Annotated in this window: 47 protein-coding genes (2 of these 47 only partly in view); 22 read left to right on the plus strand and 25 right to left on the minus strand. The window is 67.7% G+C overall.

The features are described from left to right. Positions 1-397, minus strand: partial view of a GNAT family N-acetyltransferase gene (locus GH266_RS07725; RefSeq protein WP_158193376.1) — the 5' portion only. 227 nt of this gene lie to the left of the window's left edge; 397 of the gene's 624 nt are visible here — the first part of the coding sequence; its start codon is at positions 395-397; its stop codon lies beyond the left edge, outside the window. A 147-nt stretch (positions 398-544) separates the two neighbouring features. On the opposite strand from GH266_RS07725, the gene aguA reads away from it, so the two are divergent. Both aguA and GH266_RS07735 read left to right on the plus strand, forming a co-directional pair. Beyond that, positions 545-1,654, plus strand: a complete 1,110-nt coding sequence (gene aguA, locus GH266_RS07730; protein ID WP_158193377.1) for an agmatine deiminase — start codon at positions 545-547, stop codon at positions 1,652-1,654. A gap of 149 nt (positions 1,655-1,803) precedes the next feature. Beyond that, positions 1,804-2,148, plus strand: coding sequence for a hypothetical protein (locus tag GH266_RS07735; protein ID WP_158193378.1), 345 nt, complete (start codon positions 1,804-1,806; stop codon positions 2,146-2,148). 61 nt (positions 2,149-2,209) lie between these two features. Here the strand turns inward: GH266_RS07735 and flhA are convergent, their stop codons facing one another. The 9 genes from flhA to GH266_RS07780 form a co-directional block, all read right to left on the minus strand. Next, the gene (flhA, locus tag GH266_RS07740) at positions 2,210-4,417 is read right to left on the minus strand and encodes a flagellar biosynthesis protein FlhA (RefSeq protein WP_158193379.1); all 2,208 of its coding nucleotides are present in this window, start codon (positions 4,415-4,417) and stop codon (positions 2,210-2,212) included. Positions 4,418-4,482: 65 nt separating this feature from the next. Beyond that, a complete protein-coding gene (flbD, locus tag GH266_RS07745; RefSeq protein WP_158193380.1) occupies positions 4,483-5,856 on the minus strand; it encodes a sigma-54-dependent transcriptional regulator FlbD in 1,374 nt (457 codons plus the stop codon). 17 nt (positions 5,857-5,873) lie between these two features. Next, a complete protein-coding gene (gene fliN / locus GH266_RS07750) occupies positions 5,874-6,221 on the minus strand; it encodes a flagellar motor switch protein FliN (protein WP_120266981.1) in 348 nt (115 codons plus the stop codon). Next, complete coding sequence (locus GH266_RS07755) at positions 6,218-6,922, minus strand: FliH/SctL family protein (protein WP_209001564.1); 705 nt, start codon at positions 6,920-6,922, stop codon at positions 6,218-6,220. The genes fliN and GH266_RS07755 overlap by 4 nt, the downstream gene beginning before the upstream one ends. A 39-nt stretch (positions 6,923-6,961) precedes the next feature. Then, entirely contained in the window at positions 6,962-8,026 is a 1,065-nt protein-coding gene (gene fliG / locus GH266_RS07760; protein ID WP_158193382.1) for a flagellar motor switch protein FliG, read from the minus strand. Continuing rightward, positions 8,023-9,651 (minus strand): flagellar basal-body MS-ring/collar protein FliF, encoded by a 1,629-nt coding sequence (gene fliF / locus GH266_RS07765; protein ID WP_158193383.1) that lies wholly within the window; start codon positions 9,649-9,651, stop codon positions 8,023-8,025. Before fliF ends, fliG begins: the two co-directional genes overlap by 4 nt. A gap of 796 nt (positions 9,652-10,447) precedes the next feature. Further along, entirely contained in the window at positions 10,448-10,723 is a 276-nt protein-coding gene (gene sciP, locus GH266_RS07770) for a CtrA inhibitor SciP (RefSeq protein WP_067217848.1), read from the minus strand. 319 nt (positions 10,724-11,042) lie between these two features. After that, on the minus strand, positions 11,043-11,705 hold the full coding sequence (locus GH266_RS07775; RefSeq protein WP_158193384.1) for a flagellar hook assembly protein FlgD: 663 nt from the start codon (positions 11,703-11,705) through the stop codon (positions 11,043-11,045). Positions 11,706-11,764: 59 nt separating this feature from the next. Beyond that, positions 11,765-14,401, minus strand: a complete 2,637-nt coding sequence (locus GH266_RS07780; RefSeq protein WP_158193385.1) for a flagellar hook-length control protein FliK — start codon at positions 14,399-14,401, stop codon at positions 11,765-11,767. A gap of 404 nt (positions 14,402-14,805) precedes the next feature. On the opposite strand from GH266_RS07780, the gene mnmA reads away from it, so the two are divergent. Continuing rightward, entirely contained in the window at positions 14,806-15,990 is a 1,185-nt protein-coding gene (gene mnmA / locus GH266_RS07785; RefSeq protein ID WP_158193386.1) for a tRNA 2-thiouridine(34) synthase MnmA, read from the plus strand. Next, positions 15,990-16,694: a class I SAM-dependent methyltransferase gene (locus tag GH266_RS07790; RefSeq protein ID WP_158193387.1), complete on the plus strand. Its 705-nt coding sequence runs from the start codon at positions 15,990-15,992 to the stop codon at positions 16,692-16,694. The genes mnmA and GH266_RS07790 overlap by 1 nt, the downstream gene beginning before the upstream one ends. Before the next feature lie 80 nt (positions 16,695-16,774). Here the strand turns inward: GH266_RS07790 and GH266_RS07795 are convergent, their stop codons facing one another. From GH266_RS07795 to GH266_RS07810, 4 genes are all read right to left on the minus strand, one after another. After that, on the minus strand, positions 16,775-18,946 hold the full coding sequence (locus tag GH266_RS07795) for an esterase-like activity of phytase family protein (RefSeq protein ID WP_158193388.1): 2,172 nt from the start codon (positions 18,944-18,946) through the stop codon (positions 16,775-16,777). 105 nt (positions 18,947-19,051) lie between these two features. Continuing rightward, entirely contained in the window at positions 19,052-19,873 is an 822-nt protein-coding gene (locus GH266_RS07800) for a class I SAM-dependent methyltransferase (RefSeq protein ID WP_158193389.1), read from the minus strand. After that, the gene (locus GH266_RS07805) at positions 19,870-20,760 is read right to left on the minus strand and encodes a metal-dependent hydrolase (RefSeq protein WP_158193390.1); all 891 of its coding nucleotides are present in this window, start codon (positions 20,758-20,760) and stop codon (positions 19,870-19,872) included. The genes GH266_RS07800 and GH266_RS07805 overlap by 4 nt, the downstream gene beginning before the upstream one ends. Then, positions 20,761-21,129: a hypothetical protein gene (locus GH266_RS07810; protein WP_158193391.1), complete on the minus strand. Its 369-nt coding sequence runs from the start codon at positions 21,127-21,129 to the stop codon at positions 20,761-20,763. Positions 21,130-21,227: 98 nt separating this feature from the next. On the opposite strand from GH266_RS07810, the gene GH266_RS07815 reads away from it, so the two are divergent. The 3 genes from GH266_RS07815 (at position 21,228) to yghX (ending at position 24,886) form a co-directional block, all read left to right on the plus strand. Then, positions 21,228-23,135, plus strand: a complete 1,908-nt coding sequence (locus GH266_RS07815; protein WP_158193392.1) for a PhoX family protein — start codon at positions 21,228-21,230, stop codon at positions 23,133-23,135. Between the two features lie 380 nt (positions 23,136-23,515). Next, entirely contained in the window at positions 23,516-23,815 is a 300-nt protein-coding gene (locus GH266_RS07820) for a GNAT family N-acetyltransferase (RefSeq protein WP_158193393.1), read from the plus strand. Positions 23,816-23,965: 150 nt separating this feature from the next. After that, a complete protein-coding gene (gene yghX / locus GH266_RS07825) occupies positions 23,966-24,886 on the plus strand; it encodes a YghX family hydrolase (RefSeq protein ID WP_158193394.1) in 921 nt (306 codons plus the stop codon). Between the two features lie 97 nt (positions 24,887-24,983). Here yghX and GH266_RS07830 read toward each other — a convergent pair whose 3' ends face one another. The 8 genes from GH266_RS07830 to GH266_RS07865 form a co-directional block, all read right to left on the minus strand. Next, on the minus strand, positions 24,984-28,658 hold the full coding sequence (locus tag GH266_RS07830) for a PLL family lectin (protein ID WP_158193395.1): 3,675 nt from the start codon (positions 28,656-28,658) through the stop codon (positions 24,984-24,986). After that, a complete protein-coding gene (locus GH266_RS07835) occupies positions 28,627-29,586 on the minus strand; it encodes a hypothetical protein (protein ID WP_158193396.1) in 960 nt (319 codons plus the stop codon). The genes GH266_RS07830 and GH266_RS07835 overlap by 32 nt, the downstream gene beginning before the upstream one ends. After that, positions 29,579-30,601, minus strand: a complete 1,023-nt coding sequence (locus GH266_RS07840) for a hypothetical protein (RefSeq protein ID WP_158193397.1) — start codon at positions 30,599-30,601, stop codon at positions 29,579-29,581. The genes GH266_RS07835 and GH266_RS07840 overlap by 8 nt, the downstream gene beginning before the upstream one ends. Positions 30,602-30,684: 83 nt before the next feature. Next, positions 30,685-33,033, minus strand: coding sequence for a hypothetical protein (locus GH266_RS07845; RefSeq protein ID WP_158193398.1), 2,349 nt, complete (start codon positions 33,031-33,033; stop codon positions 30,685-30,687). Positions 33,034-33,282: 249 nt separating this feature from the next. Beyond that, entirely contained in the window at positions 33,283-34,206 is a 924-nt protein-coding gene (locus GH266_RS07850; RefSeq protein WP_158193399.1) for a metal ABC transporter permease, read from the minus strand. Continuing rightward, positions 34,206-35,450, minus strand: a complete 1,245-nt coding sequence (locus GH266_RS07855; RefSeq protein WP_158193400.1) for a metal ABC transporter permease — start codon at positions 35,448-35,450, stop codon at positions 34,206-34,208. The genes GH266_RS07850 and GH266_RS07855 overlap by 1 nt, the downstream gene beginning before the upstream one ends. Beyond that, positions 35,450-36,274: a metal ABC transporter ATP-binding protein gene (locus GH266_RS07860; protein WP_280524819.1), complete on the minus strand. Its 825-nt coding sequence runs from the start codon at positions 36,272-36,274 to the stop codon at positions 35,450-35,452. Before GH266_RS07860 ends, GH266_RS07855 begins: the two co-directional genes overlap by 1 nt. Positions 36,275-36,288: 14 nt before the next feature. Continuing rightward, complete coding sequence (locus GH266_RS07865; protein ID WP_209001565.1) at positions 36,289-37,236, minus strand: metal ABC transporter solute-binding protein, Zn/Mn family; 948 nt, start codon at positions 37,234-37,236, stop codon at positions 36,289-36,291. A 325-nt stretch (positions 37,237-37,561) separates the two neighbouring features. On the opposite strand from GH266_RS07865, the gene GH266_RS07870 reads away from it, so the two are divergent. From GH266_RS07870 to GH266_RS07890, 5 genes are all read left to right on the plus strand, one after another. After that, on the plus strand, positions 37,562-38,353 hold the full coding sequence (locus tag GH266_RS07870; RefSeq protein WP_158193402.1) for a DeoR/GlpR family DNA-binding transcription regulator: 792 nt from the start codon (positions 37,562-37,564) through the stop codon (positions 38,351-38,353). Further along, positions 38,353-39,432: an ABC transporter ATP-binding protein gene (locus tag GH266_RS07875; protein WP_158193403.1), complete on the plus strand. Its 1,080-nt coding sequence runs from the start codon at positions 38,353-38,355 to the stop codon at positions 39,430-39,432. Before GH266_RS07870 ends, GH266_RS07875 begins: the two co-directional genes overlap by 1 nt. A 126-nt stretch (positions 39,433-39,558) precedes the next feature. Next, entirely contained in the window at positions 39,559-40,854 is a 1,296-nt protein-coding gene (locus tag GH266_RS07880) for an ABC transporter substrate-binding protein (RefSeq protein ID WP_199270471.1), read from the plus strand. A gap of 130 nt (positions 40,855-40,984) precedes the next feature. Beyond that, a complete protein-coding gene (locus GH266_RS07885) occupies positions 40,985-41,899 on the plus strand; it encodes a carbohydrate ABC transporter permease (protein ID WP_209001566.1) in 915 nt (304 codons plus the stop codon). Beyond that, the gene (locus GH266_RS07890) at positions 41,896-42,747 is read left to right on the plus strand and encodes a carbohydrate ABC transporter permease (RefSeq protein ID WP_120266958.1); all 852 of its coding nucleotides are present in this window, start codon (positions 41,896-41,898) and stop codon (positions 42,745-42,747) included. The genes GH266_RS07885 and GH266_RS07890 overlap by 4 nt, the downstream gene beginning before the upstream one ends. Positions 42,748-42,832: 85 nt before the next feature. Here the strand turns inward: GH266_RS07890 and GH266_RS07895 are convergent, their stop codons facing one another. Continuing rightward, positions 42,833-44,809 carry a vWA domain-containing protein gene (locus GH266_RS07895; RefSeq protein WP_158193404.1) on the minus strand — a complete coding sequence of 659 codons (1,977 nt, stop codon included), beginning with the start codon at positions 44,807-44,809 and terminating at the stop codon, positions 42,833-42,835. A gap of 292 nt (positions 44,810-45,101) precedes the next feature. Between GH266_RS07895 and GH266_RS07900 the strand changes: the two genes are divergently transcribed. After that, entirely contained in the window at positions 45,102-45,746 is a 645-nt protein-coding gene (locus tag GH266_RS07900; RefSeq protein ID WP_158193405.1) for an AprI/Inh family metalloprotease inhibitor, read from the plus strand. 40 nt (positions 45,747-45,786) lie between these two features. Here GH266_RS07900 and GH266_RS07905 read toward each other — a convergent pair whose 3' ends face one another. Together GH266_RS07905 and GH266_RS07910 are read right to left on the minus strand one after the other, a co-directional pair. Next, positions 45,787-46,839 carry a helix-turn-helix domain-containing protein gene (locus GH266_RS07905; protein WP_158193406.1) on the minus strand — a complete coding sequence of 351 codons (1,053 nt, stop codon included), beginning with the start codon at positions 46,837-46,839 and terminating at the stop codon, positions 45,787-45,789. 123 nt (positions 46,840-46,962) lie between these two features. Further along, positions 46,963-47,652, minus strand: coding sequence for an MOSC domain-containing protein (locus tag GH266_RS07910; protein ID WP_158193407.1), 690 nt, complete (start codon positions 47,650-47,652; stop codon positions 46,963-46,965). Between the two features lie 290 nt (positions 47,653-47,942). On the opposite strand from GH266_RS07910, the gene GH266_RS07915 reads away from it, so the two are divergent. The 9 genes from GH266_RS07915 to GH266_RS07955 all read left to right on the plus strand — a co-directional run. Next, positions 47,943-48,656, plus strand: a complete 714-nt coding sequence (locus tag GH266_RS07915) for a FadR/GntR family transcriptional regulator (protein ID WP_244953792.1) — start codon at positions 47,943-47,945, stop codon at positions 48,654-48,656. A 1-nt stretch (position 48,657) separates the two neighbouring features. Next, entirely contained in the window at positions 48,658-49,671 is a 1,014-nt protein-coding gene (locus GH266_RS07920; RefSeq protein WP_158193408.1) for an ABC transporter ATP-binding protein, read from the plus strand. Further along, a complete protein-coding gene (locus GH266_RS07925; RefSeq protein ID WP_158193409.1) occupies positions 49,668-50,771 on the plus strand; it encodes an ABC transporter ATP-binding protein in 1,104 nt (367 codons plus the stop codon). The genes GH266_RS07920 and GH266_RS07925 overlap by 4 nt, the downstream gene beginning before the upstream one ends. A gap of 25 nt (positions 50,772-50,796) precedes the next feature. Further along, the gene (locus GH266_RS07930; RefSeq protein WP_158193410.1) at positions 50,797-52,308 is read left to right on the plus strand and encodes an ABC transporter substrate-binding protein; all 1,512 of its coding nucleotides are present in this window, start codon (positions 50,797-50,799) and stop codon (positions 52,306-52,308) included. Positions 52,309-52,371: 63 nt separating this feature from the next. Beyond that, entirely contained in the window at positions 52,372-53,319 is a 948-nt protein-coding gene (locus tag GH266_RS07935) for an ABC transporter permease (protein ID WP_158193411.1), read from the plus strand. A 26-nt stretch (positions 53,320-53,345) separates the two neighbouring features. Next, on the plus strand, positions 53,346-54,215 hold the full coding sequence (locus tag GH266_RS07940; RefSeq protein ID WP_158196105.1) for an ABC transporter permease: 870 nt from the start codon (positions 53,346-53,348) through the stop codon (positions 54,213-54,215). A gap of 50 nt (positions 54,216-54,265) precedes the next feature. Beyond that, positions 54,266-56,053: a gamma-glutamyltransferase family protein gene (locus GH266_RS07945; protein WP_158193412.1), complete on the plus strand. Its 1,788-nt coding sequence runs from the start codon at positions 54,266-54,268 to the stop codon at positions 56,051-56,053. Between the two features lie 15 nt (positions 56,054-56,068). Continuing rightward, positions 56,069-56,821, plus strand: coding sequence for a DUF1028 domain-containing protein (locus GH266_RS07950; RefSeq protein ID WP_158193413.1), 753 nt, complete (start codon positions 56,069-56,071; stop codon positions 56,819-56,821). A gap of 67 nt (positions 56,822-56,888) precedes the next feature. Continuing rightward, on the plus strand, positions 56,889-57,671 hold the 5' portion of the coding sequence (locus GH266_RS07955; RefSeq protein ID WP_158193414.1) for a glycosyltransferase domain-containing protein. Its footprint extends 135 nt past the window's final position; the window shows 783 of its 918 coding nt (coding positions 1-783); its start codon is at positions 56,889-56,891; its stop codon lies off the right edge, out of view.

Below are 57,671 nucleotides of genomic sequence, written 5' to 3' on the forward strand. Positions count from 1 at the left end.
CCGCACCATTGCCGATTTCCTCCGGCACGAGCCCGAAATAGGCCAGTTCCACATCCGCCGGGTCGGTGAAGTCCAGTTCCAGCAGGCCGACCGGCTCGCCGCCGCGGCCCTTGCGGCAGAAATAGACCTCGTGCCCCGGCCGGGTCAGCGCCGCGACGAGATCCTGGTCGCTCACCGTCAGCCGCCCGAACCACAGCCACTCGTCGCCGATCCGGCGGAACAGGGCGCGATATTCGACCGGGTCGGGCCGTTCGATCCGCTCCAGCGACAGGTCGGGCCGCTCGGCCCGGCGCGCCAGCGGCCGGGCCCGCATCTCCAGATAGGTGACGATGGTCGCGACCTTGCCGGCCGGCAGGTCGGTATAGCCCGACAGGTCAACGGTGATCGACGACGTCATTTTCGCTCCTTCCGCGCTGCGATGCGGCACGGCTTGAGGTAATCCGTCCAGCTCCCGCGATCAAGCGCCCCGCGTTGGCGCGCGCCCCGCCTTGCGCTAGGCTGAAACAAGTCCCTGCCCTGTCGCAGGAGTGCCACAGGAACCGTGATGCCGCAGGCTCCCCTCGCCACCACCCTCGCCGCCACCCCCTCCGCAGAAGGCTTCCGCATGCCCGGCGAGTTCGAGCCCCATTCCGGTTGCTGGATGGCCTGGCCCGAACGGCCCGACAACTGGCGCGAGGGCGCCGGCCCCGCCCGCCGCGCCTTCGCCGCGGTTGCCGCCGCGATCCATGCCAGCGACCCGGTCACCGTGACCGTCTCCTCGGCTGAGGGCCGTGCCAGCGCGCAGGCCCTGCTGCCCGCCGGCATCCGCATCCTCGATATCCCCTCCGACGATTGCTGGATGCGCGATATCGGGCCGACCTTCCTCACGGGTCCGGGCGGCAAGATCCGCGCCGTCGACTGGCGCTTCAACGCCTGGGGCGGCGAGGCGAACGGCCTCTACGCGCCCTGGGACCTTGACGATGCCATGGCCGCGCGCATCGCCGAGGTCGAAGGGGTGGAGCGCTACCGCGCGCCCTTCGTGCTGGAGGGCGGCGCCATCCATGTCGACGGCGAGGGCACCGTCTTCACCACCGCCGAATGCCTGCTGTCGGCGGGCCGCAATCCGCAGATGACCAGGGCCGAGATCGAACAGGGGCTGAAGGACTGGCTTGGCGCGACCGCCGTCGTCTGGCTGCCGCGCGGCGTCCATCTCGACGAGACCGACGGCCATGTCGACAACCTGCTGCATGTCTGCGCGCCCGGCACCGTCGCGCTCACCTGGACGGACGACAAGGGCGACCCGCAATACGAGCGCTCAGCCGAGGCGCTGGAGCATCTTTCTGCCTGCCGCGATGCGCGCGGCCACCGCTTGCGCGTCGTGCGCCTGCCCATGCCCGGCCCGCTCCACATGAGCGCGCTGGAAGCCGCCGGCATCGCTGCCGGCGACAACGGCATGGCCCGCAGCGCCGGCGAGAGGCTCGCCGGCAGCTACGCCAATTTCTACATCGCCAACACGCGCGTGGTGTTTCCCCTGCTCGACGAGCGGCACGACACTGAAGCCGCCGCCATTCTCGCCGGGCTTTTCCCGGGCCGCGAGATCGTCGGCGTGCCGGGGCGCGAGGTGCTGCTCGGCGGCGGCAACATCCATTGCATCACCCAGCAGGTTCCGGCCTGAGGCCGGGGCCGCCCCCCGGCCTTGTCGCATTCCGCAACAAGCTGCCGTTACGGCAGTTTTGCCCGATAAGGATTTGTTAACCCGTTTGCGGCGACACTGGCTCCGAATATCCGGCAACCCCGCAGCATCAGGGACCTCGTTCCACCGCCATGGCTCTCATCGGAAAATCTTTTGGCGGCGGCTATGGCAGCACCAAGAAGGTGTCCGGCTATCAGCAGATCCAGCAGTGGAAGGCCAAGCAGAAGGCCCATTCCGAGAAGTTCCTGAATCAGCAGGCCGTTGCGAGCAACGTCTTCTCCGTCGGCGTCAGCGAGACCCAGACCGCGACCGAGATGCTGTTCAACAACGTCGCGGCCCGGGTGAAGAAGGCGGCCCAGGCCAAGATCGCCGAGCAGAACGAGGGCATCGACAAGGCCATCGAAAGCCTGGACAGCGCCAAGTCCGACATCAAGACAGACGAGAAGAAGACCGAAGGCGTCGACGTCACTGTCTGAGCGCCCGTTCTTCAGGCCATCGATCGCGTTTCCGGCGCTCCGCTTGCGGGGCGCTTTTTCGTTACACCGATCCGACCGTCTTCAGCCTTGCGCGCGGATGCACCTCGTTCTGGCTCATCACGGTCGTGTGCGCGCGGAACCGCTCGACGATGGAGCGCACGAAGGGCCGCGTTTGCGGCGAGGTCAGCAGCACCGGCACCTCGCCCAGCTGCGCCGCCTGCTCGAAGGCATCGCGCACCAGGCGGACGAATTCCTGCAGCTTCGACGGCGCCATGGCCAGCGAGCGCTCCTCGCCGTCGCCGACGATCGACTCGATGAAGGCCTGCTCCCATTGCGGCGACAGGGCGATCAAGGGCAGGTAGCCGCCCGGCGCCTGGTTCGACGCGGTGATCTGGCGCGCCAGCCGCGAGCGCACATGCTCGGCGATGGTGGCCGGGTTGCGGGTGAAGCCGGTCGCCTCGGCGATGCCTTCCAGGATGGTGCCCAGGTCGCGGATCGAGATCCGCTCGGCCAGCAGCGCCTGCAGCACGCGCTGGATGCCGGAGACGGTGATCTGCGAGGGCACGATGTCCTCCACCAGCTTCGCCTGCTCGCCGGGGATTTCCTTCAGCAGCTTCTGCACGTCCGCATAGGTCAAGAGCTCGGAGACGTTGCCGCGGATCGTCTCGGTCAGGTGCGTCGCCAGCACCGTCGCCGGATCGACCACCGTGTAGCCGCGCAGCGCCGCATCCTCGCGGTACTGCCCCTCCACCCAGGTCGCCGGCAGGCCGAAGGTCGGCTCCGTCGTGTGGGTGCCCGGCAGCTTCACCTGATTGCCGCTCGGGTCCATCACCATGTAGTGGTTCGGGTAGAGCTGGCCGCTGCCGGCCGGCACTTCCTTGACCTTGATGACATAGTCGTTGGCGCCCAGCTGGATGTTGTCGAGGATGCGCACCGGCGGCATCAGGATGCCGAGATCGGCCGCCAGCTGGCGGCGCAGCGCCTTGATCTGCTCGGTCAGCTGGTCGCCTTCCGCGCTCTGGTTGATCAGGGCCAGCAGCGCATAGCCGAGCTCGATGCGCAGCTCGTCCATCTTCAGCGAATCCGTCACCGGCGGCTCGGACGGCTTCGGCGGCGCGGCCGCCGCCACCTCGGCGACGCGCACCTGTTCGGCCACTTCCTTGTGCGACCTGCTGGAGCGATAGGCGAGATAGCCGGCAAGACCCGCAAGGCTCAGGAACGGGATCATCGGGATGCCCGGCAGCAGCGCCAGCGTCACCATGACGAAGGACGACATGCCGAGCGCCTTGGGATAGCCCGACAGCTGCTGGCCGAGCGCCTTGTCGGCCGAACCGGCGACACCCGCCTTCGACACCAGCAGGCCCGCCGCGGTGGAGACGATCAGCGCCGGGATCTGCGAGACGAGGCCGTCGCCGACCGTCAGCAGCGTGTAGGAGGCCGCGGCCTGCGAGAAGCTCAGCTCCATCTGCGCGACGCCGATGATGATGCCGCCGATGACGTTGATGAAGGTGATCAGCAGGCCGGCGATGGCATCGCCGCGCACGAATTTCGAGGCACCGTCCATGGCGCCAAAGAACGAGCTTTCGTCTTCCAGCTCGCGGCGGCGCTGACGAGCGGTCCCCTCGTCGATCAGGCCGGCCGAAAGGTCCGCGTCGATGGCCATCTGCTTGCCCGGCATCGCATCGAGGGTGAAGCGCGCCGCCACTTCCGCGATACGGCCCGAACCCTTGGTGATGACGACGAAGTTCACGATCACCAGGATCGCGAAGACGATGATGCCGATGACGAAATTGCCGCCCATCACGAAGTTGCCGAAGGCCTGGATGACCTCGCCGGCGGCATCCGTGCCCTCGTGGCCGTTGGCCAGGATCAGGCGCGTGGAGGCAAGGTTCAGCGCCAGCCGCAGCATGGTGGCGATCAGCAGCACCGTGGGAAACGACGAGAATTCCAGCGGCTTCTGGATGAACAGGCCGGTCATCAGGATCAAGACGGAGAAGATGATCGAGATCGCCAGGAACAGGTCGAGCATCATCGCCGGCATCGGCAGGATGAGCACCACCAGGATGACCATGACGCCGAGCGCCAGCGCGATGTCGCCGCGCCGGATCGTGTCCCAGGCAGAGGCAAGGCTCAGCCCGCCGATGGACGTGCGGAAACCGCTGCCGCCACCCGCAGCCGGGCCCGCTGCCGGCACCGCCGCCGCAACCGGGGCCAACCCTTGGGAAAGCCCCGTGGCGCCCTTGCCCTCGCCTGCCGTCACATCGCTCATGCCGCGCCCTTCGTCACACTCTTCGGCCCGCCCGGACCGTCAACCGAACCGTTCGCCCGCCACCCTCAGGCGACGGCGACCCGCGCCTCGCCCGGTCCGGGGACGTCGACCCCTTCGTCGGTATACTGATTCAGCTTGTTGCGCAGCGTGCGAATGGAGATCCCGAGGATCTTCGCCGCATGGGTGCGGTTGCCGAGGCAATGGTCCAGCGTGTCGAGGATCAGGTCCCGCTCCACGTCCGCGACCGTACGCCCGACGAGCGCCCGGCTGACCGCCTCGGCGGTGGCCGCGACATCGGCGGCAAGCCGCGCATCGGGGCTGCGGCCGGGGGCGATCGGGCTGCCGTCCGGCATGCGGATGGCATCGACGTCGATCTCCTCGCCGCTCGCCAGCAGCACCGCCCGGTGCATGGTGTTTTCCAGCTCGCGCACATTGCCCGGCCAGGGATTGGCCAGCAGCATCCGCCGCGCCTCTTCCGAGATCGGGCGGCGGCGCACGCCGTTCTCGCGGGCATAGCGCTCGACGAAATGCGAGGCCAGCTCGACGATGTCCGTCGGCCGCTCGCGCAGCGGCGGCAGCTTCAGGTTCACGACGTTGAGGCGGTAGAGCAGGTCCTCGCGGAACGTGCCGGTGCGCACCGCCTCGGCAAGGTCGCGGTTCGACGTGGCGATGATCCGGATGTCGACGGGCACCGGCTTGCCGCCGCCGACCCGGTCGATCACCCGCTCCTGGATCGCGCGCAAGAGCTTGGCCTGCAGCCGCACGTCCATTTCCGAGATCTCGTCGAGCAGCAGCGTGCCGCCATTGGCTTCCTCGAACTTGCCGACGCGCCGGGCGATGGCGCCGGTGAAGGCGCCCTTCTCATGACCGAACAGCTCCGATTCCAGCAGCTGCTCGGGGATCGCCGCGCAGTTGATGGAGATGAACGGGCGGTTTGCGCGGGACGAGCGGGCATGCACGTAGCGGGAGATCACCTCCTTGCCCGAGCCGCTCTCGCCGGTCACCAGCACCGAGGCGTCGGACGGGGCGATCTGCTCGGCCAGCCGCACCACGGAGGCCATGGCGGCGTCGCGGTAGATGATGCTCGACTGGTCGCGCGCCACCGCCGCCAGCACGGCGGCGATCATCTCCGGATCCGGCGGCAGCGGGATGTATTCCTTGGCGCCGGCGCGGATCGCCCCGACCGCAGCGCTCGCGTCCGTCTTGACGCCGCAGGCGACCACCGGCAGGTGGAAGCGCTCGCCCTCCAGCCGCTCGATCAGGTCGGCGATGTCCAGCCCGACATCCGCCATCACCAGGTCGGCGCCGCGCCCGGCGCGCAGCACCTTCAGCATCTCCTCGATCGTCGCCGCATGGGTGACGGAGGCGCCGCGGTCCATGGCGATCTTCGAGGCGGTGATCAGCTGGCCTTCCAGCGTGCCGACGATCAACAGTCGCATGGGTCTTCTCCTTCCGATCAGCGATCGGACTTGATGATTTCCGTCATGGTCACGCCGAGCTTGTCCTCGACGAGGACGACTTCGCCGCGTGCCACCAGCCGGTCGTTCACATAGATGTCGATGGCCTCGCCGACCTTGCGGTCGAGCTTCAGCACCGTGCCCGGCGCCAGCCGCAGCAGCTCCGACACATGCATGCGCGAGTGTCCGAGCACGGCCGAGATCTGCACCGGAACGTCGAACACCGCTTCCAGGTCGGCTGCGCTGCGGGCCTGCGAATGGTCGCGCTCGCCCTCGCGGGGCGCGTCCTGCGCTTCCATGTCGGTGAGCTGGAAGCCGGTTTCCTGCACTTCGTTGGTATCGCTCATCCGTCACTCCGCTCCTCGGCGGTCTCCTGGTTGAGGGACGCTTTGTGTCCCTTGCCGGCGCGCCGGCCCTCGAAATAGCGCTTGGCGGCCTGGTCGACCTGCCGCTCGATCGCCTTGCGGTCGCGCACGATGCCGCCGTCCGCCCATTCGATGCGGCAGTCGCCGGCGGCGATGTCCGGCTCGCCGAGCAGCACCAGCCGCCCGTCGAAGCCCTTTTCCGCGACCAGCGGGTCGAGCCGCGGCTTCAGCTCGGCCAGGTCGCTGTCGCGCACCCGGATCACCAGATGCGGCGCCCGCCGCAGCGGCCCGAGACACTCCGAGATCAAGGCGATGATCTCGCCGAGCGGCTCGCGGGCGATCAGGTGGGCGCAGATCCGCCGCGCCACCAGGAAGGCCAGCGCAACGGCGTCCTTCTCGTGCCGCGCCTGCTCCACGTCGAGCTGGCCGATCAGCGCCGAGACGGATTCGGCCAGCCGCGCCGCCTCGTCGGCCAGCCGGCCTTCCTCGCTCGTCTGCTGCTCGCCCAGCGCCTCGACGCGCCCGCGCTGGAACGCCGCCTGCTCGGCGATGGCCAGCAGCGCCTTGTGCTCGGCCAGCGTGATCGTCGGCTCCACCGGCTCGACAACCTCTTCGATCTCTTCCTCTTGCGGAAGCTCGACGGCCGCGAAATTGCGATCGAAGAGGAAACGGTGAACCTTCATGTGCGCGCTCGCCATTCTTGTCGTCATTCCTCAGGCCGCTCAGTAGATGATCTCGTCGTCGCCCTTGCTCTTGGAGAGCATCAGCTCTCCCTTCGCGGCGAGATCCTTGGCCGTTGCGACCATGCCCGACTGGGCCTCGTCGACATCGCGCAGGCGGATCGGCCCCAGCGCTTCCATGTCGTCCTGCATCATCTTCGCCGCGCGCGACGACATGTTGGAGAAGAAGAACTCCCGCACCGATTCCGAGGCGCCCTTGAGCGCGATGGCGAGGCGGTCCTTCTCCACGTTGCGCAGGAGGGTCTGGCAGCTGCCGGCGTCGAGCTTCATCAGGTCGTCGAAGGTGAACATCAGCGTCTTGATGCGCTCGGCCGAGTCGCGGTTCTCTTCCTCGAGCGCGGCCAGGAAGCGCGCCTCGGTCTGGCGGTCGAAATTGTTGAAGATCTCGGCCATCATCTCGTGGCTGTCGCGCCGCGAGGTGTTGGTGAGGTTCGACATGAACTCGACGCGCAGCGTCTGCTCGACCTTCTCCAGCACTTCCTTCTGGATCGCTTCCATCTTCAGCATGCGCGAGATCACCTCCAGCGCCAGCTCCTCCGGCAGGATGCCGAGGACCTTGGCGGCATGGTCGGGGTCGATCTTCGACAGCACCACGGCGACGGTCTGCGGGTATTCGTTCTTCAGGTAGTTGGCGAGAACGTTCTCCTGCACGTTGGAGAGCTTCTCCCACATGTTGCGGCCGGCCGGCCCGCGGATCTCTTCCATGATCAGCGACACCCGGTCGCGCGGCAGGAAGCTCGACAGCAACCGCTCGGTCACGTCGACATTGCCGTTCAGCGCGCCGTTGCTGGAGATCTTGCGCACGAAGTCGACGAACAGTTCGTCGAGCATGTTCGGCGTCACCGGGCCCAGCCGCGACATCGCCGCGGAGACCTCGCGCACCTCCATCTCGTCCAGCTGCTCCCAGATGCGCCGGCCGTGCTTTTCGCCGAGCGCCAGCAGCAGAACGGCGACGCGCTCGACGCCGCGCAGATCGCGCTCCTTCTCGGTCGCGCTGATCGTCAGATGGGTGCCCGGAGCGGCCTGGATGCTGCCTGCGATGCTCATGCTGCCTCATTCATCCAGCCGCGGATGATCCCCACTGCCTCGTTCGGATACTCGTCGATCAGGGCGCCCACCTTGGCGATGGTGGCGACCTGCACGGCGCCCTGCGCCTGCGCCTCTTCCAGCCACTCGATGCGCGGCATGCCGTCGCCCTCGTCCTCGCCGGCGCCCGCCGAATGGTCGGCGAGCAGCGCCGGCTCCAGCGGCTGGCCGTCGGCGCCCAGCAGCACGGGAGCTGCCTGCTCTTCCTTGGCCAGGATCCGCTTGATCAGCGGGCGCACCGCGAAGAGCGTCAGCAGCAGGGCGATCAGGAACAGGACGCCCAGCTCGACGAAGCGCATCAGGTCGGCGCGGGTGAACTCGAACAGGCCGGCTTCTTCCTCGCCCAGCAGCGCGTTCGGCGCCTGGGCGAAGCGCAGGTTGACCACCTCGACCGTGTCGCCGCGCCGGTCGTTGAAGCCGACGGCCGACTGCACCAGGGTCTGGATGCGCGCCAGTTCGTCGTCGGTGCGCGGGGTGTAGACCATGTCGCCGCCCGCATCCGGCGCGTAGACGCCGTCGACCAGCACCGCGACGGAGAGCCGGCGGATGCCGCCCGCTTCCACAACCTCGGTCTTCACCGACTTGGAGATCTCGTAATTGACGATTTCCTCGGACTGGTTGGCGATGTCGCGGTCGCCGCCCTCGCCCGTCTGCTGCTCGCCGCCCGGCACCTGGTTGCCGGCGGTGACGCCGCCCTGCCGCCCCTGCGTCGAGGAGTTTTCCTCGCGCGACTGGGTCGAGCGGACCACCTGGCCTTCCGGATCGAAGGTCTCCTGGGTCTCGGAAATGCGCGTGTGGTCGAGTTCGAGCGCCACCCGCACCCGCGACCGGCCGACGCCGACCACCGAGTTCAGGATCTCCTCGATCTGGTTGCGCAGCCGCGCTTCCATCGACTGGGTGCGCTCCTGCAGCGAGGAGGCAAGGTAGCCCTCGCCCTCGTCGCCCGCGCCGCTGGCCAGCAACCGGCCGGTCTCGTCGACGATGGACACGAAATTCGGCTGCAGCCCCTCGACGGCGGTCGCCACCAGGTGCTGGATCGCGCGGATCTGGCCCGGGTCCAGGTCGCCGCGCACCGACAGCGCGATCGAGGCCGACGGCGGCTGCGAATCGCGCTGGAACAGGCGGCGCTCGGGAAGCACGAGATGCACGCGGGCCGACTTGATGCGGCCGATGGAACGGATCGTGCGGGCCAGCTCGCCTTCGAGCGCCCGCGTCCGGTTGATGTTCTGCACGAAGCTGGTGGAGCCCAGCGTGTCGGCCTTGTCGAAGATCTCGTAGCCGACGGAACCGCCGAGCGGCAGGCCCTGCTCGGCCAACCGCATGCGGGTGCGGAACACGTCGGCCTCCGGGACCAGCAGCGTCGCCCCCTCGTTCTGGATCTGGTAGGGGATCGCCAGGCTGTCGAGCTGGGAAATGATCGCCGAGGAATCCTCGAACGTCAGGTCCGTATAGAGCGGCGTCATCTGCGGCGTCGTCACCCGCAGCATGATGAAGGCGAAGACGCCCACCAGGATCGCCGCCACCGCGCCCATGGCGCCGAGTCGCGCCGGGCCGAGTGTCTTCACAAGATCCGCAAGTCCGTTCACGTGTCCACCCGTCGATGCTGTCGCGGAAACCCTTTGGCGAGACCGGGCCACCCAGGGCAGCTTCTGGGGATGAGGGGGATGGAAAAAGCCACCCCGGATGGCCGGTAGGCAATTTTTGCCCGCCAGATGGTAAACGAGTGGTTAACGCGCGTTAGGAAAGGGTAAATATCTCGGGATTTCCATCGGTTATCGTCGCGAAATGCGATAGGGAACCGGCAAAATCGACCGGGTTGCGTTAACCTTTCGCCAAGCGTGATGAGTCGCGGCCACCACCCCCTCGACCGTCACCCCGGCCAAGCGAAGCGCGCGCCGGGACCGGAGAGCCGAGGGCGTATGACGAGCGCTTCGGAACCATGCCACGACCACGGTGCCTCCCCGATCCCGGCTCTTCGGCCTTCGGCCTCCTCCGGGAAGACACCACGCGGAGGCCTCCCGCCACACGCCGGCTGAGGGCACCCATGGTTCCCGGCTCTCCGGCTGCGCCTGCGGCCGGGATGACGTCCGAGGGGGAGGCTGGACCGGGATAACAGCCTGAGAATGACGCACCCGCCCCGCATCCCCTCTGCCGTCACCCCGGGCAAGCGCAGCGCGACCCGGGGCCTATTCGTTCCCAGAGCGGCGGCGAATTACGCAGGCGGAGCAACGGGCTCCCCCTTTCCGCGTCCTCCCACACGGCGCACAGCAGCGTCGTCCTGCAAACGCCGAAAGGCCGGCGTTGCGGCCGGCCTTCTGGAAACGTCTTGGGACTTGATCTGCGTTGCGGGCCGATGCGGGGAAGCGAGCCGGCCGGATCCGTTCAGTTCCGGTATTGCTGGACGCGCGTCGCGCGCAGTCCGGCAAGGCCGTGACGGTCGATGGAACTCTGCCAGGACAGGAATTCCTCCACGGTCAGCGTATACCGCTTGCAGGCCTCGTCGAGGGACAGCAATCCGCCACGGACGGCAGCCACCACCTCGGCCTTTCGCCGGATCACCCAGCGCCGGGTTGTCGCCGGCGGAAGATCGGCGATCGTCAACGGCGAACCGTCGGGGCCGATTACATATTTGACACGCGCACTCGCTCGGTCGGTCATTGTACACTCACACTCAACATGACCACGTTGACTATGAATGTAACGGTTTGCCTTTAAAAATTACCTAAGCGACAAGCAACAATTCGGTAAGAATTTGAACGACTCGTGACCCGCAAAACATGCCGCGAGCCGAGGAAAACCCTGCCCTCCGGGCATGAACGGCACCAGTCGCAAAATGAGAAGGACGGCGGGCGGGCGAAAATTTCTCAAGCCATCGCAAGATTTCGCCGGATATGGAATCGCCGGGCCGGCATGTGCTGCCGACCCGGAATCGGGCGAGAAAGAAGCACTGAAAGAACCACTGGGGGGGAAAGTCCGCTCAGTTGCGGTTGACCGAAAGCACCGAGCCTGCCGACACATAGACGCCGCCGATCTGCAGCACCGCGCCGGACGAGGTGAACTCGATGCCGTCGACGGTGCCGGAGATTTCGGTCGCCACCGGCACGGTCGGCCGGTTGTTGGCGTCGTAGCGGGCGATGGAGATGGTGTATTCGCCTTCCGGCGCGGTCGATCCCGCCGTCGTGCGCCCGTCCCAGCTGTAGCTGTTGCGCCCGTAGGACAGGTCCGCATCCTCGGCAAACACCACCGCTCCGAGATTGTTGCGCACTTCCACGCGCGCCTTGCCCGCTTCCGGCGTGTCGTAGGTCCACTCCGCCTCGCCGTCCTTCAGGCTGGTGGTGTTGCCGGAGGCGGTGACGTTCGTGCCGAGATAGCTGACATAGCCGGAGGCAGTCGTCGCGGCCATCACCGACAGCAGGTCGCCCAGCTGGTCGTTGGTCTTGATCTGCTGCTCGACCGAGGAATACTGAACCAGCTGCTCGGTATACTGCGCGGACTCCATCGGATTGAGCGGATCCTGGTTCTGGATCTGCGTCGTCAGGATCGACAGGAACAACTCGTAATTGTTCGACAGCGCCGTCAGCGACGAGGAGGTCGTCGCCCCGCCGCTCGTGCCGCTTCCACTGATGCTGCTCGTCGTCATGTCGTCTCACTCCTGTCGCCGCCCAGCCCGAAGCTGCGGCGCCGCCGTTCGAGCGCTTTTTAGATCTGTATGTCGAGGGCGCCGCTCGCGCCGCTCACATAGGCCCGTGCCGCTGCCATCGGCAGCGTGTCGCCGTCCTCCTTCTGGAGGCCGCCGCCCTCGCCCGGCGCAAAGCGGTCGTTGCCGCCCTCGCCACGCTCGAATCCGGCGAAACCATTCTGGTTTTTCAGCGACATTTCGAGTCCTCCGCTGTCCAGCTTGAGGCCGGCGGCATCCAGTGCCCTCTCCAGCCCGCGCTGGTCGCGCAGGAACATGTCCAGCGTCTCGCTCCGCTCCACGGTAAGGTGCGCCCTCACCGTGCCATCGCGCGAGACCTTCAGTTCGACGTCCACCCGGCCGAGTTCCGGCGGGTCCATACGGATCTGGAAGCGCGTTTGCCCCTTCTGGGCAAACCTGGCGACTTCCGTCGCCAGATGAGCGCTTGCCACTGCCACGTTCTGTGGCAGCGCCGCCGTCGATCCGCGCAAGGCGGCGGTTGAAACGTGGGCCTGCGCCTCGGCGCGGCCGATCTCCATGCGTCCGTCGAAGCTGCCGTCGAGCGGCGCCTCGTTGCGTCCCGTCTCGCCGGCGCCGTCGCTCATCGCCGCCGCGAAGGCGAGCGCCGCAGCGCTCACGCCCGGCCGCTGCGTGTCGGCAGCCGCCGTGCCCTGCGTCGCCTGGGCCTGCGGCTTGGCGCCGGGCAGCGGCGCGTCGCCGTCCCCGTCGCCGCCATTCGAAAGGCTCGCGCTGAGGTCGGCAGCTGCAAGGCTGTCCGCCTCGCCCATCGCCACGGTCCGGGCCTCGGCCGAGGCCGTCCCGCGTGGCAGGGTCGCGGCTGCGGCAGCTTCCACGGCCGGCATTTGCGCCTGGGTTGCAGCCGCCTGCGGCCGCGCCGCCGACGTCTCCGTCTTTGCCGCAACGGCCTCGTCGCCGGCCTCGATCGTCACCGAAGCCCTGGCATCGGCGGGGATTTCCGCCGCCGGCGTGCTCACTGCCGCACGGGCCGCGACAGCTGCACCCGCAGCACGCGCCGCTGCATCGGCGACGCTCACGGCGACAGGTCCCGGCTTCGCCTGCTGGCCGGCCTCGCGGGCGGCCGTCGTTCCGGTCGCGGCCTGGTCATCGGCCGCAACGGTTGCCGCGATGTCTGACGCTGCCCCTGCGGACGCTGCCACGCCGGACCCTACCGGACGCGCGGCCCCTGCCGGCGACGCCCCCGATGATGTGGCGGGCGATACGGCCGTGGCGGTCGCGCTTGCCGTCTCCGGCGAGGAGGTGGAAGCCGATGGGGACGCGACGGGCGCCCGCCCTGCCGCCGCCAGGGAGGCCTCGGCCTGTGCCTGCGCCGATTCAGATGCAGATACGGCTGCCGGCGAACCCTGGGCCGCGGCCTGCTCGCGGCGCATCCGCGCCACATCGGCCTGCACCTGGCTCGGGGTCACCTGGCCTGCGCCGCCCGCGGCCAGAACCTTGCCGGCCTGGGCCGAAACTGCCGGATCGACGGTCCCGGCCTGCGCCGTCGCAGTGCCGGGCTGCGCCGCCGTCTCGCCCTTGCCGGAAAGCTGCAACGGAAGGGCCGTCTCGCCCTCCGGGTCCGCCGCCGCGCCTGCGGCAAGGCCGGCCGCGACCGTCGCCGGCCCGGCCTGCGTCTCGCGCTTGGCCGCCGCTTCGCCCGCCTGCTGGCCGCTTGCGACCGGCTGCGGGCTCGTTTCGCTGGTGGCGATGGTCTCGCCGCCGCGCTTTGCCGCCAGCGCCAGCTGCAGCGCCTGCGAGGCGGCGTCGCCTTCGCCTTCGCTGCTGCCCGATGCGCTCGCCGCGGCAGTATCGATGCCGGCCCCGGCGCCCGCCGTCTTGCCGTCAGCCTTGCCGGCCGAAGTCAGGTCCAGATCCAGTTCGCTGCCCGCACCCGGCAGCGTCGCGGCGAGCGAAACCGCCCCGCCATCCGCCTTGCCGGCTCCGGCAGTTCCGTCTTGCGTGCCGGGCACCGCAGCGGCCTCGCCGCCGGCGACAGCCGCACCAGCGCCTGCACCCTGGGCGATCTCACCATCCGCCGCCGCGCCAGCCCCCTGGCCGGCCGGCGTCGTCGGCAACACCTCGGCCGCCTTGCCGTTCTGGGCGATCAGCCCGGAGAGAATGCCGGCAATCCCGGTCGCGCTACCGTCCTTCGCCTTGCCCCGCCCCAGACCCTGGCCGGAGATGGCCTGATCCGCAGCAACCGCATCCGCCTCGATCCCGACGCTCACCTCGCCGCCCGCGGCAAGGCCCGCCGGCAGTTCGGCGCCGGTTCCCGCGATCAGGCGCTGGAGAAAGTCGAGCGGCAGCAGGCTGCCCGTCTCGCCGAAGTCGACACGGCCGGCCAGATCGCTGGAGATCGCCCGCCCGGCCGAGACCGGGACGCTGCCCGCGCCGGCCTTGCCGGTGCTGCCCGTTGCCCCGCCGCCCGTTGCCCCGCCGCCCGTCGCCCCGCCGAGCGCCGTCCCGGCCGCCTGCAGCACGCCCTGCACCGCCGTCCCGCCAGGCACCGCGCCCAGCAGCGCCGCAAACGCCGACATCGCGCCGGGCGCACCATTGGCACTGTCGCCGCCGCCGGCAAGGCCGGAGCGGGCAGCCGCCATGACGCCTGTCGCTATCGTCGGGATGTGGCCTGCGAGGTTCACGCGTGTCTCCGCAACTCTCCGGCGCCGGCAGGGGGATTTCCCGCCTCGCGCCATCTTTCGCAAGGAAGGAGAGCAAATGCCGGGCCAGATTGGAAAAGTCGCGGAAATCCTCGCCTTTTCGGTGAACGACCTCTTGCGGACTCGCCGCATGCGCCTCACATGCCGGGTAAAGTTTGCCGGGTATGGCAAGCTTTGCCGGGCCGAAGGGGCGAAAACCGCCCTGCCGCGCGTCGGCGTCCCCTTTCCCATGGGCCGGGTGATCCGCTATAGTCGCCGGCAACAGAAGCGGGCCGCCAGATACAGAGACCTCACGCGCGTCCTCCAGCGACCGTCCGCGCAGAGCCCGACCGCCGCCGCGCAGCGGCTGCCGGCCCGCATTCCGACAGGACCGCAAGGTGACATTCATGCTCAACAGTCTCGACATCCCGAAGCGACCGGAGGACACCCGCGTCGTCGTTGCCATGTCCGGCGGCGTCGACTCGTCCGTCGTCGCCGGGCTGATGCAGCGCGAAGGCTACGACGTCATCGGCGTCACGCTGCAGCTCTACGACCACGGCGAGGCGGTGCACCGCGCCGGTGCCTGCTGCGCCGGCCAGGACATCCAGGACGCCCGCCGCGTCGCCGAGCGCCTCGGCATCCCGCATTACGTGCTCGACTACGAGGACCGCTTCCGCGAGAAGGTGATCGAGCGCTTCGCCGAGAGCTACATCGCCGGCGAGACGCCGATCCCCTGCGTCGCCTGCAACCAGACGGTCAAGTTCTCCGACCTGCTGGAGACCGCGCGCACCCTCGGCGCCGACGTGCTGGCCACCGGCCACTACGTCCGCTCCCGCCTCCTCGACGGTCACCGCGCGATGTTCCGCCCGGTCGATCTAGACCGCGACCAGAGCTACTTCCTCTTTGCCACCACCCAGGAGCAGCTCGACTTCCTGCGCTTCCCGCTCGGCGGGCTGACCAAGCCGCAGACGCGCGAGCTCGCTCGCGAGTTCGGCCTCACCGTCGCCGAGAAGCAGGACAGCCAGGACATCTGCTTCGTGCCGCAGGGCCGCTATGCCGACGTCATCGAGCGGCTGAAGCCGAACGCCGCCGAGCCGGGCGACATCGTCCATGTCGACGGCCGGGTGCTCGGCACCCACCAGGGCATCATCCACTACACGATCGGCCAGCGCCGCGGCATCGGCATCGCCACCGGCGAGCCGCTCTACGTCGTGCGTCTGGAGGCGGAAGGCCGCCGCGTCGTCGTCGGCCCGCGCGAGGCGCTCGGCACCCGCGAGATCGTGCTGCGCGAGGTCAACTGGATCGGCCCCGGCAGCCTTTCCGACATCCCGCCCGAAGGCATCGAGCTGCACGCCAAGGTGCGCTCCACCCGTCCGCCCAAGCCTGCCGTGCTGCGCCTCGTCGAGGGCCGCGCGGTGATCGATCTCGTCGACGGCGAGACCGGCGTCGCGCCGGGCCAGGCCTGCGTCTTCTTCGACGACGACGGCGACGGCGCCCGCGTTCTCGGCGGCGGCTGGATCGAGCGCACCATTCCCGTCAACTCCGGCCTCAGTGCCTCGCGCGCCGAGCCCGCCACCGCGGTATCCCTGTAATGAGTGTCGAGTTCTTCCCCGTCAGCCGCCTGCGCCGCCTTGCCGAGCGCGTTGCCAAGCGCCTCGGCCTTGCCCGCGTCGCCGGCCTGTCCACCGGGTCGGTGGAAAGCGCCTATGCCCGCTGGGCGCCGGTCTACGACTGGGTCTTCACCGCGCCGCTGGTCTTCGGCCAGCGCGCCGCCGCGCGCGAGGCCAACCGGCTGAGCGGCGAGTTGGTGGAAGTCGGCGTCGGCACGGGCCTGTCCCTGCCGCTCTACGGGGAGACCCTGACCGTGACCGGCATCGACCTGTCGAAGCCGATGCTCGAGCGCGCCCGCGAGCGCGTCCGCCGCAAGAAGCTGAAGAACGTCGCCACCTTGCGGGCGATGGACGCGTCCGAGATGGATTTCGACGCGGCCCGCTTCGACATCGCCACCGTCATGTATGTGATGACCGTGGTGCCCGACCCCTCCGCCGTGCTCCAGGAGCTGGAGCGGGTGGTCAGGCCCGGCGGCACGGTGATCATCGTCAACCATTTCGCCGCCGACAAAGGTCTGCTTGCGCTGATCGAGCGCGGCCTTGCCCGCTTCGCCTCGACCCTCGGCTGGGACCCGCTGTTCCGCCGCGAGACGGTGCTCGACAACACCTCGATGGAACTGGTCCTCGAAGAACGCCTCGGCCCGCTCGGCCTCTTCACCATGATGGTCTTCCGCCGCCAGGACTGACCGGCGACACCATCAGATCGGCAACCGCTGAGCGCTCCCGCCGCCGCCTTATCGGGCGACGGCGGCAGGTCCGTGTCGTGTCACATCTTGCCGGTGGAGAAGAACAGCGTCTCGCCGTTGCTGTCGTCGACGCCGTCATTGTCGGTGACCGCATAGCCGGTGCCCGAGGCATCGACCGCAAAGCCCTCGATCTTGTCGACCACATAGCCGCCGGTCGCCTTCAGGTCCGGGATGAAGTCGCGCACCTCTTCCTTGGCAACGAGCGGCAGCTCGCCGCCGAGCGGGGCCGGCACCAGCGCCGACACCGGCACGCGGTAGAGCTTCTTCAGCCGGGCATTGTCGCCGATCTGGTTGTCCCGCTCGATGATGTAGACGTGCTCGCCATGGAGCGCGATCTCCGACAGGCCGACCCAGCCCGTCTCCGCGCCCTCCAGCGGATAGCGCACCGCGCCCCATTCCTTCGTCGCGGTGTTGTAGGAAACCAGCTTCACCGTGCCCTTCGGATCGTCCTTCCACGGGCGCTGGATCGCGATCCACAGCGTGTCGCCGATCAGCGTCACGCCTTCGGCGCCGAAGCGGGTCTCCACCGCCAGCAGCTCCGGCGGGAAGGCGACCTGCGCCTTGATCTCGCCCTTGCCGTCGACGCGGTAGAGCGCATGCGGCACCAGCTTGTCGGAGCGCCCCTCGGAGGCGAGCCAGAACCCGCCCTTGCCGTCGGCGACGATGCCTTCCAGGTCGAGCAGCTGCGCCGGCTGGCCGGCCCGCGTCACGCGGATCGCATCGGTGATGCGGGCAGGATGGCCGCTCGCATCGATGCGGAAGATCGTCGGCTGCATGCCGTAGGCGCTGTCGCTGACAGCATAAAGGATGCCGGGCGCGCTCGGGTCGGCGGCAAGGCCCGACAGGGCGCCGAAGCCGATCGGCCGGCCCGCGTCATCCATCCGCGACACGATCATCGGATAGGCGGCAACCCCTTCCGCCCGCTCATAGAGCGTCACATGCGAGCGCAGCCCCGTCTCCTCGACGAGGTCCGCCTCGTTGGAAACGGCGAAGAGGTTGCGTCCCGGAATGGCGACCGCCCCTTCCGGCGCAACGCCGGTCGGCAGCAGCTGGACGAACTCCGGCGCCGCGCCGGTATCGCGATAGACGCCGATGGCCGACCCGCGCTCGGACAGCACGAAGATCAGCGTTTCCTCGCCGAAGCGGCCGACCTCGAGCCCCTCGGGCTCGGCGCCCTTGTTGCCCGAGCGCTTCTCCGGATAGTGGCCGGCCGTCGCGACGCGGTATTCGAAGTCGAGACCGCTCTCGTGGAGCACCTCGCCGGACTTCGAGAAGATCGTGAAGCCGCGCGAGCCGCCCTCGTAGTCGCCCTCGTTGGCAACGACCAGCCGCTCGCCGTCCAGCCACTGCACCGCATCGGGCTCGCGGGCAACGCCGGTCAGCGTGCCGTCGAAGGTCAGCGCGCCCTCTTCCTCGACGTCGACATTCTCCAGATCGACGGTCCCTGCGGAGAAATGCGAGAGGATCTCGCCGCTGGCGCCATCGACGACGACGATGTGGTTGTTTTCCTGCAGCGTCACCACGACCTCGTTGGCCGCGTTGATGTCGACGAATTCCGGCTCCGGGTCCTCAGGGGCGATGGCCGCCAGACCGGTCAGGTCGACCTTGCGGGCCTTGGCGCAGTCGGGCAGGCCGTCGACCACCGGCAGCAGCACCAGGAAGCCCGCCGGCATCTGCGGCAGCGCGCCGTCGTTCAGGTCCTCGTCGCGCTCGTTCTCGATTGCCACCGCCATGAGATCGCCGGACGGCGACAGGGCGACGGAATCGGGCTGGCCGCCGAGATCGCAGGAGGCTCCGATCTCGCGCGAGGCGATGTCGATCACCGCCAGCCGGCCGGACGGCGCGGTGTAGCTCGTCGAGGTGTTGACGCCGGCGAAGACCTTGCCGCCCAGCACCGTCACCGAGGTCGGTTCGCCGTCGAGGCCGACGAAGCCGGCCGGCTTGGGCGACGCCGCATCCGTGATGTCGATGAAGCCGACCCCGCCCAGCGGGCTGTCGGAATAGACCAGCATCGACCCGTCGGCGGTCGCCGTGATGATCTCGGCCGAGGTTTCGCTCTTGCCGTCCGTGCCGGCCGGCAGGTTGGTGTTGACCGGGAAGGAGGCGACCCGGTTGAACACCGGATCGGCGGAGGCCGCGACGGTCGAGCCGAGAAGCGCGGCGGCAAGCGCGCCGAGCACCGAGAATTTCATGGATGTTTCCCCCGAAGATGGCAGGCGGCACACGGGCCGATCCGGCAGTGTTACGGGGTGGACATGACATCTGCTTGACAGCCGGGGCGGGCCGTCAAACTGCTTTTACGCCAGAGGCTTGCGGTAACGGCGGGCAAGATAGACGACGCCGCCGGACTGCAGGTTGCGATAGAGCAGCGAGCCCTTGGCGCCGGAAAATTCCTTCAGGAACCGCCGCATCAGCGCGCTCTTCTGGATGCGGCTCATCTTGCGCTCGTTGACCGCGTCGAGCGCGCTGACCACGCCCGGCGACAGGTTGGTCTCGCTCTCCAGCACCAGGCCCGAGGCGCCGAGATCCCGGTCCAGCCCCTCGATCATCGTTGCCGCGCGCATGTCGGCCCAGGTGAAGCAGCCGCCCGGCGCCAGCACCCGCGCCACTTCCCGGGCGAAGGCCGGCACATCGGCGTAGCAGTGGGAGGACTCGATGTTGACGACGATGTCGAAGCTTCCATCGGCAAAGGGCAGCGCCTCTGCGTCGCCCACCTCGAAGGCAAGGTTCGGCGTGTCGTCGTTGAGCTGCCGCGCCCGGCGCACCGTCTCCGGCGAATAGTCGAGGCCGGTCACCGCGGCCGGCGCCATGTAGCGGGCGATGTAGCGCGCCCCGCCGCCGCGGCCCGAGCCCACTTCGAGCACGCGCGCGCCCTCGACCGCGAGCCCGGCCATCGCCTGGTGGTAGAGGCCGATGAACGCGCGCTCCGGCTCGTCCTCCGCCGTCAGGGCAAAGGCATCGCCCGCCGGCAGGTAGCCGTAGTTCATGAAGCGCCAGTCGCTGTCGCGCCACAGTCGCGACAGCATGTTGTAGAGCCGCTTCCATGCCCATTTGCGGCTCTTCGGGAAGGCGCCGCGCTCGACCGCACGCAGGATGTATCCGAAGGCGCGGCTGGTCATCGGGCGGGGGTCTCCTTGGCCGGGTCGCCGGCGGCATATTCGTTGGCGAGCCAGGCCCGCCCCTTGCGGATCAGGTCGCTGTCGTCGACCTTGCGCGGATCGTAGCCCGGCTTGTAGTAGCGCAGGAAAGCCAGCAGGCTCAACCGCGTGTAGCCGGGCCGCACCAGCAGCAGCCAGGCGAAGCGCGACCAGAAGCGGAAGCCCGTGCGAATGCCGTCGGCCTGCGCGTACAGGCGGACGTTGCGCAGGAGGATGCGGCTGAAGTGGAAGGCGGTGCCGTTCATCGCCGAGACCCGCAGCCCGTAGCGCTTCCAGGCCGGCATCCCGGCCGCCGCGCGCTTGTAGACGTCGAGCGCCACCGCCTTATGTTCCAGCTCCTCCAGCGCGTGCCACATCCATAGCCGCCGATAGGCCGGATTGGCATCGGCGAAAATCTCCTGGTGGCGCAGCGTCATGGTCGAGAAATTGGCCGTCATGTGCTCGATGGCACAGGTCACCGCCAGCCGGATCAGCGGCACGGAGACATTGCCGAGCACGTATTTGATCGGCCGTTCCATCTCCTCGACATCGTAGCCGAGCCTTGCAATCGTCCGGTTGTAGTCTTCGTGCTCGCGGGTATGAAACGCCTCCTGCACCGCGTAGCCGTTGATTTCCTTGATCAACTCCGGATCGCCGAGCTTCGACGCATAGTGCTTCAGCGAACGGATGAAGAAGCGCTCGCCCTCGGGCAGGAAGATCGAGAACCCGTCGACCATCGCCGTGCGCAGCGGATCGCCGCCGAACCAGTGCCGTTCCGCATTGCCGGAAATGTCGAAACGAATGTCGCGCGGCACGATCTCGTCGTCGGCGTGCTCGCCGGCCCAGCTGGGCATGGAAGCGCTGGTCATTTATACGGATCCTCTGATCGGGTGGCCGCAGCGTAATTTGGACAATGGATCCTGACAAGCAAGGGCTTCATCGTCACACAGGTGAGTCGGAGCGGCGGTGATCTTGGCTGTGGTTTCGCTCTTGCCACCCTTGCCGGCCGGCAGCTTGGTGCTGCCCGAAAAGGAGAAGAGCATTGGAGAACGAGGGGCCGCATCAGGGGCGACCTTCACCTCTTCATGTTCGGCATGGGCTTCTGCGCCGTCGCCCAGGCGACTGTCTTGAAGATCGATCTCAAGACCGAATGAGCTTGCACGCAGTCGCAGGGATGGCGATCCTCTGAAATCCAGTCGATCTGACACCTGTCTTGGCTGTGAGGCATGATCCGACACGCGTCTCCGTCACACGCATGAGACCTCTCCGGGCTAGGAAATGGCAGTCGACGGCGGGATGCCGTCTCGCGTCTAGCCAGCCTGAGGGAGTGCCAGCGATGGATCGCAACGACCGCCAGCATATCGATTTCGAGGACTTTTCCTTCGACGCGTTCGACGAGGCCCGCCGGCCCGCGCCGCAGTCGACCGGCTTCGACCAGGTGGTCGAGCGCGCGTTGAGCCGCCGCGGCTTTCTCGGTGTCCTGGCCTATGGCTCGGGCGCGGCCGCCATGGGGCTCGGGACCGGTGTGACCGGCCTGCTGTCGTCCGTCTCCGCCGAGGCCGCCACCTCGCGCTTCGCCTTCGCGCCCATTCCGATCGCCACCGACGCCACCGTCCATGTGCCGGACGGCTACACCTGGCAGGTGCTGGCGCGCTGGGGCGACCCGCTGTTTTCCGATGCCGCCGAGTTCGACCACGCGACCGGCGGCGATGCCGCCACCTCCAACCGCATCTTCGGCGAAAACACCGACGGCATGGAGCTGTTCACCGTCGGAAGCCGCCAGGTGATCGCGGTCAACCACGAATACGTCAACCCGAAGCTCAACCTGCCGCAGAACGACAAGGGCACGCCGGCCAGCAGCGAGGACGTGCGCAAGCTGCAGAACCTGCAGGGCGTCACCGTCATGGAAGTGGCGGAAGGCGAAGACGGCTGGCGGATCGTCGTCGACAGCCCGCTCAACCGGCGCATCGACCACAACACGCAAATGCGCCTGTCGGGTCCGGCCGCCGGCCACGACCTCCTGAAGACCGAAGCCGATCCGACCGGCACCGCCTCGCTCGGCACCTTCAACAATTGCGGTGCGGGCCGCACGCCCTGGGGCACCTACCTGACCTGCGAGGAGAACTTCAACGGCTATTTCGGCTCGACGGACGAGGCCTTCGCCCTGCCCGAGCACTTCAAGCGCTACGGCATCGGCGCCAAGAGCGTCTATTCCTACGAGAAGTTCGATCCGCGCTTCGACGTCTCGAAGAACCCGAACGAGCCGCACCGCGCCGGCTACATCGTCGAGATCGATCCCTCCGACCCGGCCTCCGTGCCGGTCAAGCGCACCGCCCTCGGCCGCTTCAAGCACGAGAACGCGGCGTTGGTGATCGCCCGTGACGGCCGCGTCGTCGTCTATATGGGCGACGACGAGCGCGGCGAGTTTCTCTATCGCTTCGTCTCGAGCGGCATCTACACGCCGGGCGCCGACACCTCGGCTCTGCTCGACGAGGGCACGCTCTCCGTCGCCCGCTTCGCCGACGACGGCAAGGGCGAGTGGGTCGCGCTGACGCCGGAGGCGACAGGCATGTCGGCGGCCGAGATCGCCGTCTTCACGCGCGTTGCCGCCTCCAAGGTCGGCGCCACCACCATGGACCGGCCGGAATGGGTCGCGGTCAACCCGGTCGCGGTCGAGGCCTATTGCGCGCTGACCAACAACACGCGCCGCGGCGTCAAGCCGAATGCCGGCGGCGACGAGACGCCGGTCGGCGGGCCCAACCCGCGCGCCGAGAACAAGTACGGCCAGATCGTGCGCTGGTATCCCGAAAACGACGACCACGCCGCCGACACCTTCGCCTGGGACCTCTTCGTCATGGCCGGCAACCCGACCGTGCACAAGGACGCCTATGGCGGCTCGGACAACGTCAACGAGGGCAACATGTTCAATTCGCCCGACGGGATGATGTTCGATACGACCGGCCTTCTGTGGATCCAGACCGACGGCGACGACGACAACGAGGGCGACTTCGCCGGCCAGGGCAACAACCAGATGCTGGCGGGCGACCCGGCGACGGGACGCATCGAGCGCTTCCTGACCGGCCCGAACGGGTCGGAGGTGACCGGCCTCACCTGGTCGGCCGACCGGCGCACCATGTTCGTCGGCATCCAGCATCCGAAGGCGCCCTTCCCGGACGGCGAGGGCACGCTCGGCCGCTCGAGCATCATCGCGGTGAAGCGGGCGGACAACGCGCCGGTCGGCTGAGACCGCACGCCCCCCTTATCCCCGCCCTATCCCCGCCCCATCCCGGCCCCATCCCGGCATGAGGAGGGCACGACAAGCTCCGGCGCGCTGCGAAAGCGGCGCGCCGCATTTTTGAGACGATTGAGAGAGTTTGGGAGGCCGATTCTCGAAATTTCGCAAAATCTTGCAAAATCCTGCAAGAGCGGTTTCAGGGCACGTCGCGAGCCCGATTTTCCGGCCGCACCATAATTCGTGAAAGACGAACATTATCTCTAAATCAATCGCTATATTCGATTGATGACATCCACCCATGGCGCTTGCACCGACCCATGCCTAGCTGACAGGATCGCGAAGCGGCCCGCCCGCAAATGGCAGCTTTCGGCCGATCAAGGAGACAGACGATGACCGACGCGATCACCATCGAGCTCGAGCAGTCCGGCAGCAAGGGGCGCTACGTCGCCCGCGTCGCGGGCCGCGACGGCGAGGCGGAACTGACCTTCTCGGTCGCCAGCGACAAGCTCGTCATCGCCGATCACACCGGCGTGCCGGAGAGCATGCGCGGCACCGGCGTCGGCCTCGCTCTGGTCGAGCGCCTGGTCGCCGACGCCCGCGAGAAGGGCTTCCGCATCATGCCGCTCTGCCCCTTCGTCAACGCCCAGCGCAAGAAGCATCCGGAGTGGGCGGACGCCTTCAACGTCTGATTGCCGGACACGCGCACAACTCGTCATCCCGTCGAAAACACCGATGGAATTGGCCTTTTTTCCGCCGCGCTCCATGTCATAGTCTGCAGCCTCACCACTTCATGGGAGTCGGCGGCGCTGGACGGAGCCTCGCACGACGGAGGAGAACCGATGGACGAGATGTCTGGCATCGACGGTGCGCCGGCGCGGCGGAAGACCGCGAAGGACTTTCCGCAGGAGCTGCTGGAGCTCTACGATTTCTACGCGCACGGCCGGATCGACCGCCGCGAATTTCTCGACCGCGCCGCCAAGTTCGCCGTCGGCGGCGTGACCGCGCTGGCCCTGCTTCGGCAGCTCTCGCCCGATTACGCGCTCGCCCGGCAGGTCGCCCCGGACGACCCCGCCATCGAGACGTCGCGGATCGCCTACGCCTCGCCCAACGGCCACGGCACCGTGAACGCCTATCTGGTGCGCCCGGCCGGCACTGCCGAAAAGCTGCCCGCCGTGCTGGTGGTGCACGAGAATCGCGGCCTCAACCCGTATATCGAGGACGTCGCCCGGCGCATGGCCAAGGCCGGCTTCATGGCGCTGGCACCCGACGGGCTGACCTCTGTCGGCGGCTATCCGGGAGACGACGACCGCGGCCGCGAGCTGCAGCGCACGGTCGATGCGACCAAGCTGCTGAATGACTTCTTTGCCGGTTTCGAGCATCTCGCCGCCCGCGACGACTGCACCGGCAAGGTCGGCGCCGTCGGCTTCTGCTATGGCGGCGGCGTGGTCAACGCACTGGCGGTCGCCTATCCGGAACTGGGCGCCGGCGCGCCCTTCTACGGCCGTCAGGCCCCGGCCGGCGGCGTGCCGTCGATCGAGGCGCCGCTGCAGCTTCACTATGCCGGGCTCGACGAGCGCATCAACACCGGCTGGCCGGCCTACGAGGCTGCGCTGCAGCAGCACGGCAAGAGCTACGAGGTGCATTTCTATCCGGGCGTCAACCACGGCTTCCACAACGACACGACGCCGCGCTACGACGAGACGGCGGCACGGCTCGCGGAAGAGCGGACCATCGCCTTCTTCCGCAAGCACCTGATCTGAAACGCGAAAACGGGCGAGCTTCCGCTCCGCCCGTCCGCATCGAAGGGTCCGGGAGAAGGGCGCCGCCCCTCCTCCCGGACCGCCGCCAAGCGCCGTCTCACTCGTCCTTCACCACTTCCGTGAGTTCCCAGACGGCGACGCCGGCGGAGCCGAGATTGCCGACGACGATCAGCGCCTCGCCGATGATCGCCGGGATGTAATAGGTCGCTTCCTGGATATCGGGAACGAACAGGAAGCGGGTGGCCTGACCGGGAATGACATTGGTCAGCGCCCGCGACAGGCCGAGCTTGGCGAGCTTGTCCTTTTTCGGGCTCGCCGCGTAATTCCATGAAATCATTCCGATATTGGCAAAGCCCCACAGCGTGATGGTCAGCTCCGCCGTGTAGGTGCGCGCCTTGCCGCCGGGAAACGCCAGGATCAGCAGTCCGCGCGTCGGTCCTGCGATGACCTGGCAGATCCAGATGACGCCGGCAAAACCGGGATCGCCGGCCGGACAGCTCGGCGCCGGCGAGCCGGGCCGGATCAGCCAGGGCATGGTGGCGAAGGTGGTGACGTAGCGCATCAGGACGGCGGCAAGGCCGGCAAGGTTCTTGCCCTTCGGCGTCCAGCTCTTCGAGTAGTTCTTAAGTCCCTCCGGCACCTTGCTGCCCTGGTCGGGGATCGCGCCGGTGGAGCTGAGGAACCCGGTGAGCCCGTCGGTGAAGATGCGCACGACCATGGCGGCGGCGTAGATGCCGAGCGAGACGCCGGCCACCACCTTTTCGGAGGTGCTGTCGAACAGCACCTGCTTGTCCGTCGTCATGCCGAACTTCGACTTCACCCAGTCGACGGTGACATAGTTCTTGTAGGCGTCGAGCGAAGCCTCGTCCGGGAACGGCGCCTTGCCGGTCGCCAGCTTGTAGATCAGCGTTGCCGGGATCGCGACCAGCCACGAGGCGATCTGGCTGACGCGGATCGACAGGCTCCTGCCGGTGAAGAACTTGTAGAGCTGCGACAGGACCGGGATTTCCCATTCCGAGAACAGCACGTCGCGGAAGGATTCCACCACCTCGCGAACCAGGTCCATCAGCGTCGCGATGACGCCCTTGGCCGCGTCCAGCGCGAAAAGGGCGACGCTTTCCATCAGCTTGATGACGCCGCTCATCAACAGGTTGAGGGCGTTATTGGGATCATCGCCAATGGCGGTGAAGAAGGTCAGCGCCTCGTTGAACGCCTCCTTGCCGTCGCCGAACTGGAAGTTGTTGGCAAGGTCCTCCATCATCGCAATCAGCCCGTCGAGCGAACTCGACAGGGCGCTGGAACTCATCAGGCTGACCGCGCCGCTGCCGCCCCGTTCGTCGGCCTTTCCGCCATTCTGCTCGTAGGCATTGGCGAAGAGATTGTGTTCCATCTCATAGGCTTGGTTGTCGGTCATCTCCTGCTGCGACGAGAACTGGTCGTAGGTCGGATTGTCGTCCTTGTTGAGCTCGTCGATCATCGTGTCGACGACCGACTGGAGCGACTCCTTCAGCGTGTCGATGCCCGACAGGATCATGTCCTTGACGTGGTCGACGCCGGCCGCCGTGAAGTCGAGCAGCACCCGTGTGTTGTGTTCCACCGCCTCGGCCATGCGCTGGAAGTCGCCGAGGTTGAACAGGAAGGCGAGCCATTCGAAAAGCTGGCGCAGCTTGACCTTCAGCCAGTTCCAGACCCCTTGCACGAAGTCGAAGGCCTGCTGCACGAACTCGATGATCGCCTCGAACACCTTGCCGGCGATCTCGAACAGCACCCGGCCGATGCCGTCGATGATCTCGACGACGATCTTGGTCAGCCCGTCGATGACGAAGTTCGCCGCGTTCTTGATGCCGTTCCACACATCGCCCCAGTCGATGCCGAGGAAACCGGCGACTTTGGCGCCGTCGTCATTGGCCGCCGAGGCGCGCATGGCGGCAAGGCGCTCGCCCTTCCAGTCGGCGACCTGCGCGAGCGTCATCGGCTGGTACTGCGGAAAGCCGGAGGTGAAGTCGATGGACCAGGCGGTTCCCGACATGGCGCGCAAGTCCAGCCGCGGATCGAAGCCGCGCGCCGCCTTGCGCCGGGAGACCGTGTGATAGACGACCCGCGCGGCCCGCGTCTCGCGCTGGCCGGCGATCTCCATCGAGGCCTGAGTGATCTGCTGCAGGCTCTGCGCATACTCGTCGCTGGAGCGATACTCAGCAGGCAGCAGGTAGTTGCCGGCCGCATCCTTGGCGTTCTTGATGTCCGCGACCGAAAGGGCGGCCAGCTTTTCCTGCAGCTGCAGGTTCGGCTCTACCACGATGGGCGTGCCGGCCAGCGTTCCCGGCGTCTCGATATAGATCGTCGCCGCCGCCAGCGCCGTTGCCTGCTGGTAGATCACCAGCTTGCCGCCCGGTCCGGTCTGCGCCGCGACCCGGTTGAGCTGGCTGCAGCGATAGGAGCGCCCGTCGACGAACAGGGTGATGAGGAACGAGGCCTGGATCGAGACCGGCGCGAAGGACAGCGGCATGCCGTCTTCGTCCAGCACCACCACTTCCAGCGCATGGGTCTCGACCGGCACCATGTCGTTGTCCTGGCGCAGCAGGTCGATGCGCTGGTCGAACCACTGGCGCGAGGTCGGCGACTGCCAGAAGCGGGTGAGGTCGCCGGCCGCCGACACCGTATAGGCCTCGGCATAGCCCGCCCGGTCGCGCCCGACGGTGAAGATCGTCGCCTTGGAGCCCGGATCGGACGGGATCTCGTTGCCGAGCGGAAACAGCGTCTGCCATACCGGATCGGCGCTGCGCCCGCTGCCCGGCGCCTGCCCGGCGCGCCACAGCCGCCCGTCGGTGCCGATGCCGAAGACCTGCAACAGGTCGTCGAAGGTGACGGAGGCGTAGATCTCGGTCAGCGGCACACTCTGCGGGGGATCGACCTGGATCCAGTCGTCGAACTGCTTCACCGTGCCTGACTGGTACTTTTTCTCCTTTTTCAGCAACAGCTTGCCGGTGCCCTGCTCGACCGCGAAGATCGCCAGCCGATCGTTGGCATCCGCCACCACATAGAGCGCCGTCGCCTTCTTCGGCCCGAGCGTGCGCAGCGCCGAGGTGCGGTCGCTGGTCTCGCTGAACAGGACGGAATTGTCCTTGCCGATGGCGAAGATCGCCGATTGCACGGCGCTGTTGGCCACCATGGCGATGCTCTTGACCTGGGCCTGTGTGCCGCCAGGTCCCATCACCGGCGCCCAGACCGGCCCGGCCCATTCGCTGGTGCCCGGCTTGAAGAAATTGTTGGCGAGCAGGCCGTAGTCTTCGCCCGGCACATCCAGCATGACGTTGATATAGACATTGCCGGTGATGCCGCGCGCGCCGCGGAACTGGCGGATGGTCTCGCCCGCATCGCGCGGCTTGGTCTCGCGCTGGTAGTAGCTGCTGGTGGTCGCCTGGTATTCGGCAAGCGACAGCTGGCCGCTGTCGCCCAGCGTCATGATGTTGGGTGTGTCGCTGCCTTCCGTACCGGAGGTGTAGAGAAACAGCTGCCGCCCGCGGATGTGCAGGTCGGTGTCGTCATAGGGCGCCATCGACTTCTCGCCCCGGCGCAGGCGGTAGATCTCGCCTCCCGTACCGATGGTGTAGAGGTCGAGATCGCCGGCGCCATTCGCATAGGTAACGATGTCGGTGCCGCCGAGCGCGGGCCGGGAGAGCTGGAAGGTCTCCATGTATTTGGTGCTGGCGCGCGCCGCCGGGCGCTCGCCGGCATCGAGTTCAGCAAGGACGGACCTGGGCATCGCAATCATGGAAACCTCCCGAAAATCTGGCCGGTGAAAGAGACGGGTCGAAAGGGGTCGTTGCCCGGTCGGCAAGCTGCCGGGCGAGTTGCAGGGCCGGGGCACGCCAGAGCGGGCGGCCATGGGCATTGCAATAGAGGGGACGGTCGTGCGGGCGGCGGGCGGCGCGGTCGCGTGCGTCCACCGGCGCGAGCGATGCGGCAAGACCGTCGAGGCCGGGGACGCCGCAGGCCCGCGCCCGCAGCGCGGCGATCGCCAGTTCCGCCGGGTGGGCGTAGTAGGGACTGAGCACGCGCATCGCCGAACGGCTGGGCGCATGCTGGGAGACGGCTGCGGAAACGCGCCCGGCCAGCCGCGGCATCAGGACGGAAAGCGAACAGCCCGAGCGCCCTGCACCGCAAGCGGCAAGCGCCGCCAGCACGTTGAGATTGACCGTCAGGTCGACGGGGCCGGGATCGCTTTCGTGAAACCAGGTGCGCAACAACGGTGCCCGCGCGAACGGCGGATCGCCGCGGCGCAGCGGCCCGCAGGCAAGGCGCGGCAACAGGCCGGCAAGCCGGACCAGCCCTTCGCGTGCCTCGCGGCGGCGGCCGCCGACCAGCGCCATCCAGGCGAGCGCCGTATCGTCCGCATCCGGCGGCAGCCCGTCGACCAGGCGCGGCCCGCGTCCCCCTTGCGGATAGAAGCGGAACGCGCCCGGCAGGCCCCCATCCTCGCACGTCTCCAGAAAATCGAGCGCCCGCCCGTGGGCGTGGATCGCCGCCTCGCTTCGGCCGAGCGCGGCAAGCAGCAGCGCCGCCTGTGCCGTGACGAAGCAGCTCTCGTCGGCGACACACCCGGCCGGCGTTTCCACCTGCGAGGGGAACGCCCCGGACGAGGCCTGCAAGGCCAGAAGATCGGCCAGAAGATCAGCCAGACGCGGGGCGGGCTCAGCCATGGCAGGCCTCCCGGCTCCGCCCGGAGGCGGCGAGCGTTGCCGTCACGCGCAGCGGAGCCGTGCCGGCCAGCACCAGACCGACCAGCCCGTGCCGCTGCAGCGGGGCGTCGCTCTCGCCGTGCGGCGCACCGGAACAGACGAGGGCCTGTCGATAGGTTGTCATGTCCCAGCCGCGCGCCGCGCCCTCGGCAAGCAGCGCGTCGGTCACGCGCGCATCCGGCCCGAGCAGGGCGGCGGCATTGGAGTAGAAGGTGAAGGCCACCGCATGGGCGCGCCGCGCCCGCCCCTCGCCCGCCATCTGGAAGGCGACGGAAAAGCCGACATCGCTGGAGGGGATCTCGAAGCGGACGCTGCGCCCGGTCAGCCGCTCCACCAGCCGGCGGACCTCCTGCCCGCGCGGGATGAGGCCGAACCGGCGCATCAAGGTATCGAGATCGCCGGGAAACAGCGGGTCGGTGCGATAATAGAGCTCCAACAGGCCGCCATCCGGCGTGACACCCAGCATCGTCGGCCGGACGTTCCGCCCCGTCAGCACCGGCGGCGCGCCGGCAAGGCGCTGCTCGAAACCGGCCCCGAGCGGGCGACCTGCGGCATCCGTCGCGGGCGCCAGCTCCAGATAGAGCTTGGCCGCGAGGCGACCCGCTGCGCCTTGGCGCAGGCCCGCCCAGGCGCCATAGCGCCCGCCCGCCTGCCGCTGCCAGCAGGACAGCCGCGCGGCCAGCCGAAGCACCTCTGGCGACGGCTCGGAGCCCGCGACCGCCCGGCAGAGCGACAGCGCGGCCTCAAGCCGGATCCCGGGCAGCGCGCCGGGCGCCGGATCGAGACTGACGCGGGGATCGCAACCCGGCTCGCCGTCGGCCCAGACGAAGGCCGCCTCCATCGGCGCGCCGGACGGCGTCAGGTCGCTCGGTGGACGGCCGGGCGCAAGCACTGCCGGCGGCAACAGCGGACGGACCGCTGCCAGCAGGCTGTCGAGCGGCGAGACGGCCGCAGCCGGGCCGGCTCCCACCCGCAAGGAAGGGAGCGGTACCGGGGGTGCGCCCCCCGGCCCCTGCTGCAACCGCGCGCTCCCGGAGGGGATCGGCGGGGACATTGCGATCACCCGCCCTGGCGCATCCGCGCGGCCAGCGCACCGGGCTCCATCACCTGGCGCACGAGGCCCGGCGTGACGGTCGCGGGCGGCAAGGCCGGCAGTTCCACCGACAGGCGGCCCGAGACTTCCTGGCTTTCGAGCTCGCGGGTCGTGCCGTCCTTCAGCACATAGACCGCCGTGTAGTAGAACTCGATGGTCGGCTCGGCAATCGGCCGCTGGATGCCGTAGAACCGCTCCAGGCTGTCGACGACGACGCCGGACGGCGCACCCAGCAGGCTGAACAGCATCACATTCTGCTGCGAGGCCTCTGCCTCGATCCGCTGCGCGGTCGTCATCTCGTGGCGCGGCCGCGACAGGAAGGCCGGCACGTCCTTGCCGAACTTATCGCGGACCTGTGGCTTGAGTTGGAACATGGTCAGGTTGACGCTCGCCACCTGCGTCCAGTCGACGAGGCTGCTGTCGACCTTCACGCTGTAGTTCTGCACCGTGTTGGTGACCGTCATGGTCTTGTATTCGCTCGACTGGCGATAGCCGTCGAGGGTGAAGCTCTCGCCGTTCGAGTAGAAGATCGTCCCCGAAAGGTTGAAATAGGCGTTGTTGGTGTTGTCGACGGCCTGGAAGTTCCAGCGCGGCTCGGCAAAGCTCAGGAGCCCTGTCGGCTGCCAGTTCGACCAGGTGTTCTCGGCGATCCATTTGTCGCCATTGTTGACCGGATCGAAATACTGGGCGTTGACGTCCACCAGCAGCAGCGTCGTGGTTTCCGTCGTGTAGTTGAACGCGCGCAGCGTGAACTGGGTGAACAGTCCCTTCGGATCGGCCACGAAGACGATGTCCGCATTGCCCGAGCCCGTATAGTCGGGCGCCGACGACAGGGCTCCGGGCGGCTCGGACACGATCTCGCTGTTGTCGGCCATCTGGTAGCGCAGCCGGTAGCTGTAGTTCTGGCCGATGGGCAGATTGTAGAAGCTGTCGAAGCGGACCCCGTTCTCCGCACCGTTGGCGGTGAGGGTCTTGGTCTGGACGATGGCCGGGTTGCCCGCCGGCGGCGCGAAGAAGAAGTCGATATTGACCTCCCGCACCCCGGTCGGACCCGAAAACGGGATATTCTGGCCGATGAAGGTCACTTGCCGCGTTCCGAAGACGTTCGGCGTGATGTTGACCAGCGTATCCGTCGTTGTGATCGGATCGCTCTTGAAGGTCTTGCCGTCCTTGAAGTTGATCACATAGGTATAGCTGAATTCCGGATTGTAGCGGCTGCCGGAAAAATCGCCCGGCGCCTCGAAGATCTTCGAGGACTTGTCGCCGTTGGTGACGATCAAGGTGAACGTGTTGTCGGTCGGCCGCGTCGGATAGGTGACGGTGACCGCCACCGTCTCGGCAACCGGATCGTCGGTGCCGGAGCGGTTGAGCTCGCCGATCAGGTTGAACACCACCGACAGCTTGCGGTTGTCGACCCTGGTGAAGACCTGGCGCCACTCCTCGGAGCTGAAGCGGCGCATGAAGCTGCTCACCGGCGTCGACCAGTCGATCACCGTGTCTTCCTGGTAGGTCTGGTTGAACGAGGTCGTCGCCGAGACCGGATTGGGACCCGTCGCCATGACGGCGGCCGCCGCCACCGTGTTGGCGACCTGGTTCTCCAGCGTCGTCCAGCCCCAGTCGCGCACCCGCTGGGCCAGCTCGTCGCTGCTGCCCGGCCCGAGCTCGACCTTGACTTCGCCCGCGCCCGACTGGCGCAGCACCTGCTTGACCTCCTGCAGCACCTGCTTCTGGTTGCCCCAGGTGTCGCGGACGGTCTTGTATTTCTTCTCGTATTCGATGGCCGCCTCGGCGGTGTAGATCACCGTCGCCTTGGCGCCGAGCAGCTTGGTCAGCACCTGCATCTCGTATTCGACGCGGAAGGTGGAGGCACCGCCCTCGTCGCCGCTGAAGGCGTTCTTGAAGCTGTTGACCGCCTCGGCCGTTTCGAGCTCGATCTGGAAGGCGGCGACATTGGTGCCGTAGAGCGTCGGCTCGACCGCCAGCACCTGGTTCTCGCCGGCGATGTCATAGTAGAAATAGGCGGTCCCGCCGACCCAGACGAAGCCGCCCCAGGAGATGTCGGAGCCGAGGATCTCTTCGGCCGCGCGGCGCGCCTCCAGCGGCTGCACCAGCTCCATCTCGAAGGTGCAAAGGCCGGCGATGCCGCCGCCATTGGAGGTGTATTCGGTCATCCCGAAGGACGGTGCCCCGTCCAGCGTCCGCAGCCGCGGCACCGGCACCATGTACCAGAGCTTGGGATTGTCGTGGTCCTGGTAGACATAGGTGACGCCGCTGGCGCCGTACTCGATCTCGCGAACGCTCGAGACGTCGAACATCACAGCCCTCCATCGAAAAAATTGAATGAATTCCAATCACACTCTATGCGCGAACTTTCGCACCGAGGACAGGCTCACACAATCGATAGAAGCTGCAATATTGATCCTATTTTCGACATTGAACGGGCAATTCAAGTCGAAATTGAAATTACAACTTTCTCAAAACTGTCATAGTTACGCAGAGTAATTTGATAAAAATGATCAAATACATTGAAATAAAGGCGCAAATCGCAATCACTGGTGAAAATATCAGGCCACAGGCTGGCCGACGCGCCGACGATGCGGAGCAAAAAGGCAGGCAATGGCCAGGATGACGCCGGACACGGTGGCGATCATGCCGGCGGCGCTGACGGCGTTGACGGCGCCGAACCACTGCGGTCCATACCCGGCCAGCACATAGCCGAGCACCGCGGAGAGCGCGGCGAAGATCGCGCTCCAGGCGACCTGTCGCTCCAGACGCTCGGTCATCAGCCGCGCCGTCGCCGGCGGGCAGATGAACATGGCAATGACGATGATCGAGCCGACCGCGTCGAAGGCCGCAACCGCGGCCACCGCGGAGGCCGCAACCAGCCCCAGGCCGATCAGCCGCACCGGCAGTCCGAGCGTCGCGGCGAAGCCCTCGTCGAAGGTAGAGAGTTTCAGCGGCCGCCAGAACACCAGCATCAGCGCGGTCATCGCGGCGGCGACCAGTGCGATGCGCGGCAGCTCGGGCGGCAGGCCGGCAAGCGCTGCCGGATCCAGCAGCGAGCCCCAGCCGGTCGCATCGAACCAGATCAGGCTTTCCAGATTGCCCATGAGCGCGTGCTCGACATCCAGATGAACCCCGCTGGTGTCGCTCTGCTCCAGCAGCAGAACGCCGCCGGCAAACATCGCCGTGAAGACGACGCCCATCGCGGCCCCCGGCTCGATGCGGCCGAGCCGGCGGATGGTCTCGATGAGGAGGACCGCGACCAGCGCAGCGCCTGCCGCCCCCGCGAGCATCGGCAGGCTGGCCAGGCTGCCGGTGACGAGGAAGGCAACGACGATGCCCGGCAGCACCACATGGCTGATCGCATCGCCGATCAGCGCCTGCCGGCGCAGGATCAGGAAGTTGCCCGGCAGTGCGCAGGCAATCGCCGAGAGCACGCCGATGAGGATCGGCGTCAGCGACAGCTGGACGAACTCGGCACCCATCAGCTTGCCTCCCCGCGCCGCAGCGTCGCCGAAGCGGCAAGCATGCGGTCGATCTCGGCGATCTCGTCGCCCGTCATCACGGCCGTAATCGGCGTCAGCCCGTCGTAGCGGTGGCTGAGCGGATCGTCCCGGTGGATCCGGCGCGCCACCTCGAAACGGCGCTCGTCGACCAGCGCGCGGCCCGCCTCGATGCGTCCGGCCTCGGTCGGCACCCGGTCGGGGCGGATCAGCCCCTCGCGGCGCAGGACCTTCAGCGTCAGCGGATCGAAGATCGGCTCGCCCCGGGCCAGCGACAGCAGGCCCTGGCGGCGGTGCAGGCGCAGCTGGAAGCGGCGATGGCGGATGGCGGCGGCCAGCACGCCGCGACCGGGCGCGAAGGCCAGGGACAGAAGAAACAGCGAGAAGGCGACGAGCACGATGATCGGCCCTGTCGGCAGGCCCGGCGCGGCGGCGGACATGGCCGCGCCCGCATAGCCCGATACGCCGCCGATAGCGCCGGCGATCAGCACCACATGGTCGGTCCGCTCGCTCCACAGCCGGGCGGCGACCGGGGGGATGATCAGCAGCGCCACCACCAGCACCAGCCCGACGATCTTCAGCCCCGTCACGGTGACGGCCAGTACCAGCAGCATCATGGCAAGATCGATGCGGCGGGTGTTGAGCCCGAGGGCGGCCGCAAAGCCCGGATCGAAAGACACCAGCGTCATCGGCCGGCGCAGCGCGACCAGCGCGAGCACGGCGAGCACGCCGCCGAGCGCGATCACCACCGCATCGGAATAGAGCATACCCGCCGTCGAGCCGAGCAGGAAGCCTTCCAGCCCCGCCTGCCGCCCTTGCGACAGGGTCTGGATCACCGTCAGCAGCACGATGCCGAAGCCGAAGAAGACGGAGAGCACCGCGCCGATCGCCGTATCCTCGGCAAGACGGGTGCGGCGAGTGATCCACTCGACGCACAGAAGACCGAGCGCGGCCGACAGGGCGGAGCCGGCCAGCAGCCCCACGAGGCTGCGCCCGTCGAGCCCGAGGCCGACCATGACGAGAAAGGCGATGCCGACGCCCGGCAGCGTCGCATGGGCGATGGCGTCGCTGACCAGCGCCCGCTTGCGCAGGAACAGGAAGGTGCCCCCCGCCCCGGCGGCGATGCCGAGCAGCCCCGCGCCGATGGCGACCAGCGCCGCATTGTAGCCGGCCTGCAGCAGGAGCGCGGAAACGAAGGCTTCCAGCGGGGAACCCGACACCGGCATCACCCCTGCTCCGACAAACGCAGCTGGTCGATATGCGCAGAGGCCAGCCGTCCGCCATAGGTCGCCTGCAGGTTCTCGGCCGTGAAGACCTCGGCGACCGGCCCTTCCGCGATGCGGCGGGTATTGATCAGCAGCACCCGGTCGAAATAGTCGGCGACGGTCGCAAGGTCATGATGCACGCAAACGACCGTGCGCCCCTCCCCCTTCAGCTCCTTCAGCACGTCGATGATGGCCTTCTCGGTCGCCGCATCGACGCCTGCAAAGGGCTCGTCCAGCAGATAGAGATCAGCCCCTTGCGCCAGCGCGCGGGCAAGAAACACCCGCTGCTGCTGCCCGCCGGACAGCTGGCCGATCTGGCGCGTGGCGAAATCGGTCATGCCGACACGGGCAAGACAGGCAAGCGCCCGCTCGCGGTGGCTGGCCCGCACCAGGCCCAGCAGACCGAGCTCCCGGTAAAGCCCCATCATGACCACATCGATGACGCGGGTCGGGAAGTCCCAATCGACCGACGCGCGCTGCGGAACATAGGCCACCCGCTCGCGCGCCCGCTCCAGCGGCGTGCCGAAGACGGTGACGGTGCCCGACAGGCGCGGCACGACGCCGAGCGCGGCCTTCAGCAGGGTCGACTTGCCGGCTCCGTTCGGGCCAACGATGGCGACGAGGCTGTCGCGCGGAAACGTGGCGTCGACGGAGAAGACCGCCGGGCTTTCGCCGTAGGAGACCGTGATCTCCCGCAGGGCCATCGCCGCCCGCGCGGCCTCTGCCCGTGCCGCCGCCTCGGCCTCTCGGCCTTGCACCAGTTCGATCCTGTCCCGCGCCTGCATGGCCATCGTGCTCCTCAGCTTCCTGCCGCCAGCCGTCCGGCCATGCCCCGCTCGGGCGCTTCGCCGCCAAGGGCACGGGAAATGATCGTGGCGTTGTGGTCGATCATGCCCGGATAGGTGCCCTCATAGGTACCCTCCGCCCCCATCGCGTCGGAAAAAAGCTCGCCGCCGATGACGACCGTGTGCCCTCTGGACGCAGCACCCTCGATCAAGGCCCGCACCGACCGGTCGGAGACCGAACTTTCCACGAAGACCGCGCCGATCTTGCGCTGCACCAGGATATCGACGAGTTCCGCCACCCGCTGCAGCCCGGCCTCGCTCTGGGTCGAGATGCCCTGGATGCCGAGCACCTCGAAGCCCTGGGCGCGACCAAAATAGCTGAAGGCATCGTGTGCGGTGACCAGAACCCGCGCAGTTTCGGGCACGCTAGCGAAGACCGTGTCCGAATAGTCGGCAAGGCGCGCCAACTCGTCCTGATAGGCCTTGGCATTGGCGGCGAAGACCTCCGCATCCTCGGGCCGGGCCGCGGCGAGCGCCTCGTGCACCGTCTCGACGACCCGCGACCACAGGCGCGGATCCATCCACACATGCGGGTCGAACTTGTCGGAATAGTCGACATGGGAGATCAGCAGCTCGCGCGGCAGGCTCTCGGCCACCGCGACGACCGGCTTGCGGGCGCCGAGCTCCTTCATGAACTCCTCCATCTGCGCCTCGAGATAGAGCCCGTGCCACAGGACGAGATCGGCGCGGACCATGGCGGCGATGTCGGAGCGCGTCTGGCGATAGGCATGCGGATCGACGCCCGGCCCCATCAGCGCGCGCACGCTCACCCGGTCGCCGCCGATCTGCCGGGCCGCATCGGCGATCATGCCGGTGGTCGCGACGACCGACAGCGGCGGCTCGGCCCGCGCCCCGGCGGGCGAAAGGACGCCCAAGGCCGCAAGCGCGAGCGTGCCCGCCATTGCGATCCGTCGAAGCCTGCTGAAGACCGTGCTGCACATGCGCTGCCATCCCGTGGTTCTGGTGTCGCTGCCATGCTGGATGCGGGTCGGCAGCCTTCTTCCTTTTAATGATTATGAGAACCATTTGCAGTTTGTCAATGCAATTGCGAACCATTTGCAAAAACAGACACCGCCGACCCGCCGCGGTGCGGCCTGCCGGGCACGGCGAGACCCCAATTTCCACCAAGGTGAATTCTGTCATTGTATGTTCATATGAACGTTGTGCTATGTTCATATGAACGAAGTAGAGACGGAACGTCCGCATTCGGGAGGAAGACAGTCGCTCATGACCAGCGACCTGGCCATAACTGCGCGCCAGCGCGAGATCGCCGATCTGGTGCAGTCGAACGGCTTCGCCTCGGTGGAGGCACTGGCCGAGCGGTTCGAGGTGACCACGCAGACGATCCGGCGTGATCTCACCCGGCTGTGCGAGCACGGCATTCTGCGGCGCACCCATGGCGGTGTCGAGCCCCCCGCGCCCGCCGGCAACCTTCATTACGCACGCCGGCAGATCCTGAACCTGCCGCAGAAGCGGGCGATCGCGGAGGCGGTGGCGCGCGAGGTTCCCGACGGGGCCTCGCTTGCCTTCTCCATCGGCACGACGCCGGAAATCGTGATGCAGGCGCTCGGCCGCCACCAGGGGCTGCGCGTGTTCACCAACAACCTGCATGTCGCCTTCTCCGCATCGCAGAACCCGGACTTCGAAGTGACCATCGCCGGCGGACGGCTGCGCCACGGCGACCGCGACATCCTGGGCGCCGAGACCGAGCGCTTCTTCTCCGCCTACAAGGTCGACATCGGGATCTTCGGCGTTGCCGGCGTCGATGCCGACGGCACGCTGCTCGACTTCCATGAGGACGAGGTCGCCGCGCGACAGGCGATCCTCGCCAATTGCCGGCGCGCCTTCCTGGTGCTCGACGCCAGCAAGTTCGGCCGCCCCGCGCATGTGCGCGGCGGCCATATCACCGACGTTGCCGCGGTCTTCTGCGACGCCGCCCTGCCCGCCTCCGTCGAGGCGCTGCTGACGGCGGCCGGACGCAAGAGCTTGGTGTGCACCAACAACAACGAGGAGCGCTGATGAACACGCCCGCGACAGACGGCCGCCCGGGGGGCCAGGAAATCCTGCTTGAAAACGTCTCGAAGGTCTGGGGCGCCCACAAGGCGGTCGACGACCTGTCGATCCGCGTGCCAGCCGGCACGTTCACCGTCCTGCTGGGTCCGTCGGGCTGCGGCAAGTCGACGACGCTGCGGATGATCGCCGGCCTGGAAAGCTCCGATGCGGGACGCATCCTGATCGGCGGGCGGGACGTCACCCACCTGCCGGCGGCCGAACGCGATCTTGCGATGGTGTTCCAGTCCTATGCGCTGTTTCCCCATCTCGACGTTGCCGAGAACATCGTCTTCGGCCTGAAGGTGCGCCGTGTGGCCAGGGACGAGCGCGAGGCGCGGCTGAAGCGCGTGGCCGAGCTCCTGGGCCTGTCCGCCCTGCTCGGCCGCAAGCCTTCGCAGTTGTCGGGCGGCCAGCAGCAGCGCGTGGCGCTGGGGCGCGCCATCATCGCCGAGCGGCCCGTCTGCCTGATGGACGAGCCGCTGTCCAATCTCGACGCCAAGCTGCGCCACGAGATGCGGGTGGAGATCCGCGCGCTGCAGAAGAAGCTCGGCTTCACCATGGTCTATGTCACCCACGATCAGGTCGAGGCCATCACCATGGCCGACCAGGTGGTGCTGCTGAACGGCGGCCGGCTGGAACAGGCGAGCGATCCGCGCGCCCTCTACCAGCGGCCCGAGACGCCGTTCGCCGCCCGTTTCATCGGCGTTCCGCCGATGAACGTGCTGCCGGGCGCGCTGCTGGCCGACCTGGACGCAGGTCTTGCCGCCCACAAGGTCGGGCTGCGCCCCGAGGCCTTGACCCTGGCGGACCGCGGCCCGCTCGCCGCGCGGGTGGCGAGCCTGGAATATCTCGGCGCCGACATGCTGATCGACTGCGAGGCCGGCGGAAGCATCTTCACCGTCCGCCTGCCGGGCGACCACGACATCGCCGCCGGCACGGACATCCGCCTCGGCTTCGCGCCGCAGGACCTGCACGTCTTCGACGGCGCCACCGGCCATCGCCGCGACGATCTCGCGGCGGCCACGGGAGCCCGCATCGCCGGTTGAGGCGAGGGACCACGTCAACAGGAGCCGGAAACGGCCTCCGCAAGGAAACGCTTCCGCGCCGCGCGCGGGACGTCAAGCCGGCAAAGCCAGCGCAAAGCGGCCGGCACAACATGAGGGAAGGCAGACATGTTGAAATCGATGCTGATGAAGGCCGTCGCCACGGCGACCCTTTCGACCGGACTGGCACTCGGCACATGGGCCTCCGCCCAGGCCGTCGAGCTGCAGTTCTTCTTTCCGGTGGCTGTCGGTGGCAAGGCCGCCGATACCATCCAGTCCCTGACCGACGAATATGTCGCGAACAACCCGGACGTGAAGATCGACGCCGTCTATTCCGGCTCCTACCAGGACACCATCGCCAAGGTGATCACCGCCTCGCGCGGCGGCACCCCGCCGCAGCTGTCCATGGCCCTGTCGGCCGACATGTTCACGCTGATCGACGAGGACCTGATCGTCCCCTTCGACGACTACCTGAAGAGCGATGAGGACAAGGCCTGGCTCCAGGGCTTCTATCCCGCCTTCATGGAAAACAGCCAGACCGGCGGCAAGACCTACGGCATCCCGTTCCAGCGCTCCACCCCGGTGATGTACTGGAACAAGGAAGCCTTCAAGGAAGCGGGTCTCGACCCCGAGACGCCGCCGGCGACCTGGGAAGAACTGGTCGAGTTCGGCAAGAAGCTGACCAAGAAGGACGCCAACGGCAACGTCACCCAGTGGGGCGTGCGCATCCCGAGCTCCGGCTTCCCCTACTGGCTGTTCCAGGGCCTGACGACGCAGAACGACGTCATCCTGGCCAACAGCGAGGGCAACAAGACCAATTTCGACGACCCGAAGGTCGCCGAGGCGCTGCAGTACATGGTCGACCTGTCGACCAAGCACGGCGTGATGGAGCCGGGCATCATCGAGTGGGGCGCAACGCCGAAGGCCTTCTTCGAGCGCCAGACCGCGATCATGTGGACCACCACCGGCAACCTGACCAACGTGCGTGACAACGCGCCGTTCGAGTTCGGCGTCGGCATGCTGCCCGCCAACAAGCGCCGCGGCGCCCCGACCGGCGGCGGCAACTTCTACCTGTTCAAGGGCGCGTCCGAAGAGCAGCTGACCGCGGCCGCCGACTTCGTGAAGTGGATCACCGGTCCCGAGCAGGCCGCCAAGTGGACCATCGCCACGGGCTATGTCGCGCCGCGTCCGGACGCCTGGGAGACCGAGGCGATGAAGACCTACGCCGCCGACTTCCCGCCGGCCACCGTTGCCCGCGACCAGCTCGAGTTCGCCGTCGCGGAGCTGTCCACCTACCAGAACCAGCGCGTGACGACGATCTTCAACGATGCGCTCGCCGCCGCCATCACCGGCCAGAAGGACGCGGCGACCGCTCTGAAGGACGCGCAGGCCCAGGCCGACGCGATCCTCGCCGAGTATCGCTGACGCCTGACGGCAGGCCGGGAAACCGGCTCACGCCAAAAACCAAGGGGATCGGCAGCTGTCGCTGCCGGTCCCCGACCCGGTCCGGGGCAGGACGGGCCGACAGGGATGCGAGGGAAGGACCAAGGGCAAGATGACGACCGCGACAGGCCGCACGAGAGTGCCGATGCTGATACGCAGCCGCGAGTGGATACACGCGTGGCTGTTGCTGCTTCCCGCGCTCTTCTTCCTTTTCGCCTTCACCCATGTGCCGGCGGTGATGACGCTGTGGAACAGTTTCCACTCGACCCCGCGCGGCCGGCGACCGGCCCGGTTCATCGGCCTCGACAATTACGAGCGGATGATGGGCGATCCCATCTTCTGGAAAGTGCTGGGCAACAATCTGTGGTTCGCCTTCGGCACGATCCCGCTCTCCGTCGGCATCGCCATCGTCATGGCCCTTTGGGTCAATGACCGCCTCGCGGGGCGCGGCTTCGTGCGCATGGCCTATTTCACCCCGACCGTGCTGCCGCTGATCGCCGTCGCCAATATCTGGCTGTTCTTCTACACGCCCGGCTTCGGCCTGATCGACCAGGTCGGCTCGGCCCTGTTCGGCTGGCCGCAGACCAACTGGCTCGGCGACCCGTCGACCGCCCTCAACGCCGTCATCGTCGTCACGGTGTGGAAGGAGGCCGGCTTCTTCATGATCTTCTATCTTGCGGCCCTGCAGGCGATCCCGCCCTCCCTGGTGGAAGCTGCGAAGATCGAGGGCGCCGGCCGCTGGACGATCTTCTGGCGCATCACCTTCCCCTTGATGATGCCGACCACGCTCTTCGTGTCGATCAACGCGGTGATCAACTCCTTCCGCCTGGTCGATCACATCTTCATCCTGACCAATGGCGGCCCGGACAACGCCTCCTCGCTGCTGCTGTTCCACATCTACGAGACGGCCTTCAAGTACTGGGAGACCGGCTACGGCGCGACGCTGACCGTCGCGATGCTGGCGATCCTGTGTGCGCTCGCCATCGGCCAGTTCTTCTTCTTCGACCGCAGGGTGCACTACAAATGACCGCCGCAGCCGACGCTCCCGCCCGCCCGCGCCGCCGGCGCTTCGACCTCGACCGGACGCTCAACACGCTCGCCGCCTGGGTGCTGGCCCTGATGTGGATCCTGCCGCTCGCCTTCGCGATCTGGACGGCGATCCACCCCTCCGCCTACGAGGCCCGCTTCGAGCTGCTGGCGCCGCTGACTTTCGAGAATTTCGAGAAGGCCTGGGGTGCCGCACCCTTCGCGCGCTACTTCCTCAACACCTTCATGCTGGTCACGCTGATCCTCGCCGGCCAGTTCCTGCTGTGCACGCTGGCCGCCTATGCCTTCGCGCGCTTCACCTTTCCCGGCCGCTCGATCCTGTTCACGCTAGTGCTGCTGCAGCTTCTGGTGATGCCGGACATCCTGATCGTCGAGAACTACAAGACCATGCGCATCCTCGGCCTGGTCGACACCATCCCGGCGATCGCGCTGCCCTACATCGCCTCCGGCTTCGGCATCTTCCTGCTGCGCCAGACCTTCATGACCGTGCCGCGCGAACTCGACGAGGCCGCGCGCATCGAGGGCTCCAGCATCCTCGGCATCCTGTGGCGGGTCTACATCCCGCTCGCCAAGCCGACCTATCTCGCCTACGGCCTCGTCTCGGTCAGCCACCACTGGAACAACTTCCTGTGGCCGCTGATCGTCACCAACTCGGTCGACACGCGCCCCGTGACGGTCGGCCTCAGCGTCTTCTCGGCCATCGATTCCGGCATCGAGTGGTCGGTGATCAACGCGGCGACGCTGATGACCTCCGGACCGCTGCTGATCGCCTTCCTGCTGTTCCAGCGCCAGTTCGTGCAGAGCTTCATGCGCGCCGGCATCAAGTAGGACGGATCACCTACGCCCGAATGCAAAACACCCCGGCAGGCTGGCCGCCTGCCGGGGTGTCGTCTTTTCTACGGCAAGCTCTTGCCTACTTCACCGTGACCGGCACCCGCGCGACGACACGGGGCTCGCCGGTGGCGATGACATAGCGCAGTTCGTACTGGCCCGGCTCTGCCGGCGCCATGACCGTGATCCGGCCGTCCGCGATGTTCTCGGCGCTGTTCCAGGCACCGCCGACATAGGCCCCATCGCCGTCGCCGACCAGCGCGAAGCCAACCCAGTTGGCCCCGGCCATCGGGCCTTCCGCAACCACCTGCAGTTCGCTTCCGGCCTCGACCTCGGCCGGCGCCTCGAGCTTCACCTGTGCTTCGGCTACGGTAACCGGGAGCGAGGCCAGAACCTTCGGCCCTTCCGAGGCCGAGAGCACATAGCGCAGTTCGTAGTCGCCCGCGATCCCCGGCGTCGGCAGGCGGACGCTGGAACCCTCGGGCGTGGCCCAGCCGATATACTCGCCGGCCGGCGCGCCCACCGAGGCAAAGCCGACCCAGTCGGAGGCCCCGCCCGGGCCCGTCCAGGCGACATCCACATGGCTGCCGACCATGAGAGGCCCGTCAATGGCGACCGTGGCCGGCGAGTCCACCACCTTGAACGGCGTGCGGACCATCACCTGTCCGTCATTGCCGGCGACATAGATCGCCTCGAAGTCGCCCGGTTCCGCCGGAGCCTGCATGGACAGGACCGCCCCGTCGCGCACGAAGGCATAGCGCCCATCGTGATCGTCCGCAGTGCCGCCGGGAGGAACGAAGGCAAGGTAGTCGCCATTCCCGTTCGGGCCGCGCCAGGAGACCTTGGCCGTGGTGCCGGCCGGCACCTGCGCCGGCAACTCGATGGCAAGGTCGGCCGGCGTTACCTCGATCGCAGCGGTTGCCAGCACCCGGTCTCCCGCCTTCGCCCACACATAGGCGACCGCGTAGCTGCCGGGCTCGGAGGGCAGGCGCATCTCGACCGGGCTGCCGTCGCGCACCCAGGCCCAGTTGTCGGTCTCCAGCCGGTTTCCGTCCGCATCCAGGATGCGCAGGAAGTCGCTCTCCTCCATCGGTCCCGTGAAGGCGACCGAAAGGCTGGAGGAGGCGGGGCCGCCGGCAGCAGCGGGAGAAACGCTTGCTGCGGGCACGTCGCTGGCGAGCTTCACCACGACCGATGCGCCCTGGTCGCCGACAGTCACCTCGACACCGCCGGCGCGATCTCCGGCCGTGGCGGTCACGAGATAGTCGCCCGGCGACAGGTCCATCTTCGCGTCGTTGCCGCCAAGGGTCGCGACGAGCTGCTCGCTCGCCGCATCGACCACCGTCCAGTCCACCGCACCAGCGACCGCATTGCCGGTCTCGGCCTCGACCGCGCTGAAGGTGACCGGAAAGCCGGCAGGCTCAGCGGACGCCGCCTCGGTCGAGCTCTTCAGCGCCTCCGACAGTTCGCCGGCATTGCGGGCGTTGAAGTAGCGCCCGCCGGTCGCAGAGGCGATACAGGCGATCTTCGCCTGGTCGGCACGCGAGGCAATGTCGAAGCCGATGACGTGAGCGGTGAAGTCGATGCCGCCCGCAGCCAGCTCCCGGGCAAGGGCGCAAGGGTCGCCGCCGCAGGTCTCGATGCCGTCGGAGATCAGCACCAGCCGTGCCGGCCGGTCATTGGCATTGAGCCCGGCCGCAGCCTGCCGCAACGCCTCGGTGATCGGCGTCTTGCCGCGCGGCTTCATCGCCGCGACGGCGCGGGTGAGCGCAGAGCGGTCGAGGGGGGTGACCGGGACCACCTGTTCGACATCGCCGCAGTCGCCGGTGCGACGGTGGCCATAGGCCATGAGACCCGTCGGCGCGCCGTCGGGAAGGGTCTCCACCAGCCCGGCCAGCGCCTCGCGGGCGATATCGACCTTCGCCACGCCGTCGATCTGCCCCCACATGGAGTTGGACATGTCGATGACGAGCAGCGTGTCGGGCTGCGTCTCCTGCGCTATCGCCGCGGGCACGGCCAATACCGCTGCCAGCAGCGCGGCAATTCCTGTCTGTCGCAAATGAACCTCCACCGGATGCGTCAAGCACCGCACGCGAGTGCACGCGGCGCTTTTCACCATGCCCGCCCCAACCACCCAGTGGTGTGACACCCGTCACGCAGCGACCGTCGGCATGTTCGCGAGCTTGCAGCGCGTCCGTTTTTTTCGGCTCTGCGTCCGCCGGCTGCGGATCGCGCTTGGCCGCAGGCACGGCTACCGACAAGAAAGACAGGCGTGCCATCCGCCGCGTCGAGGGGGGCGATGTGGCACGGATCCCCGGACGGACTTCCAGAACGGATTTCAGGATACGCGCATGGCCCTTTCCAACACCGCCCGCTCGTCTGGCGCTCGCCTGACGGCCGCCCTGCTTTTTGCCGCCGCCCTCGCCGGGTGCCAGGCCCCGGCCAGCTCCGGACCGCCGCCACCGCCGCCGGCTTTTGCGGCCCCGAACTTCGGCTCTCCGGCTTTCGGCAGCACCAGCCAGGCCGCATCGCCGATGCAGCGCACCGCCACTCTCTCGTCCTCGTCGAAGTCGTGGGTGACGCCGGACGGCACCCGCCACACGAAATCGTCCAGCACCACCGCCTCGGTGCGGGTCGACCCCAACGCCATGGGCAATGCCGCCGCGATGCTGTTCGGCGCGATGATGGGCCAACCGGGCACAGCCCCCGCCCCCGTCACCAAGGGCCAGATCGCCGGCGACTGGAATGTCGAGGTCGACGGCAAGCAGTGCCGCCTGTCGCTGCGCCCCACCGGCGCGGGCATGGGCGACTTCGCCTCCACATTCGGATGCATGGGCACCGACCTGCAGAGCGTCTCGAGCTGGTCCCTGCGGGGCAACGAGGTCGTCCTGACCGGCATGATGAGCAAGCGCGTCGCGGTGCTCGCCCTCAACGGCACCAACCGCATGGACGGCACGGCGGACGGCTCCTCCGGCAGGATCATCGCCTGGCGCTGACGCATGAGGCCGGCGCGGGATCTGTCCCGCGCCGCATCCATCAGGCACTGAGAAGCCGGATCCACTCCTCGTAGCGGCGGTCGAGATCGCGGTCGAAATCGCTGCTCGCCCGCTCCGCACCGGCCGGAGCTGCCCGCATGTCTCGCGCCGTGGTCCCGAAGCGGGCACGGAAGGCGCGCGAGAACGCACTGTCATTGGCGAAACCGCAATCGGCCGCAATGGCCGAGATCGGCCGTTCGGCAAAACGGTGGTCGATCAGCATGCGCAGCGCCAGCCGCAACCGCTGTTCGCGGATATAGGCCAGCACCCCGCCGAACGGTTCGAACATCTCGTAAAGGCGGGTACGCGACACGCCCGACAGCCGCGCCACCCGTGCCGGCGACAGATCCGGATCGCGAAGATGCTCGGCGATCCGCTGGCGCGCCCGCACCAGCAGCGCAAAGGCGATGCCCGCCTCGCCCTGACTGTCGTCGCGTCGGCTTGCATTGAGACAGGCGGCCGTCAGCGCCACGGTCGCCGCGCTTGCCTCGGTTCCCTGCGACAGGCTCATGTCCGGCGCCAGCGCCTTCAGCGTCGTCATGTGATCGATCAGCAGGCGGGCAAGCGGATTTCCCTGCGCATGAATGACCTGCATGTGCCGATCGCCGGCCTGCTTCAGCTGCGGTTCGATGAGCGAGCGCGGGACGAGGAGCGACAGGTTGGTGAAGTCGCTGGTCTGCGACCGCATCTCCTGGGCAAGGTCGAAGACGACCAATGCATCCTGGCCGAAGACCTCGTCGCGGCCACGATGGTGGAACTCCATCCGGCCCTGCTCGTAGACCTGGATCATCAGATGATCCATGCCGTCGCGCGCGATGGTCGCCGACGAGCGCGCCCAGGACTGGGCCTCGGTCCTGGTTCGGGCCAGCGCCACATCGCCGATCACATGCGCATCGAGCTCCGCGCGAAATCCGTGGGCCCGACGCTCGCGCGGCACGCCCACCTCGAAGACACAACCGATGCTTTCGCGCCAGACCTCGAACCGGTCGGCGAGCGGAACGGCATCCAGCGAGAACACCGAATGCGGAACGCGCGAAATGTCTTCCGTCGTCAAATTTCCCTCCTCGGGATTTGCGCCGCGGAATTTAGCAGGAGCTGAAATCGCTGCAAGGGAACACGATGAGCCGAAGGCGGCCCTTGCGCCCAAACATGCCCCGCAAGGCCCGGGATGGCCGGCTCAATCTCCGTTGAGGCGGGCCGTCGTGTCTTCGGAAAACCCGGCTTTCGACTTTTTCTCGAATGCCGCACGCCAGGACGCCGACAATGGCGCCAACGCGGCGATGGCAGCGGCCACCGACGGATCGAGGCGCGGATCGAAGCGGGCTGCGACGACCCTGTCGAGCGGCCAGTCGGGACAGGGACGGGCCGTCAGCTCCATCGTATCGCCGACCGAGATCCGCCCGCCCTCCAGAACGCGGTAATACCAGCCGGTGCGCCCGCTCTTCTGCATCGCCATCGCCATCTCGTCGATCCCCGTGTGGGCGGGCAGCTTCCAGCACGGCTGGCGTCCCTGGCAGATCTCGACGAGCGTCGAGCCGATGCGGAAGCGGTCTCCGAGGCACACATCGGCCTCGGTGACGCCAAGGGTCGAGATGTTTTCGCCAAAACCGCCGGCAACAAGGCGCTCGGCGTGTTCGGGCCACCGCGCGGCCCAGTAGGCATAGTGATCGGCAGGATAGTGGTGCAGCGCCTTTTCCGGCCCGCCATGAACGGCCCGGTCCGCCTGCTCGTCGTCCTCGAAGCCGTCCAGGCCGAGTTCCAGGGGACCGCGGACGGCCTCCTTGCCGATAGCCGAGGGCGGCTTGCCATCCCAGCGCTCGCGCGCCTTCCCGATGTAAAGGCCGGTCACGGTGGCAATGATCTGCATGGGGAAACTCCGGTCGATCGGAAGGACCGGCACCTTACGCCTGCCCCGCCCGCCTCTCAAGCGACCAGCTGTCGCGCGCTGTCCATTACGAACCAATAGGTGATTGGTTCGTAAGCAGGAAGGTGCTCATGCAAATGCCAACAGCCTCAAAAGAAGCTGAAAATTTCATCAGGTATGCGCGTTTTGCAAGCTTTGAAAAAACCGCCTTCCGCACCGGCTTGCCAGCCCTTCTCTTCTGCGCCAATAATGGGACCAATAAAGCAAAAGGTACGAGGCAGGTTCGAGCTCCCGTGACCGACGAGACCCCGATACAGCGCAACTCCAGCCTGGCCCTGGAGCGCCTGCGCATCATCGTCGACCAGCTGGAACGGGAAGCCCGTGACCAGCTGCCGACCGAGCGCGAACTCGCGGAAGAAATCGGCGTCGGCAGGCGGGCGGTGCGCCGCGCCCTCGACGTGCTCGAAGCGGAAGGGCGGATCTGGCGCCGCCAGGGGGCCGGCACGTTCATCTCTGCGGCCCGCAACCGGGCCGAGAACCGCATTCGCCATCTGCCCGAACTGACCAACATGTTCGAGGTGATGGAGGTTCGACTGCGCATCGAGCCGGCGCTCGCCCGCCTCGCCGCCTTGCGGGCCACCGCCGCCGACATCGCCCGCATGCGCGAGATTTCGGAGAAGGTCGCCGCGGCAACCGACATGGACAGCCGCGAGCTCTGGGACAGCTCGCTGCACCGGGCCGTTGCCATGGCCGCCGGCAACACCCTGTTCCTGGCGCTGTTCGACGTGGTCGACCGGGTGCGCCAGGACGAGAACTGGCGCCATGTGCGCGAAGCGCTGCGCACGCCCAGCTCGCAGCGCCTCTACCATTCCCAGCACGAGGAGCTGGTCGACGCGCTGGAGCGGCGCGACCCGGTCGCTGCCGAGCGGACCATGCGCAAGCACCTGCTCAGCCTGCAGGAAAGGCTGATGCTGCAGACCGTCGAGGGCCCTGCCGATGCCGAATAGGATGGGCACCCCGCCAACGGCCGCATCCCGGACGCCGGTCCTGGCCGTCGAGGACCTTGCCCTCCGTTTCGGCGGCACTTCGTCCAACGTGGTCGACGGCGTCAGCTTCGATGTCGCCGCCGGCGAAACGCTCTGCATCGTCGGCGAAAGCGGCTGCGGCAAGTCGGTGACCTCGCTCGCCCTGATGGGCCTTTTGCCCATGCCCCCGGCCGAGATCGTGCGCGGCCGCGCCCTGTTCGAGGGGCGCGACCTGCTTGCCCTTTCCCGCCGGGAGATGGGGCGAATGCGCGGCGACCGCATCGCGATGATCTTCCAGGAGCCGATGACCTCGCTGAACCCGGTCTACACGGTCGGCGACCAGATCGCCGAGATCGTCCGCCGGCACCGTCCGGTCGGGCGGACCGAGGCGCGGGCCCGTGCGCTGGAGATGCTGGAGCGGGTGAAGGTGCCGGCCGCGAAACGCCGGCTCGACGACTATCCGCACCAGATGTCGGGCGGCATGCGCCAGCGCGTGATGATCGCCATGGCGCTCGCCAACGATCCGCGCCTGCTGATCGCCGACGAGCCGACCACGGCGCTCGACGTGACCATTCAGGCCCAGATCCTGGATCTGATGCGCGATTTGCAGCGCGAAACCGGCACCGCCCTCATCCTCATCACCCACGACCTCGGCGTCGTGGCCGAGGTCGCCGACAAGGTGGCGGTGATGTATGCCGGGCGGATCGTCGAGACCGGCCCCGTCGAGGCGATCTTCGACGACCCGCAGCACCCGTATACGCTCGGTCTGATCAGCTCCATCCCCTCGCTCAGTGAGCGCGGCGGCCAGCTCGCGACGATTCCGGGCATGGTGCCGACGGTCGAGCGCATGCCGCCGGGCTGCCGTTTCGCCCCGCGCTGTCCGTTTGCCGATGCCGCGTGCCGCACACAGGCGCCGCCGCTCGCGGAGATCACCGCCGGCCATGCCGCCGCCTGCCGCTATGCGCCGCTGGAACGTCACTTCGGAGATGCGGCATGACCGGCGACCCGCGCGACGTGATCCTCGAGGCCCGTGGCCTTGCCAAGCGGTTCCCCGTCGGCATGAAGCTGTTCGGCGAACGCCAGAGCGTGCGCGCGGTCGACGGCGTGTCGCTCAAGGTGCATCGCGGCGAGACGCTGGCGGTGGTCGGCGAAAGCGGCTGCGGCAAGTCCACCCTCGCCCGCCTGCTGCTGCGCCTGATCGACCCCAGCGAGGGCGAGGTGCTTTACGGCGGCACGAACATCGCCGCCTTGCCGAAAAAAGAGATGCGGCGGCTGCGCAAGGATCTGCAATTCGTCTTCCAGGATCCGTTCTCTTCGCTGAACCCGCGCATGAGCGTCGGCGCCATCATAGAGGAACCGATGCGCGTCCATGGCCTCGGCGATGCCGCGTGGCGTCGGGGGGAGGTCGCTCGCCTTTTGACGCGCGTCGGGCTGAGGGCCGAATTCGCCGACCGCTACCCGCACGAGTTTTCCGGCGGCCAGCGCCAGCGCATCGGCATCGCCCGGGCACTGGCATCCGGCCCGAAAGTGCTGATCGGCGACGAACCGGTCTCCGCGCTCGACGTGTCGATCCAGGCGCAGGTGATCAACCTTCTGGAGGACCTGAAGCAGGAATACGACCTGACCCTGGTGCTGATCGCCCACGACCTTGCTGTCATTCGCCACATGAGCGACCGGGTCGCCGTGATGTATCTCGGCGAGATCGTCGAGGAAGGCGACACGGCCGCCCTCTACGATGCGCCCTTCCATCCCTATACGCAGGCCCTGATGCGGGCGATCCCGATCCCCAGCCCCAGAGCCCGCAAGGCCGCTGTGAAGCTCGACGGCGACGTGCCCTCGCCGCTCGCGCCGCCCTCAGGCTGCCGCTTCCATACCCGCTGTCCGCTTGCCGATCTGCGCTGCGCCGCGGACCGGCCGGCCCTTCGGGAGGTAGAACCGGGGCGCCGCGTCGCCTGCCACCACTGGCAACGGGCGGCGAAGGAGGAGGCCGCCGTCCTTGCCGAACCGGAGGCCTCGCAGGCCGCCCGCCGCCGTCTTTCGCTTTACCGGGACAGAAGCGAACGCCAGCAGAACTCCGTCCCGCAATCTGAATCATAAGAACCTGACCAGAGGAGCCTTGAGAATGCGACAGAGTCTTCTTGCAGCCCTGCTGTTGAGCGCCAGCGCCCTTGTCGCGCTGCCCGCCGCCGCGGCCGACCTGAGGATCGGCCTCCAGGAGGATCCGGATGTGCTCGATCCGGACCAGTCCCGCACGTTCGTCGGCCGTATCGTCTATGCCTCGCTTTGCGACAAGCTGGTCGACATCACGCCGGACCTCGAGATCATCCCGATGCTGGCGACCGCGTGGTCGTGGTCGGACGACGGCAAGATCCTGACCATGGACCTGCGCGACGGCGTCACGTTCCATGACGGCACCGCCTTCGACGCGGAGGCCGTAAAGGCCAATATCGAGCGCTCGAAGGGCCTGCCGGAAAGCCGCCGCAAGAGCGAGGTCAAGTCGATCGAAAGCGTCGAGGTCACCGGCCCGATGCAGGTGAAGATCACCCTCGCCCAGCCGGATGCGACGCTGCTTGCGCAGCTTGCCGACCGCGCCGGCATGATGGTGTCGCCCACGGCCGCCTCTGCCGCCGGAGCCGACTTCGGCTCCAATCCGGTCTGCTCAGGCCCCTTCGCCTTCAAGGAGCGCGTCCAGCAGGACCGCATCGTCCTGACGCGCTTTGCCGACTACTGGAATGCCGACGCGATCCACTTCGACAGCGTGACCTTCCTGCCGATCCCCGACACGACCGTGCGCCTCGCCAACCTGCGCTCGGGCGATCTCGACATGCTGGAGCGGCTGGCGGCCACCGACGCGGCCTCGGTGAAGGAGGACGCGGGCCTCGTCTATGCGGACGCGGTCAGCCTCGGCTACCAGGGCATCACCATCAATGTCGACAATGGCGAGCGCGGCAACAACCCGTTCGGCAACGACCCGCGGCTGCGCCAGGCGTTCGAGCTGACGCTCGACCGTGACGCGATCAACCAGGTGGTCTTCGAGGGCGTGTTCGCGCCGGGTAACCAGCCCTTCCCGCCGACCAGCCCCTGGTACGACAAGGAAACGCCGATCCCGGCGCGTGACATCGCCAAGGCCAAGGAGCTGATGAAGGAAGCCGGGCACGAGACCTTCGAGCTGGAGGTGCAGGTCGCCAACAATCCGGTTCAGACACAGCTGATGCAGGTGGTGCAGTCGATGGCCGCCGAGGCCGGCTTCGTCGTCAAGCTCAAGTCGATGGAGTTCGCCAGCCTGCTCGCCGACCAGACGGCCGGCAATTACCAGGCGAGCCAGGTGGGCTGGTCGGGCCGCACCGACCCGGACGGCAACATCCACCAGTTCATGACCTGCAAGGGCGGCATCAACGACAGCAAGTACTGCAACCCGGAGGTCGACGCGCTGCTCGACAAGGCGCGTACCAGCAACGACATAGCGACCCGCAAGGCGAGCTATGACGCAGCCCGCAAGATCCTCGCGAAGGATCTGCCGATCATCTACCTCTATCACCAGACCTGGATCTGGGCGCTGGACGGCAAGGTCGAAGGCTTCGTCCCCTATCCGGACGGCATGATCCGCCTGCAGAACGTCAAGTTCAAATCCTGACGCGACAGATGCAAGGCCCGGGCGGTCCGGGCCTTGCATCCCTTTTCCGGACACGGCCCGTTCATGCTGACCTTCATCGCAAGACGCCTGCTGATCGCGATCCCGACACTGCTGCTGGTGTCGGTGTTCGTGTTCACGCTGCAAAAGCTCCTGCCGGGCGATCCCGCTCTGGTTCTCGCCGGCGAGGAGCGCGACCCGGAAGTGCTCGCCTTCATCCGCGAGAAGTACCGGCTGAACGACCCGATCTTCTATCAATACGCCTACTGGCTTGGCGGGCTGGTGCAGGGCGATCTCGGCATCTCCCTGCGCACCAACCAGCCGGTGCTGCAGCTGATCCTCGACAAGCTTCCCGTGACCATCCAGCTCGCGGTGATGGCGATGATCATCGCCATGGTGATCGGCATTCCGGCCGGCATCCTGTCGGCGGTGAAGAAGGGCAGCCCCATCGACTACATCGCCAATTTCGTGGCGCTGTCGGGCCTGTCGATCCCCAATTTCTGGCTCGGCATCATGCTGATCCTGCTGGTCTCCGTGGAACTCGGCTGGCTGCCGGCCTCGGGCTACGCATCGCCCTTCGAGGACCCGGTGCGCTCGTTCCAGACCATGATCATGCCCGCCTTCGTGCTCGGCACCGCCCTTGCCGCCACCTTGATGCGCCACACGCGCTCGGCGATGCTCGGCGTGCTCAAGGCCGACTATGTGCGCACCGCCCGCGCCAAGGGCCTGGGCGAGCGCGTCGTCATCCTCAAGCATGCCTTCCGCAACGCGCTGCTGCCCATCGTCACGCTGGGTGCGCTGCTGTTCGGCGAGTTGCTCGCCGGCGCCGTGCTGACCGAACAGATCTTCACCATTCCCGGCTTCGGCAAGCTGATCGTCGATGCGGTCTTCACCCGCGATTATGCGGTCGTCCAGGGTGTCGTGCTGTGCACCGCGGCCGGCTTCATCCTGATGAACCTCATCGCCGACGTGCTCTACTTCCTGCTCAACCCGCGCATGAGGGCGACGCTGTGACCACGCCCGCCACCGCCTCCCCGCTCCTGCCCGCAGATGCCGACGACGGCGCCCTGCCCGCGCGCAGCGGCAGCCGCGCCTGGAAGAAGCTGAAACGCAACAAGAGCGCGCTCTTCGGCTTCCTGCTGGTCGCCTTCTTCGTCGGCATCGCCGTGCTGGCCCCGATCCTGCCGATCGCCGACCCGGCCGCGACCAGCTGGTCGGCGATCCGCAAGCCGCCGTCCGAGCTCTACTGGCTCGGCAGCGACGAGATCGGCCGCGACATCCTCTCGCGCATGATCTGGGGCGCCCAGGCGTCGCTGCTCGCCGGCGTCGTCTCGGTGCTGATCGCCGTGGTCGTCGGCGTGCCCTTCGGCCTCGTCTCCGGATATTTCGGCGGCTGGACCGACCAGATCATCTCGCGCATCACCGATGCGTTGCTGGCGACACCCTTCCTCATCCTCGCCATCGCGCTTGCCGCCTTCCTCGGTCCGAGCCTGACCAACGCGATGATCGCCATCGGCCTGTCGGCGACACCGATCTTCATCCGCCTGACCCGCGGCCAGGTGCTGTCGGTGAAGACGGAGGATTATGTGGAGGGCGCGCGCGCCGTCGGCCTGTCGGACGTCGCCATCATGTGGCGCTACATCCTGCCCAACGTCTTCGCGCCGGTGCTGGTGCAGGCGACGCTGACGGTCGCGACCGCAATCATCGCGGAGGCGAGCTTGTCCTTCCTCGGCCTCGGCCAGCAGCCGCCCGATCCCAGCTGGGGATCGATGCTGAACGTTGCCAAGAATTTCATGACCCAGGCGCCGTGGATGGCGTGGTGGCCGGGTGCCGCCATCTTCCTCGTCGTTCTCGGCTTCAACCTGCTCGGCGACGGCTTGCGCGACGCGCTCGACCCGCGCGAGAGCTGACCCCGCGCTTCGGCCCGGCAACAACACGGAAAACCCCCAAGGGAGATCGGATGTCCACCTTCACCACCAGACCGGAAATCCGGGGCACGTTCGGCGTCGTCACCTCGACCCACTGGATCGCCACGGCGATCGGCATGAGCATCCTGGAAAAGGGCGGCAACGCCTTCGACGCGGCGGCCGCCACCGGCTTCGTGCTGCAGGTCGTCGAGCCGCATCTCAACGGCCCGGGCGGCGACCTGCCGGTGATCCTGCACGATGCGACGAGCGGCAAGATGGAGGTGATCTGCGGCCAGGCCCCGGCTCCGGCCGGCGCGACCATCGAGCACTACCGCCGCGAGGGCCTGTCGCTGATCCCCGGCGACGGGATGCTGGCGACCGTCATTCCCGGCGCCTTCGACGGCTGGATGCTGATGCTGCGGGACCATGGGCGGCTGCCGCTGCGCGATGTCCTGGAGCCGGCGATCCACTATGCCCGCAGCGGCCATCCGATGCTGGCGCGCGTTTCTGCGACCATCGCAGGCCTTGCGGGCTTCTTCGAAAAGGAATGGCCGACCTCGCATGCCACCTGGTGTCCGGGGGGCAAGGCGCCGGCGACGGACGAGCTGTTCTGCAACCCGGCCCTTGCAGACACCTGGGAGCGGCTGCTGAGGGAAGCGGAGGCGAAGAGCGGCCGCGAGGCACAGATCGAGGCGGCGCGCGATTGCTTCTACCGCGGCTTCATCGCCGAAGAGATCGCCGCCTTCGTCGAAAAGACCGAGGCGATGGACGCCAGCGGCACGCGGCACAAGGGCGTGCTGACCGCCGACGATCTTGCGAACTGGCGCGCGACCACGGAAACGCCGCTGACCTACGACTATCACGACTGGACCGTCGCCAAGACCGGCCCCTGGGGTCAGGGCCCGGTCTTGCTGCAGGCACTCGCCCTGCTCAAGGGCACGGCCATCGGCCAGGTCGACCCGGTCGGCGCCGACTTCGTGCATCTCGTCGCCGAGGCGATGAAGCTCGCCTATGCGGACCGCGAGGTCTATTACAGCGACCCTGCCTTCACCGACGTGCCGATGCAGCACCTGCTGTCCGACGCCTACAGTGCCGGACGGCGGGCACTGATCGGCGAGACCGCCTCCTTCGACCTGCGTCCCGGCATCGTCCCCGGCTACGAGGCACAGGTGCAAAAGGCGATGCAGGTGATCGAGGGCCTTGGCACCTCGGCGACCGGCGTCTACGAGCCGACCATGGCGCATCTGTCGGAAAAGCGCGGCGACACGGTGCATATCGACGTCATCGACCGCTGGGGCAACATGGTTTCCGCCACGCCGTCCGGCGGCTGGCTGCAATCCTCGCCGATCATTCCCGCGCTCGGCTTCTGCCTCAACTCGCGCGCCCAGATGTTCCTACTGGAGGACGGGCTGCCGACCTCGCTTGCTCCGGGCAAGCGGCCGCGCACGACGCTGACCCCCAGCCTTGCGCTGAAGAACGGCGTTCCCACGCTTGCCTTCGGCACGCCGGGCGGCGACCAGCAGGACCAGTGGCAGCTGTCGCTGTTCCTGCGTCTCGCCCATCACGATCTCAACCTGCAGCAGGCAATCGACCAGCCGCTGTTCCACACCACCCACTTCCCGGCGTCGTTCTATCCGCGCCAGCGCCAGCCGGGCCACATCATGGTGGAGGAGAGCTTCGGCAAGCCGGTGCTCGACGCATTGCGCGCGCGCGGGCATGCTCTCGACGTGGCGCCCGCCTGGTCCATCGGCCGGCTGACGGCCGCCCGCCGCGACCCGAACGGGTTGCTGCGTGCCGCCGCGACGCCGCGGCTGATGCAGGCCTATGCGGCCGGACGCTGACGGGAGACCGCCTGAATGACCTACTCGATTGTCGCCCGCGATGCCGCGACCGGCCAGTTCGGCATTGCCGTCGCCAGCCGCTTCTTCGCGGTTGGCGCCGTCGTCCCGCACATGGCGGGCGGCGTCGGCGCCATCGCCACCCAGGCCTTCATCTCGCCGCTCTACGGTACCGACGGCATGAAGATGCTGCAGGCCGGCGCTTCGGCTGAAGACGTCGTCGCGGCGATGACCGGCCGCGATGCGGGGGCCCACTCGCGCCAGCTTCATGTGATGGATGCGACGGGGCGCAGCGCCGCCTTTACCGGCGAGAAATGCGTTGCCTGGGCAGGGCATCTCTTCGCCGACGGGGTTTCGGTCGCCGGCAACATGCTCGCGAGGCCGGCGGTCCTGGAGGCAACGCTGGAAACCTATCTCCGCCACCCGGAGAAGGCTTTCGCCGACCGGCTGCTCACCGCTATGGAAGCCGGCGAGGCAGCCGGCGGCGACAAGCGCGGCAAGCAGTCTGCGGCGCTCAAGATCGTCCGCGGCGAGGCTTATCCGTGGATCGACATTCGCGCCGACGACCATCCCGACCCGCTGCCGGAACTCCGCCGGCTGATGGCGGTCGCCGCCGAGCGCTACCTGCATGTCGCCGAAACCCTGCCGACCTCCGACAATGTGTCGGGCATGCTCGACCGAACGGTCATCGACCTGAAGATCGCCCAGCTGGAGGCGGAGCGGATCAAGGACGGGCTGCCCTCTGCCTCCTTCGCCACGCCGCTGACCTGAAAGCCGTTGCCGGACGCCCCGGGTCGGGTTAAGGCGCTGCATGATCAGCATGCGTGGAGGCCAGAGGATGTGCGAGACGGAGGAAACGGCGGCCGTCAGGGCAAAACCGCCCCGGTTCATTACCGCAGCCTCCCACGAAGGGCCCGGCCTCGACCGGTATCGCGCCTCGCTTGCCCGCTTCGGCATCGTTCCGGACATCGTCTGGACCGGCCATCCCTATCCCGGGCATGCGGCACGTGCCCGTCTGGTGCTCGAACGACTTCGCACGTTGCCGGAGGACGAAATCGTCGTCCATACCGATTGTTTCGATGTGGTCCTGATCCGCGACCCGGCAGAGCTTGTCGCCCGCTTTCTCGCCTTCGGCGCTCCGATCGTGATCTCCACGGAACCAGGCTTCACCTGGAAGCTCCCGGCCCGATTGCGCGCATCGCGCTCCTACCCGAAGGCGGGCGGAAAGAGCGGCATGTACCGCTATCTCAATGCCGGCTGCTATGTTGGCGAGGCCGGCGCGCTTGCCGCCATGCTCTCCGAACTCGACTATGCCAGCGCCGTCGACTGCGACCAGTCGCTGCTCAACAAGTGGTTCATGGAAAATCCCGGCCGCGCCGCGCTCGACTACGATCAGGAGATCTTCGCAAGCTCGGCCTGCCAGTCGGGGCTGGAGCGCAAGCTCTACCGGTTCGACGGCGCCCACCTCGTCAATACGCGCACGGGCGGCAAGCCGTTCTTCTTCCACTTCCCGGCCGAGAACCGCCTGTGCACGAAGCATGTGCTCGACATGCTGCCCTTCGAGCTGCCGCGCCTGCCCGTCCGCTCGCGCGACCGGCGCAAATATATCCTCAACGTGATC

Source organism: Stappia indica (assembly GCF_009789575.1).
Lineage (GTDB): Bacteria > Pseudomonadota > Alphaproteobacteria > Rhizobiales > Stappiaceae > Stappia > Stappia indica_A.

What these genes read in the sequence shown, in the direction of transcription:
- flbD (WP_158193380.1), bottom strand. Translation starts at nt 5,856, where the DNA reads ATGCGACTGTTGATCGTCGGCACGCTGGAAGGCCAGCTGATCACCGCC.
- GH266_RS07880 (WP_199270471.1), top strand. Translation starts at nt 39,559, where the DNA reads ATGTTGAAATCGATGCTGATGAAGGCCGTCGCCACGGCGACCCTTTCG.
- GH266_RS07855 (WP_158193400.1), bottom strand. Translation starts at nt 35,450, where the DNA reads ATGCCGGTGTCGGGTTCCCCGCTGGAAGCCTTCGTTTCCGCGCTCCTG.
- GH266_RS07860 (WP_280524819.1), bottom strand. Translation starts at nt 36,274, where the DNA reads ATGCAGGCGCGGGACAGGATCGAACTGGTGCAAGGCCGAGAGGCCGAG.
- flhA (WP_158193379.1), bottom strand. Translation starts at nt 4,417, where the DNA reads ATGAGCGATGTGACGGCAGGCGAGGGCAAGGGCGCCACGGGGCTTTCC.
- GH266_RS07950 (WP_158193413.1), top strand. Translation starts at nt 56,069, where the DNA reads ATGACCTACTCGATTGTCGCCCGCGATGCCGCGACCGGCCAGTTCGGC.
- GH266_RS07890 (WP_120266958.1), top strand. Translation starts at nt 41,896, where the DNA reads ATGACCGCCGCAGCCGACGCTCCCGCCCGCCCGCGCCGCCGGCGCTTC.
- GH266_RS07775 (WP_158193384.1), bottom strand. Translation starts at nt 11,705, where the DNA reads ATGACGACGAGCAGCATCAGTGGAAGCGGCACGAGCGGCGGGGCGACG.
- GH266_RS07800 (WP_158193389.1), bottom strand. Translation starts at nt 19,873, where the DNA reads ATGACCAGCCGCGCCTTCGGATACATCCTGCGTGCGGTCGAGCGCGGC.
- GH266_RS07865 (WP_209001565.1), bottom strand. Translation starts at nt 37,236, where the DNA reads ATGGCGGGCACGCTCGCGCTTGCGGCCTTGGGCGTCCTTTCGCCCGCC.
- GH266_RS07835 (WP_158193396.1), bottom strand. Translation starts at nt 29,586, where the DNA reads ATGGCTGAGCCCGCCCCGCGTCTGGCTGATCTTCTGGCCGATCTTCTG.
- GH266_RS07850 (WP_158193399.1), bottom strand. Translation starts at nt 34,206, where the DNA reads ATGGGTGCCGAGTTCGTCCAGCTGTCGCTGACGCCGATCCTCATCGGC.
- GH266_RS07870 (WP_158193402.1), top strand. Translation starts at nt 37,562, where the DNA reads ATGACCAGCGACCTGGCCATAACTGCGCGCCAGCGCGAGATCGCCGAT.
- sciP (WP_067217848.1), bottom strand. Translation starts at nt 10,723, where the DNA reads ATGACCGACCGAGCGAGTGCGCGTGTCAAATATGTAATCGGCCCCGAC.
- GH266_RS07925 (WP_158193409.1), top strand. Translation starts at nt 49,668, where the DNA reads ATGACCGGCGACCCGCGCGACGTGATCCTCGAGGCCCGTGGCCTTGCC.
- GH266_RS07795 (WP_158193388.1), bottom strand. Translation starts at nt 18,946, where the DNA reads ATGAAATTCTCGGTGCTCGGCGCGCTTGCCGCCGCGCTTCTCGGCTCG.
- GH266_RS07805 (WP_158193390.1), bottom strand. Translation starts at nt 20,760, where the DNA reads ATGACCAGCGCTTCCATGCCCAGCTGGGCCGGCGAGCACGCCGACGAC.
- fliG (WP_158193382.1), bottom strand. Translation starts at nt 8,026, where the DNA reads ATGAGCATCGCAGGCAGCATCCAGGCCGCTCCGGGCACCCATCTGACG.
- GH266_RS07735 (WP_158193378.1), top strand. Translation starts at nt 1,804, where the DNA reads ATGGCTCTCATCGGAAAATCTTTTGGCGGCGGCTATGGCAGCACCAAG.
- aguA (WP_158193377.1), top strand. Translation starts at nt 545, where the DNA reads ATGCCGCAGGCTCCCCTCGCCACCACCCTCGCCGCCACCCCCTCCGCA.
- GH266_RS07845 (WP_158193398.1), bottom strand. Translation starts at nt 33,033, where the DNA reads ATGTTCGACGTCTCGAGCGTTCGCGAGATCGAGTACGGCGCCAGCGGC.
- GH266_RS07945 (WP_158193412.1), top strand. Translation starts at nt 54,266, where the DNA reads ATGTCCACCTTCACCACCAGACCGGAAATCCGGGGCACGTTCGGCGTC.
- mnmA (WP_158193386.1), top strand. Translation starts at nt 14,806, where the DNA reads ATGCTCAACAGTCTCGACATCCCGAAGCGACCGGAGGACACCCGCGTC.
- GH266_RS07820 (WP_158193393.1), top strand. Translation starts at nt 23,516, where the DNA reads ATGACCGACGCGATCACCATCGAGCTCGAGCAGTCCGGCAGCAAGGGG.
- fliN (WP_120266981.1), bottom strand. Translation starts at nt 6,221, where the DNA reads ATGAGCGATACCAACGAAGTGCAGGAAACCGGCTTCCAGCTCACCGAC.
- GH266_RS07790 (WP_158193387.1), top strand. Translation starts at nt 15,990, where the DNA reads ATGAGTGTCGAGTTCTTCCCCGTCAGCCGCCTGCGCCGCCTTGCCGAG.
- GH266_RS07930 (WP_158193410.1), top strand. Translation starts at nt 50,797, where the DNA reads ATGCGACAGAGTCTTCTTGCAGCCCTGCTGTTGAGCGCCAGCGCCCTT.
- GH266_RS07875 (WP_158193403.1), top strand. Translation starts at nt 38,353, where the DNA reads ATGAACACGCCCGCGACAGACGGCCGCCCGGGGGGCCAGGAAATCCTG.
- GH266_RS07935 (WP_158193411.1), top strand. Translation starts at nt 52,372, where the DNA reads ATGCTGACCTTCATCGCAAGACGCCTGCTGATCGCGATCCCGACACTG.
- GH266_RS07900 (WP_158193405.1), top strand. Translation starts at nt 45,102, where the DNA reads ATGGCCCTTTCCAACACCGCCCGCTCGTCTGGCGCTCGCCTGACGGCC.
- yghX (WP_158193394.1), top strand. Translation starts at nt 23,966, where the DNA reads ATGGACGAGATGTCTGGCATCGACGGTGCGCCGGCGCGGCGGAAGACC.
- GH266_RS07920 (WP_158193408.1), top strand. Translation starts at nt 48,658, where the DNA reads ATGGGCACCCCGCCAACGGCCGCATCCCGGACGCCGGTCCTGGCCGTC.
- GH266_RS07755 (WP_209001564.1), bottom strand. Translation starts at nt 6,922, where the DNA reads ATGAAGGTTCACCGTTTCCTCTTCGATCGCAATTTCGCGGCCGTCGAG.
- GH266_RS07815 (WP_158193392.1), top strand. Translation starts at nt 21,228, where the DNA reads ATGGATCGCAACGACCGCCAGCATATCGATTTCGAGGACTTTTCCTTC.
- GH266_RS07910 (WP_158193407.1), bottom strand. Translation starts at nt 47,652, where the DNA reads ATGCAGATCATTGCCACCGTGACCGGCCTTTACATCGGGAAGGCGCGC.
- GH266_RS07885 (WP_209001566.1), top strand. Translation starts at nt 40,985, where the DNA reads ATGACGACCGCGACAGGCCGCACGAGAGTGCCGATGCTGATACGCAGC.
- GH266_RS07830 (WP_158193395.1), bottom strand. Translation starts at nt 28,658, where the DNA reads ATGATTGCGATGCCCAGGTCCGTCCTTGCTGAACTCGATGCCGGCGAG.